Source organism: Flavobacterium sp. AC105 (assembly GCF_979258495.1).
The window spans coordinates 5476493-5534163 of sequence record NZ_OZ409860.1; the positions used below are offsets into that span (position 1 = coordinate 5476493).

Consider the following 57671-nt stretch of genomic DNA (forward strand, 5'->3'; position numbering starts at 1 on the left):
TTCATCAAAGTCGATTTTCCAACATTGGTATAACCCACCAAAGCCACGCGAACCATAGCACCGCGATTGCTTCGCTGAACACCCATTTGTTTGTCGATCGTTTTGATTTTATCTTTCAATAATGAGATTCTGTCACGAACAATACGTCTGTCTGTTTCGATTTCTGTTTCTCCGGGTCCACGCATACCAATTCCCCCTTTTTGGCGCTCAAGGTGCGTCCATAAACCGGAAAGTCTTGGTAATAAATAGATACATTGCGCCAGCTCAACCTGAGTTCTTGCGTATGAAGTTTCTGCTCTTTGCGCAAAAATATCCAGAATCAAATTGGTTCTGTCTAAGATTTTGCAATCTATAATTTTAGAAATATTTTTTTGCTGTGATGGCGATAATTCATCATCAAATATTAAAGTCGATATTTCGTTTTCTTTTACAAAAAGATTGATTTCTTCTATTTTTCCAGTCCCAACAAAAGTCTTAGGATTTGGACGTTCCATTTTTTGCGTAAAGCGTTTGATAACTTCACCTCCGGCGGTAAAAGTTAAAAACTCTAATTCGTCAAGATATTCGTTAAGTTTTTCCTCACTTTGGTTTTGAGTTACAATACCAACAATGGCTGTTTTCTCAAAATTTATAACTTCTTTTTCTAACATAGCTTTGAATAAGGTGCAAATTTAATGATTTGTAAACTACTAATACTTATAGAATTTAGTTTTTAAGTTCTATTTAAGAAATTACTGCATTCCTTTAAAAAAGAAACCATTTAGAAATTAAGTCAATTAAGGGTTCTAATCTCAATGAAACTTAATTTCTAAATGGCTAAAAATATTGCTAAATTCTTTATTCGTAGATAAAAGTCTTTTCCGTTTTTACGATTCCGTTTTCCTCAATTTGAGAACATGAGATCGGGAAATTCAGTTTGTTGTATTTGTATTTTCTGCTTACAGCAACTAAAGCCGTAGACGACGGACTAAAATTCACTTCATTATTATATGATATTGCTTCAAAACTAAATTCATCTTCGTGATATGAAATCATTGGCACAATAACTTTATAATTATCGCCAAAAAGATTTTGAACAATTAACTGGTCTACAGATTTTTTATCATCAAAAGTATAGGTTTTCGAAATTTTATCTCCAACTAATCCTTTGTGTCTTACCACATTATCATTGGTATAAACGTATTCAATTTTACCATTAATCTGTTTGTTTTTATCGCGGGAAGTACGTCTTACAATATTTCCGTTTTCGACAATATATTCAATATCTTCAACAAGATTTTGGTGATTTGTACTTTTTTTAGTCGTTACTTTTACCCTTGCCCCTTCATAAAAAAAGGTTACTACTTTTGTAATGTAATCCGGTCCTTCCTGATATTTTTTTACAAATTTTGTGATGTTATTGTCGGCATCATAAGTATAGTTTACAACTTCTTTCCAGTCGCTTCCCACTTTATCCTTAACGGTCATGTCTAATAATCCTTTTGGATTGTAAAAGAAATGCTGAATAACATCTGAAGTCGTAATTGTTTCAATTTTTCCTTCCTTAAAAACAACGGTTTTGTTTACAATTTCACCGTCTTTAGAATTTTGGTAATTTGTTTTTACAATGTTGATTTGTTTTAATCGAACAGGAGCATCCTGACTGTGCAAAAAGCATGGAAAAACCATCATCATGATGGCGATAAAGTAGGTTTTCATGTGGTATTTGTATTGATTTGGGATGACCAAAATACAAAATTCCCTCAAATTTTAACAATTTAAAATCCAAAAACTAACATTCACTACATTATCCATTAAAAATCAATACTTTAAATGCATTTTTAAAAATAGAAACTTATTTTTCTCCAAAAATTTTAATATCGTCAACCATAAAAGCGCCGTTTAGGGTTTTATCTTTCCCTGATCCAATGTATTTAAAGGCGATATTAATATTTCCTGAATAAGCAGATAAATCTATTCCGCCGGAACTTATAAATTCACGAGTCGGCGTTGATAACGAAGGAAATTTAGCAGTTAATTTTGTCCATTTTGCTTTAGTAATACTTGAGCCGTCAAAGTTTGTTGAAATATAAACCTCTAAAGAATTCAGTGGAGAATCAACCTTTAAATCATGTTGTGCGCTTCTAAAAGATAGTATCGCATTTTTATAACCCGTCATATTAATTTTTGGCGTAACCAGCCATGCCACATTCTCGGCAGCTGTTGTACTTGTTGTATTAAATTCGGCATAACCGTTGCCGGCATACAACATACTTTTCCAAATTTTTGATGCTTTTTCAACAATATTACTCCAGCCCGGCAGTGTGAAATTTACATTGTTTTTTACCGTTTGAAAATCTTCGGCAAAAAATGGCGTACTTCTTTTTCCGGTCATTACAACATCTTTTTCATACCGAATCATCATTTGATAATCTGATCCAAATTTGGTTAGTATTCCTCTAACTTTCCCGCTTCCTTCTGGTACAAAACCAGCTGCAAAATTGGCATACGCACTTGTCCTGAAAATGATTTGGTTTCCCGTTTTATCCCGTAAATTCCAATTTGTTGATCCGCCTACATTATTTGTTTCTTCAAAATAATGACGACCAATTGCTGCTTCTGTAAACTCAACATCATTGAGTTCTATTAATGTATTTAATTTGTCATCATTTAATGCTTCTTCTATAGAAATTGATTTAACCAATTGGCTTTCATCAACCATTGTGCACGAAGCATTCAATACATTCTTAAAATCATTTTGAGAAACCCTTCCTATTGTTGGATCACCGGCATTACTAACATATAAACTTCCAATTCGCAATCCTCCAAAATACATATCCGTAAATTGATTTTTTAGTTTGATATAGACTTTATTTCCAACCCTGAAATCGATATACGTATTGCTCACATCAATAGGAACGCTAAATCCAATTGCAGGAATTTCTTTGGTTGCTAAGGTTTGAAATGAAATGGTTTTGAAAAAATTGCCTCCTTCATCACTCGATACTACATAAGCTTCGATTATATCATTATAAACATACTGTTTGGGCACAAGACCGGAAACATCACGTACTTTTTCGACTGTTTTATTTACTGTTAAATCAGGTTGTGTACATGCCAATTGAGGAATTTCTGCCTCATTATTACAACTGTAAAAAAGTAAAAATGAAAGTATAAAAATTGAATTTAAGAATCTATTCTGCATAATAAATATGTTTTTAAGGTTATAGGCCAATGGTAAGGTTTACAAAATAAGTCCTGCCGTAACCGTAATAATATTTTGATCCAAAAGATGGTGTTCCACTAGAAATATCCTGGTTAAGCGCTCTAAAATTTGCATTTCGGGCTTGCTCAAAACCTCCCGTTTTGTATGTTATATTCAGAACATTATTAATGCTTGCAAAAAGTCCAACATATTTGCCATAAACACGCCAGGATTTACCGCCAGTAATATTTAATAATGAAATTGGATCAAATTTTTCTTGTTTTAATAATTGAGAAGTTCGCTGTTCTGTCGCTTCCGGAAAAGTAAAACCGCTTTTGGGGTTTACATAAAAACTGGCTGTTCTGGCTATTGCTGAAACATCAATATAACTTTCAGTCAGGTAATTGACATTAGCCCCAATCCACCAGAATTTGGGATCCCGATATTCTAAACCTACCGAATAGGCTTGTTGAGGCATTCCGGGTTGTTTGTAATTTTGAAGATAGGCTTTACCAAAATCAAAACTTGTCTGAGTAATATTTGCATCATTTGTGATCAAAACATTCGGATTACTATCGTAAGTATAATTTCCATAAGCAGCAGAGAAAACAGTCTTTAATGAAGATGAAATTTGATATTCAAAACTTAGTTCTGCTCCTTTATTCTTCTTGTTTAAATGTGTTAAAGTCTGCGTTACAAAAGCATCTGTATTATCATAACCTGCTCCGTTGTCAAAAATTCCTTCGGCATAAAAAAAAGTCGTTTTTGTTGTATTATTGATCAAAGTATAATAAGCCGTTAAGCGCATTTTGAGTTTGGGGGAATGAAAAACATAATTCGCTTCGGCACTGCTTATATTTTCACTTTCGATTCCGTCTACAATTGAATTGTTTAAACGTGAATTTGAAAATGTATTTCGTAAAGAAGGCGCTCTTATAAGATGTGCTCCATTAAAAAACAACCATTGCTTTCCTGAAATTTTATAGGTGAATCCGCCTTTAAAACCAAAATTTTCGAAATTTACTTTTTCACTTTTCCCAAGAGAATTTGTGGCATATATTCCGTTTTGGTACAATCCGTCTCTTTGGTAATTTGACATGGAAAATGATTGTGCCAAATAAAAATCGGTCTTTTTATAAGAGAATTTAAATTGTGTAAAAGCATCAATTGTTGTGGCCAGAAAATTATAATTGTAACCATAAGTATCTCCTGTTTTTACTTGTCGGTTTGGATTTTTTAAATCAGATTGTGACTGATCTCCTTTATAAAAAGAATCAATATCTTCAAAATATTCTCCTCCAAGTAAATCCAGAAGATATTGAAAATTATGCGATTTTAAATTCCGAAAAGTAATTCCGCCATCAAAAGAAATATTGGTTGTAAGCTGCGAATTTAAGTTTGTATTTACTGCAAAAGTTTTGTCATCGGTACGATCTTCGTATAAAACATAACGGCTTTGTGCGGGTTCAAAACCTGTAGTTATTTTATCTGAATATGCAATTGGTTTTTGATTGGCGCGATACATGGCGTCCCAGTCAATTTGAGAATTTTCAAGAAATAGGACTTTGCTTCTTTCGGCATTTTCATAATCCGGAGTAAATTCGCCTGAAAATTCGCCTTTGTCTTTCGCATAAAGCGAACTGAAATAACTGGGTAATTGTCGGTAATAAACAGGATCCGGGCTGTTTGCTTTTTGATAATCTATAGTGCTGTTTCCAACTTTACCAAACTGATACATTGCGCTCGAAGTCAGGTTTGTTTTTTCATCAATTTTAAAATAATGATTAAGCATAAACAATGGTTCTTCGACATTTTTAACTCTGGCATTTCGTTTTTCACCATCCTGAAAACCCCAGTACGAATTGTATTTTTCGTTTGTCAATTGTGTTACTTCAGCTGTATTGGCTGAGTTTTTTCCGCGTGAATTGGGTGTGTAAAAACCAGTAAAATTTAAAGATTGTCTGTCATTTAATTTCTTTTCAACACTAATAAAAAAGGATTCTGCTTTGAAATTTGTTCCTTCAAAATAACCTTCTTCTGACCAGCGTTTTCCTGCCGAAATCGTATATGCCCAACCCGAAGGATTCATACCTGAAGAATATGTTGCGATGGCGCGCAAATTGTATGTTGTATTACTTCCTGAAAACGTAATTTGTCCTCCTTTTCGATACAATGACGCTCGTGTAAATATTTGCTGAGTTCCCAAAACACCGCCAAAAGTATAATTGGAAGCCGCTGCTCCAACCGAGAAATCCTGATTTCTTAGCACATTATTCAAACCGCCCCAATTGCTCCATTGCGGTCTTCCGTCATAAATTTTATTCATGGTCATTCCGTTGAGCATCATGGTTCCGTTTTCGCTGTCTAAACCGCGAACCCTGAATCTGGCCTGACCCCAATTGAATGCTGAAGCTTGCATGAATGCATCTTTTGAAGATTGCAAAAGTCCCGAAGTCATTTCTGAAGAACTGCTGTCATCTGATAAATCACTTTCGAGAAGTGAAATTAAAGCTGCCGGAATTTCATCTGAAAAATTTTCTTCTAATTGAAGTATTCCGAGATCTACTTTTTCATCAAAATTTGAAGTTATTTTTAAAAGTAAATCTTTATAACCCTGACTGTGTATTAAAAGTAATTGTTCTCCGGTAAGAGAAGAATGCAATTCGAATTTTCCGTTTGATGTTGTGAGTTGTGTTATCGCAGAATTTTGAATGCTTACTACAACATTCTCCATAGGATTTTGCGTTTTTGCCTCAATGACTATTCCTAAAAAAGTCGTTTCTTGTTGTGCAAAAGCAAATTTGAAAGACAATAAAATAAAAACCAACACGTAATTTTTGAACATGAAATAACCCAATTTATTTTGATAAATAGTTTCAGATTGAAATTGTTTTGGTTTTAAACAATTCAATCTTTGCATCAAAAGATAAAATAGGCCTCTGGAAAGAGTTTGAAATTCAAATGTAAATCAAAAAGTTAATATATAGGCAATTTCCTGTTAATTTATTTTTGTTTGTTTCGTTTAAAAACGAAAATATTCTAAAGAAAATGAGTGCTTAGCCCCTATAGAAGTGGAAATCCTTTTGTGTAATGAAATGGAGCAAAAGATTACTTCACTTAAAATTTGCAATTAAAAAGCTAAGTTGTTCTAATTTTAGAAACCATAAAAGCAATCAGAACACCAAAGATTCCGATGAAAGCAAAAGAAAACTGAAGTCCGAAAGTTTGCGCAATGTGTCCAATTACTGGAGGTCCCATTAAGAAACCCAGGAAACTTACACTGGAAACAATCGTTAAAGCTTCTCCCGCAGGAACTGAAGGGTTTTTTCCTGCCATACTATAAACGGTAGGAACGATCGTCGCAACGCCTAAACCAACCATCATAAAAGCAATGGTACACGGAATTATATAAGGTAGAAAAACGGCGGTAAAAAGTCCGGCGGAAATCATGACACCGCTAATTTGCATAACACGTTCACGACCAAATTTATTGATCATTCCGTCACCTAAAAATCTTCCGCCTGCCATCATAATCATGAAAGACGTATAACCTAAAACTACTAATGGTCCGGGTGCTTTTACGATATCTTTAAAGTAAACTCCACTCCAGTCAAACATTACGCCTTCGCTTGCCATACTGCAAAAACCAATTACGCCCAACCAAATTAAAGCGGTATCCGGTTTTACAAATAGTTTTTTCTTTTCGGAATTTTTATTTTTAATTTTTTCTTTGGCTTTGACCAAAAATTTAAAGTTAAAGGCAACCATTAAAAGTACAATCCCGCCAACAATTAAGAAATGATGAAACGGGGTTAAATTTAAAGCTAACATTCCTAAACCAACCAAAGCTCCTGTAAATCCGGCAAAACTCCACATGCCATGAAACGATGACATGATTGTTTTTTTGAAAAGTACTTCGGTATAAACGCCTTGTGTATTAACGGCGATATTGGCAAGATTTCCGAATAATCCAAACATAAATAAACCTACTGATAACTGGAATGCTGTAGTTGCCAAACCTAAATTTGCCAGACATAAAACATACATGATTAAGGAGAAAATCAAGATACGATGACTTCCGAATTTGGTTACCATTTTACCGGAAAAAGGCATAATTACCAATTGTCCCATTGGCAGGGCAAAAAGTATAGAACCCAGATCGCCTTCGGTTAAATGTAAGGCGGTTTTAATATCCGGAATTCGGCTTGCCCAGGTTGCAAAACTTAATCCCATTCCGAAATAAAACATTCCAACAGCAAAACGAATACGGTTTAAATAAGACGCTTTTGCTTCTCTATATACTTTCTTGATTTTGCCTTTGGTCTGAAATAACGATAATGGATTGAAGTCTATCAAAATAATGCTTTTTGAATTTATACCATAAAAGTACTAAAAAGGTATTTTATACACTATTAAACCCTACTAGTTCGTGAATTTATAACGTTGTATGTTTATAAATTTTTTTTGATGTGCAAAGGTTCTGAGATGCAAAGGGACAAAGGTTTTTCTGTAGAGGTGGATAGTAGTGCGTTTTTTTGGCCCACGGGTTTGGCGGATTAAACGGGTTGACACGGGTTTTTTTTAATCTTTAATCTGTGTAATCTGTGGCAAAAGAAAACAACGTACTTCTAAACGTAAGACGCACAGCTGTGCGTCTCTACAGAAAATCTTTGTCTAAAAAAAAATCCGCGTCAACCCGTTTAATCCGTAAAATCCGTGGGCTAATTTTCTACAAATTAATCACTTTTTTCTGTGTATTACTTGCAATTGCAGCTTCGATAATCTGCATTACTTTTACGCCGTCTTGTGCGGTTACGGGTTCTGTTTTATTGTTTATAATGGAATCGTAAACGCCATCAAAAAATGAAAAGTAATTTCCTTGTAATGTTGGTACTTTTTCGCGAATTATTTTTCCGTCAACTTCTGTGTGCAAAAGTCCTTGAAGATCTTCTGATTCTGTTCCCCAGGATTCTAAATTTGGCTTTTTGCCGAGTTTTAATTCATCTTCCTGAACATCTCCGCGTTGTTTTAAGAAAGAGCCTTTTTTTCCGTGAATCGTGTAGGCAGGATTGGCTTCTCTGACAAAAAAACTGGCTTTTAATCTTACTCTGAAATTTTCATAAATCAACAATAAATCGATCCAATCGTCTACCAAAGAATTTTCTCTTGTATACCGAATATCTCCAAAAACTGATTTTGGTGAACCAAATAAACAAACGGCCTGATCGATTAAATGCGGACCTAAATCTTTCAGGATTCCGGCGCCATCATTTGCCGTTTCTTTATGTGCTTTTAGGCTCAATAACGGATTGTATCTGTCAAAATGGAATTCGGCTTCGACTAAATCTCCCAAAGTTCCTTCCTTGATTATTTTCTGAATAGTTTTAAAATCGCTGTCCCATCTTCTGTTTTGAAAAACGGCTAATTTTAATCCTTTTTCTTTTGCAATTGCTGCTAATTCTTCTGCTTCAGCCACGGTTGTAGTAAATGCTTTTTCTACAACGGCATGTTTTCCTGCCAAAAGCACTTTTTTTGCATATTCGTAATGTGTTCCAACGGGCGTGTTTACAATTACCAATTCGACGTCGTCTGTTAATAATTCATCGATCGAAGGATAACTTTTTACGCTTGGATAATCTTCCTGAATGAGTTTTTTGCTTCGTTCCCAGGAACCTAATAATTCAAATCCGGGATGAATACTTAAAAATGGGGCGTGAAATACTTTCCCCGACATTCCGTATGATAATAGCGCTGTTTTTATTTTTTGCATCTTATAAAGTTTTTTCCGCCACGAATTCACGAATTATTTTTTTCTGAATATACAATTCGTGAATTCGTGGCTATTTTTTAATTTTTAGCTCGTTCGTATTGTTTTGGCCATTGAATATCGCTGTTTAATTCTTTCGCGAAATCTAAAGGCAAATTTGGGTTTCTTAAAGATTCTCTCGCGAACAAAACTAAATCGGCCTGACCGTTATTTAAAATAGCTTCGGCTTGTTTGGCTTCTGTAATTAAACCTACTGCGCCGGTTAAAATAGAAGTTTCTTTTTTGATTTTCTCTGCAAACTGAACCTGATAACCTGGTTTTAATTCTATTTTTTGATGTGAAACTAATCCGCCTGACGAAACATCAATTAAATCAACTCCTTTTTCTTTTAAGATGGCTGAAAGTTTTACCGATTCTTCGGGATTCCATCCGCCTTCTGCCCAGTCTGTTGCTGAAATTCGGACAAATAAAGGCAAATCTGAAGGCCATTCTGATTGTACAGCTTCTACAATTTCTAATGTAAAACGGATCCTGTTTTCGAAACTTCCGCCGTATTCGTCTGTTCTAACATTCGTTAAAGGCGATAAAAACTGATGCAATAAATAACCGTGTGCTCCGTGAATTTCTACAACTTTATAACCTGCTTCAACGGCTCTTTTTGTAGCTGCTTTAAAATCAGCCATGACTTTCTGGATTCCGTTTTTGTCTAAAGCTTCGGGAAGAAATGGTTCGCCTTCATGATACGGAATCGCACTTGCAGAAACGGTTTGCCATCCGCCCTGAGCGAAATCTAATTTTTTATTGCCTTCCCAGGGAACTGAAACACTTGCTTTTCGTCCGGCATGCGCCAACTGAATTCCGGGAATGGAGTTTTGCGAAACGATAAATTCGTTAATGGTTTTTAATTTCTGAATGTGTTCGTCTTTCCAGATTCCTAAATCTGAAGGAGAAATTCTGGCTTCGGGAGAAACCGCTGTAGCTTCCTGAATAATTAAGGCTGCACCGCCGCTGGCACGACTTCCGAGATGAACTAAATGCCAATCATTTGCAAATCCGTCAATTGCAGAATATTGACACATGGGCGAAATAACGATTCTATTTTTTAAGGTGGTATTTTTTATAGTAAGCGGAGAAAATAATAATGAAGCCATATTTGTAACTTTTAATGGTTTTGGACTACTTATTGATATGATAGCCTTTAAAAAAGTAAAGTTAAAGCTTCTTGTTAAATCTGGAAATCTAAATGTTTATTAATTAACAAACATTTAAAACCTTATGTATTATATTGCACTATCAAATTAAAATAGAAACGTTACTTTTGTGCGTTAAATTACGAACTAAAAATACAAAATGGATATAGTTATCAAACTCTCTCAATTTCTATTGAGTTTATCTTTACTTATTATTCTTCACGAATTAGGACATTTTATTCCTGCAAAATTATTTAAAACAAGAGTCGAAAAATTTTACTTATTTTTTGATGTTAAATATTCGCTGTTAAAAAAGAAAATTGGCGAAACTGAATACGGTATTGGATGGTTGCCACTTGGAGGTTATGTGAAAATCTCAGGAATGATCGACGAAAGCATGGACAAGGAACAAATGGCTTTGCCACCACAGCCTTGGGAATTTCGTTCTAAACCGGCTTGGCAGCGTTTAATCATCATGCTTGGAGGTGTTACGGTAAACTTTATATTGGCCTTTATTATTTATATCGGAATGGCGTTTGCTTATGGCGATACTTATATTGCAAATTCTGATTTGAAGGATGGTGTTTTTATCGAAAACCCAACGATGATTAAAGCTGGTTTTAAAACCGGAGATAAACTTGTATCTATCGATGGCAAAAAAGTAGAAAACTACGACAATAGTTTGAACATGAATATTATCATGGCTAAACAGGTTTTGGTAGAAAGAAACGGACAACCACAAACGATCACTATACCAAATGATTTTGTGGACCAGTTGTCCAAACATGAAAAAGGTTTATTGGTTGGTATTCGTGTTCCTTTTGCAATTGCAAAAGTTGCTGACGATTCTCCTAATCAAAGTTTAAAACCAAAAGATTTAATTCTTTCCCTTAACGGAGAAAAAGTAAAATATTTTGACGAAGCTAAAACGATCTTAAGCAACAATAAAGGAAAAACAATTCCTGCTGTTGTTTTACGTGATTTAAAAGAAACACCAATTTCTGTTAAAGTATCTGCAGAAGGAACTTTAGGTGTAATCGCAGGTGGTTTAGATATGAAATCATTAGAGAAACTTGGATATTATAAAATAAGCACTAAAAACTACAGTTTCTTTGAATCTATTCCGGTTGGACTGGAAAAAGGTAAAGATCAATTGGTAGGTTACGGAAAACAGCTTAAAATGATTTTTAATCCTGAAACAAAAGCGTACAAACAAGTTGGAGGTTTTGCAGCGATTTTTAACATTTTTCCTAATTCATGGAGCTGGGAAACCTTCTGGTCAATCACCGCTTTATTGTCAATTATGCTTGGAGTTATGAATTTATTGCCAATTCCGGCACTTGATGGTGGTCATGTGATGTTTTTATTATACGAAATAATTAGCGGCAGAAAACCTAGTGATAAATTCTTAGAAAACGCCCAAATGGTTGGTTTCGTATTACTTATCACACTCCTTCTATTTGCTAACGGAAACGATATCTACAAGGCAATTGTAGGCAAGTAAAAATATTTGATAAAAAGTGTGAAAATATTTTTGAGAAACTAAAAAATCAATTATATTTGCACTCGCTAAAAAGAGCAACAACTTCCTCCTTAGCTCAGTTGGTTAGAGCATCTGACTGTTAATCAGAGGGTCCTTGGTTCGAGCCCAAGAGGGGGAGCAACTTTTTTTAGCAAACATATTTACCTTTAAGGTGATTCCTTCTTAGCTCAGTTGGTTAGAGCATCTGACTGTTAATCAGAGGGTCCTTGGTTCGAGCCCAAGAGAGGGAGCTTATTAACTACCACTTACGTTTGTAAGTGGTATTTTTTTTTGCGCTTATATTTCTTCTTATGAATTGTGTTTATATCCTTCACTCAGTTAAACTAAACCGATTTTACATTGGATTCACATCTGATTTCGATACCAGAATGAAATTTCATGAAAATGCCGAATCCCATAAATTTACAGCAAATGCCCAAGATTGGGAATTATTTCTCACAATATCATGTGAAAATAAAACCCAAGGTCTAAGCATTGAAAAGCATATTAAAAAAATGAAGAGCAAAACTTATATTGAAAATCTAATTAAATATCCAGAGATTATTTTTAAACTCAAAGAAAAGTATAAATAGACTGTTAATCAGAGCCCCGATGGCTATCGGGGTTGGTTCGAGCCCAAGAGAGGGAGCTTATTAAATACCACTTACGTTTGTAAGTGGTATTTTTTTTGCGCTTAAATTTCTTCTATATGAATTGTGTTTATGTCCTTCACTCAGTTAAACTAAACCGATTTTACATTGGATTCACATCTGATTTCGATACCAGAATGAAATTTCATGAAAATGCCGAATCCCATAAATTTACAGCAAATGCCCAAGATTGGGAATTATTTCTCACAATATCATGTGAAAATAAAACCCAAGGTCTAAGCATTGAAAAGCATATTAAAAAAATGAAGAGCAAAACTTATATTGAAAATCTAATTAAATATCCAGAGATTATTTTTAAACTCAAAGAAAAGTATAAATAGACTGTTAATCAGAGCCCCGATAGCTATCGGGGTTGGTTCGAGCCCAAGAGAGGGAGCTTATTAAATACCACTTACGTTTGTAAGTGGTATTTTTTTTGCGCTTAAATTTCTTCTATATGAATTGTGTTTATGTCCTTCACTCAGTTAAACTAAACCGATTTTACATTGGATTCACATCTGATTTCGATACCAGAATGAAATTTCATGAAAATGCCGAATCCCATAAATTTACAGCAAATGCCCAAGATTGGGAATTATTTCTCACAATATCATGTGAAAATAAAACCCAAGGTCTAAGCATTGAAAAGCATATTAAAAAAATGAAGAGCAAAACTTATATTGAAAATCTAATTAAATATCCAGAGATTATTTTTAAACTCAAAGAAAAGTATAAATAGACTGTTAATCAGAGCCCCGATGGCTATCGGGGTTGGTTCGAGCCCAAGAGAGGGAGCTTAAAAAAAAGACTATCATGAAAATGATAGTCTTTTTTTTGTTAAAATTGAACATTATCCTTCGCATCAAATTCTATCCCATTTCAGCTATAGTCTAAGTTTCAACCTTAGGGATGCCGATGATGATATATATTGTACCCCAACGGTTGTGTTATTTGATAGACAAATATTCCCTACGCTTCGAGATTCTCTATTTCAGCTATAGTCCAAGGTTTCAACCTTGGGATACAGATCGTGAATGTATTGCGTCTCAACAGTTGAAACCGTTGGCAATGTTTATTTGAAATCAATATTTCCAAAACCCATGAGATTCCAATATTTCAACTATAGCACAAGATTTCAACCTTGAGGATACGAACCATAATAATGTACTATATTCCTAATCCCCTTTTGAATCCAAAGCAAGTTTCACCTCTTCCTTATACCCATTAATCTTTTCAGATGGAATCTTAATAGGCAAACTGATAATCTTAAAAGCCATTTCCTCAGCTTTTTCCTTCTGATTCGTTTTAACAAATAGCCTAAACAAATCCATACGGGCATCGTATCGAAAAGGTTCTACATTTATATTGTATTGGTAGATTTTTTCAGCTTCCTTATACTTCCCTTGTTTTTCATAAAATCCGGCTAAAATTTTTCCTAAACTTGGTTTACCTGAACGCTCAAAACCTTTCTCCAAATAAATTATTCCTTCTTGTCCGAATTTATTTTTTAGCAAAACTCCACCAGCCATAAATAATTCTTCGCCGTTTGCATCAATTTTTGGAGTGTATCTTTCAAGATTCTCTAAACTTGTAAAATGCTTTGTTCCGTTGTAGAGACGAAGTAATTTTTGTTCGGCATTTAATCTTAAAGTCATCATTACTAAAGCTGCGATTAATACAAATGCAATTCCTATTTGAAAAAAAATATGATTCTTGAAAGCATAAATTGACCTGATTTCACTTAAATTAATAATAACCACACTGCAATAACATCCTATAATAAGAAACAACGGCATTGATAAAATACTATTTGTTAGTGCAAATATTAGAAGGCAAAGTATAATCGAACCACAAACCTGAACTTCTTTGCTTTTGACCGAATTAACAATAAGCTTTACAACAAGAAAAATAAAAACAGAAATCCATACAATGCCTAATTCAAAAGACAATTCTAAAAAATCATTGTTCGCATTATAGATATAAGTCGCATTCCTGATCTCGCTCCAGGATCTTTCGGTGGTAAAATATTGTGCTTTTGCTAAATTATATTGTAATGAAAAGGAATCAATACCATATCCTGAAAAAGGATGTTCCTTGATTTGTTCTGATGCTTGTTTTATAATGAATAATCTTCCTGAAGCTGATTCTGATTTTGCTGAATCAGTATTCCGGATTATCAAAATTCCTCCTAATAATACAATTAAACTACAAAATACTATTTTTTCTTTAAAGAAATCTTTTATTTGGTTTGAATGATATAACCGAAATAAAAGTGCAACACCTAATCCTAAATAAGCGCCACGGCATTCTGATAAATATAAGCCGAAAATCAAAATTATAAGTCCAATAAAGAATATAATCTTGATACTTTTTAAAGTTGATTTTTTACCTATTTCTAAAGCACTCAAAAATCCAAGAGCAAGATAAATTCCTAATTGATTTGGCGAAAAAAATAATCCGGTCGAATTAAAATACTCATTTGAAGATTGAAGTATATGAATGTTTTGCAAAATGGCAACAATCGCATTTAAAACAGCTGTCACACTTATAAAATAAAGTACAAAGTTCAGATTTTTATAAATAATTTCTTTTGTATTCAATTCTTGCCTCAAAACAACATATAAAATTAAATAACCTGCATAATACCAGACTTTTATATTATAAATTGTTGCATTTGATATATAAGTGAAATTCCAAAAACCTATCGCAAGCAGCATTAATATAAAAACGTCAAAGTAGCTGAATGTATACTTACGTTTTGATTTATTTATTAAAAAATATATTCCGCCAATTACTACAGCACTCAACCAGTACATAAATTTTCCTTTCGAAAAAGGTAAACTATCCAATCCACATCGAATAAATGACAGAATAAGAATAACACATAGGTACCAATTTATTTTTTGAATTTTCATTTTAAAAACAATTTAAAAAATAGACTATTGTCTATAAAATATATCAAATTTAACGTTTTATTATTGTTTTTCTTACTTTTTAAACTTAAAATTGTAGTCATTAGTTTATTATTATGGTTAAGATTTTTACATTTAGTTTTATAATATTCGTTCAAATTCTTTTTTCGCAATCAATTTCGAATTCAGATATAAGGAAAAATAGTTTACAGATAATAGTTCTGGATCATTATCAATTTGATTCTGAAAAGCTGGAAGCTGCCCGCTTTTTAATCTCAAATATGGACATCCATTATGGGGAGAATTACAACTGGATAGACCAGAACGATAAAGAAATTGAATTCAATGAATTGGATTATCCGAATATGGAAATTGCCGTAAAAGCATTTCGGAAATTACAGGACAGTATAAAAGTTACTCCAAAACTTTATAAAATAAGGGATCTTGATATTGTAACACCAGAATTTCTAATTAAGAATATTGACCTGGCTTTTAGCGTCTGGAAAAATAATTCGTGGTCTAAGTCGTATGATTTTAAAACCTTTTGTGAATATATTTTACCATATCGCAGTTTGACAGAACCTCTCGAAGATTGGCGTGAAGATTATACACAACTGGTTTCGGGCGCAGTTAATACTGTCACCAATAAACAAGATCCTGTAGATATTGCTACTCAAACTATTTTAGCGCTCCAAAATTTCAGGTTTTTAGACAAGCGGCCTGATCCTATTCCGTATTTAAGTCCGAAGCAATTATTGTTTAGGCGTCAGGGCGATTGTGGCGATCTTGCCAATCTAACTTTATTAGCGGGCAGATCAATGGGATTGGCCATTACTTTTGATTTTACGCCTTATTACGGCGCATCATCTAAAAAGCATTTTTGGGATACGGTAATTGACGAAAATGGTAAACATATTCCGTTTAACGGAAACTGTTTTGGCAATCCGCAAGGACTTCCGTATGCTTATAACGCAACCGAAAAACGTCTGGCTAAAGTTTTCAGAAAAACCTATTCTATTCAGCAAAATGCTTTGGCTAATCAACAAAATAGCTTCTTAATACCTGATGGCTTTTTGAGAGAGAAAAACATTCTTGATGTAACATCAGAATATGTCCCAACCGGAAAAATCATGTATCCAACAGCCATTACAAACAAAGAAACGATTGGCTATCTCAATGTTTTCAATTTATCGAAATGGAATACTACAGACTGGGGCAAAAAAGTGAATCATACTATTGAATTTCAAAATCTAGGAACTGGCATTGTCTATTTACCGAGTTTTTATAATTCGGATACCAAAAAAATGAATTATGCGCCTTATCCAATTTTGTTAGATGTTGATAAAAAGCAACGATTGTTACGGCCTGATTATACCAAAACTTTCTCTTATAGTGTAAGCCGGGATATAACGAAAAAAGGACCAACGCTTGATTTTAATTCATTCGAAGTTTTCGAAGATGAAATGTTTACGCTGTATGTCTGGGACAAAGGCTGGAATAAAATTGAAGAATCTAAAGCTCAAAATGCCACTATTAAATTCGCTAAAATTCCTGATAACGGATTGTTTTTATTGTTATGTCCTAAAAGTAATGGCTACGAACGCATTTTTATCATTAATAATCAAACGAAACAAATAGAATGGTACTAATCCGGCACAAAACATAATCATTTAAAAAACAATCAATATGAAAAAACAAGTCTTTCAAATCTGCATAATCTTCTTTTTTATGACAGGATTACACGCACAAATTTTTGAAGAATCAAATCTTCCGGACGAAGGAATGTACAATTCTAAAAAAGAAAACTTAACCGAATCTGCCACTAAACAACGGTTTTATGAAAGTGCCAAACGTGCTGGTTTAACTGAAACAAAAACAAATGAACTTCTCAAAATAATTAGCGAAAGAAATCAGGTTTTAAGTGATTTAGAAACGAAAAAGAAACAAGCCCATGCGCCTTACAGCATTCAGGATCCGGGAACGCTTTATAATTTTAAAATTAATAATGCCCGAAACTATTATGCCCGAAAAATTAATGGTTTACTGACTTATCAAGAATACTGCGATTTTGCTGTCGAAAACTACAAAACCGAGGCAGGCGGAAATGCAAAAACAGAATATCAGCAGTTGATAAATAACAATGCCAATTTAAGCGAAAACCAAAGAAAAAAGCTATCAGGTTTTATATACAATTATCATTTGAACCAGCTTTTAACAACAGCCTATTACAGTTATGACAAAACGCTGCAAAAACCAAAATTGGGTGTTTTGAGATTCAATTTTGAAAAAGAATTTAAAAAACTATGCAAAGAATATAACATAAAAACTTCTGAAGGAGGGGAAGGAAACACAAATGGTTTCGAATGGAATTAACAGCAATAAATGCCACAATAAAACAAAGACTAAACTTATTAGCCAAATCAATTATTATCATGAAAAAAAAGTATACTATTTTTCTCTTGTTTATAGCTCTGGGAGCTGTGGCACAAGTCGACTGTAAAGCCAAATTAGCACAAGCCAAAGAAATTTTAGACCGTAATACACTTTATAAAGATTACGGTTCCCTTTTTCAGGACATTTCTTTCTGTGCGGAGTCCGGAGATCCTCTTGCTCAAAACTACATTGGGCTTATGTATGTACACGGTTTGGGTACAGAAAAAAACGAATCTAAAGGATTTGCTTATATCGAAAAAGCAGCCAAAAGTGGGAATGCTGCCGCGCAATATAATCTGGGCAATTTATACCGTGAAGGACGTGGCTGCGCCCTTAATATGAATACGGCGATCGAATGGTATCAAAAAGCCGTCGAAAAGAAAAATTCCCGATCCGCCTATATGTTGGGATATATGTATTTAAAAGGTTTTGGTGTTCCGCAGGATTATAATCAGGCCGTTTCATGGTTCAAAAAAAGCGATTATGCGATGGCAAAACACTGGTTGGGCGTTTGTTATTATTTAGGTTATGGCGTTCCGCAAAATACAGATAAAGCTTTAGAATACTTGTATGGAAATACAACTCCTAATAGTGCTGCTTTTTTAAGAAACCTAAAAATAGAAAAACGAGATCAGGTTTTAAGTCAGGCTGAGAATGCTATAAACGAAGCAAATAAAGGGGACAAAAAGATTGATCCTGAAATAATAGCGGAAAGCAGGGAAATGGTGAATTCTGATGAAACCGAAAACCAAAACACAGACACCAAAAATATTCTGGGCGAATGGACAGGGCGTTTTATAGAATATGATTGGTCGGGAACAATTCCATTGCGTGTTTTACCAATAACGATCAGTTTTAGTGAAAATGAACACGGCGATTTGCAGACCAAAATAAACTTTGAAGGGAAAACTTTTGAAGACATCGCCTTATTCAAAGATAATATGCTGTTTGTGCATGATTTTAAATTTAAACTCGATCAATTATATCCTCATAATTTAAAAAATGATCAGCTCGAATATGCGGTTTTAGGAATGCGTTTAAGTCAAAAGAATCATAATAATATTCCTTATTTATTAATCGATGTAGACAGTTTTATTGCGTATTGGCGAGAACCCGGAACACCAATCTCATTGGTTTTAAGACCAAAAAACACTGCAATAACTGCTGAAGACGAAGCTTTATTACTGGCACTGGCCAAACAAAAAAGCGAGTTTATCAAAGTGTATCCCGTACCGTTTAACGAGCAATTGTATGTTGCTTTTGAGTTAAAAGAACCTGCTAAAATTCAGGTAACGCTCACGAATGTTTCGACAGCACAAACCGTGCAGGTGGCAACGGCAAATCTTGAAAAAGGAACACAATCTTTTACCGTAGACACCAACGACTTGCCCAATGGATTTTATGTCGTACAAGTACAGGAAAATGAAAAGTCACATACGAGAGTCATTATAAAACAATAAACCATGAAAAATATTATAAAAACGAACCCTAAATTATTTTTATTGCTTGTACTGTTATTGGGCAGTTTCGCGGCAAAAGCACAATCAGGTGAAGACGGAAGGGATAACTTTGATTTTGGCGGAATGAATGATTTAGACAATGTAAATGTGCCGGGATATTCAGATGATTCTAATAACTCAGATTACGCCTGGGATTATAATTGGGATAATTACGGTAATGATTCTTCGCAAAATCAGGACAATGATAACGGAAACTACAATACCGGAACAAACACTAATCCAAACGGCGGAGGTTCTGGCGGTACTCCCGCCCCTAAACCACCATCCTCAAAAATTATTTTGACAAAAAAGGTTAAACCCGGGCAGATACATACTCAAAAAGTGGCCGCTTTAAGAGATCATAACCAGCTTGCCACTTTTGTTTCGCAGCTGATGGTGAACGGAGTCGCGGTTGGAACCGTAACTTTTTCGAATCCTCAAAAGGATGCAAACGGTGTAGAAATTTACACGCAATTAACCGTAGAAGTTTTCTATAATTCGCCAGTAGCGATTACAAATATTACCCTTAATGAAATCGACGATCGGGATTCTCAGAATTTTACAAACAGCAGTACAAATGGCGTAAATATAGATATAACGGGCGATACGAGTAATTTTCCAACTTTGGGACTTGTTGAATTTGATTTGCCAATGAATGAAACCGAAGATCTGGAAATTACAGCAACCCGAAACATTGACGAATCAACATTAGAAAAAAAAGATCCTTGTATTGTGGCAAAAGAATTGACCGCTTTATCTGCAAATGCTGTTTATAAAAAAGCCGTCGAAGATATCAAAACCGCAGCTGTTGACAAATTAGAACATGGTATAACGCTGGGTAAAAATGTTGCCGGACAAACAACAGCATCACCCATGAATAATGGTACAGCTCATGATGTAAAAGTAAATGTTACATGGGAAAGAGCTTTTACGGTATTACACAATCATCCAAACAATACTCCGCCATCAGCAGGAGATATATTAGCACTCTCGCAATTTAAAACGCAAAATGACAATTTTGGCACTTGTTATGCTATTGCAGGCGGAGAAATGTATGCTATAGCAATAACGGATCTGGCTGCTGCTCAGGTTTTTTCTGCTAAGTATCTAGCGAATAAAAAACCTGATGATGAATACCCACCTTTTATGTGGAAAGAAATAGGTAAAGCCTTCATTAATATGGATTCCTATAATGTTGAAGCAGAAGCAAAGGCAAAGGCGTTTGTTACAAATAAATACAATGCCGGTATAACTTTTTTTAAACAAAATAGTAAAGGAGTATTTTATCCGCTCACAACAAAAGAAATTAAACAACCAGACGGATCTAAAACATATAAATTAATTCCTTGTACTTAATATAAAAACAAAAAAACATGAAAAATATTTTAAAATTTATTGTTATAATATGTTTGTTATTACAACAAAATAGTTATGCTCAATTAGTACAAAACATAACTGATTGCTATAGATTAGAACAAAATAAGGATCAATTCATTAATAAACCGCTAAAAAATTTATTAAAAGAAATAAAGCCTCAAATAAAGACTGCGGTAGTATTTAACAACGAGGCCTCTTCGCTTTTCCTCTTTAATTTCACAACTTTAGCACAACAGAAAAAAGGAGAAGGCGCAATTGAAGACCGTTTGACGCTGTTTGTTCAAGTAAAAGAATTTATTCCATGGAATTGGGAAGAAAGGTCTAAGGGAACTGAATTAAACTGGACACCAAACGATGAGCTAAGATTTTCTGATTTTATTGTTAAACGTATTGAAATTCTTCCAGAAAATCAAGATTAAAAAAATTAAATCAATGAAAAAAATCATAACTTTTTTCGCGATACTAATATTTCAGAATAGTAGTATTGCCCAACAAATGGTACAAACCATCAACGACCTTCATAAACTAAAAGAAAACGAACAGCTTTTTGTAAATAAACCGCTGAAATATTTGCTTAAAGAAATCAAGCCCGAAATAAAAACCGGAACAGTAATCAATGAGCATTATACTTTTATTTTTTGCTTTAGATTTACAACTTTGCCGCAACAAACAAAAAAAGAAGGTACAATTTCAGAACGTGTGTCGCTTTTGGTTTATGTCAATGAATTTATACCTTGGTATTGGATACAAAGACCTAAAGAAAACCCGATAATCTGGACTCGAAATGATGCGCGCGAATATGCTGATGCTACTGTTATTCATATCGAAATTATTCCGGCAAGTCCAAATTAAGGAATGTAAAACAAAAAGACTATCACGAAAATGATAGTCTTTTTTTTGTTTATAGAAATGTGAAATCTATTTTCAAATTAAAACTTTTCAAAATCTTTCTAAAAGAAATTTAATCATTATCTGTACGAAAAATTGTATTTTTGTTTTGCACGCTATAAACATTAAAAAATGTAACGTACAGCGACAACCTGTATTTTACTATAAATATAATTTCTCAGGAATTTTAAATATCTTTGAATCATGAGCACAGTAACAAAACCAAATCATATAGGGCGAAAAATTAGCCGTATTCGTGAACTTCGTGATATGAAGCAAGAAGCTTTGGCGCAAGCTTTAGGTATTAGCCAACAAACTGTTTCTGCTATTGAAAACAGCGAAACAATTGATGATGAAAAACTTCAGGCAATTGCTGAAATATTAGGCGTGACAGTCGAAGGAATTAAAAATTTCTCTGAAGAAGCGGTTTTAAATATTATTGGAAATACTTATCACGATAGCAATGTCGTTAATGGAAATGCATATAGCTGTAATTTCAATCCACTTGACAAAATGGTTGAGCTTTTCGAACGTTTGGTTCAGGCTGAAAAAGAGAAAGTTGAATATTTGGAGAAATTGTTGAAAGGGAAGTAGGATTTTTTATAAAAATAGATATCACAAATATATACTTCTGTCTATTAATATAAATAGATAAATATAAACTGTTAAAATAAAAATTACCATTGTTAAAACTCTAACTAAATTTAATTTTATTTTTTGCTTTTTAAGTAGAACTTTGTTCAAACTTTCTAGTCGATCAGATACTTCTTTTAACTCTTTAACATCCTTAATTTTTTTCAGGAAATCAGATATATCAACTGCTATAGCATCTATCGTCTCTGATATATTTTTAAATAAAACATTCCAAATCAGAATCAAATTAATCCTAAAATTAATAACGCAAAGTTTTTTAATACTAAAACACCCGTAAAATCAAAATTATTTAGAAGTAATATATATCCTATTTGAATTCCAAAAATATAATTAGATGCTTTACCAATTGATTCATATATTCTATCAACCTAATTTATTACAAATAAAATTTAATGATTCTTCAGTATAAAGTATTTAACGATTATTTTTTTCATCATTTTCTTTCTGCAAATCCATCACTTTCCCTAAAATCAGCAGACATCTAGTCATTGTTAATATGATAATTGTAAATCCAAAAATATTAAAATAGAAGACATTAGTTTTTAAGGATTCAGGAGAAAATATTTTTATAGTAAAACCAATAATAGCCACAATAATTAATGATTTAATACAGTTTTTTAAGTGCCTAACAGTTTCATGATATAATCCTGTTACAAAAAAAAGGTCAAATAAAGGTTCTTTACTGTCAACTTCTATTTTAGTAATTTTAGAGCCCCCTTTAAATGTTATAAGAACTGTAAGAAGTGTCAAAATAAAGCCAGACATCGTCAAACTAATATTGGTAATATCAGTTATTATCGTTATAGAATCATTTGCTAGAGGTCTAAAAATAATATTTTTATAAACTAGTATAAATCCTAAAAAAGATAAAAATAACGCAATAAAAAAATCCCAAATAAGCGGTCGCTTGAAATATATATCGAAAATCATAACGTAGCCATTAAAGCATTAAAATCTTCTTCAATCAGAGAGTACCAATCTTTGGACCTTGTAATTTTCTTCAAATCAACAGGAATCACAAATTCACGTTTACTGTTCAGTAAATTAAAAATTTCCTCAACTCCTTCCTTATCTTCGTATTTAACTACAAATGCATCAAATGCATCAATATTGAACGAACGTCCTTTGAATCTTTGAAGCATATCAATAAACATCTTGTTGGCCTCTTTATTCAATTCCGTACTTTTAACACCCTTACCTGGAGTTTGAAAGTATGTTTCAATTTTAATATACTTAGGCTTTAGAGTATTTGCAATATTGTTCATCCCAGTAAAATACCTACCTTGTATATCAACATCAAGTTGTGGCAGATTCTTTGGCTGAACTTTAATATCCATATTCAACACATTTCTCAAATTACTTAAAGCTTTATCTATTGAAACATCCATATATAAGTTTACTTCAGTTGCTTTACTCTGTTTAAGAACTTTTTGAGCAACATTCCTAAAATAATATTCAATATCTGATAGACGTGGCCCAAAATGTTGATATTCTATACAAATAACAGAAAATCCTTTACTATAATCTATAAAAAAATGTGTTTCTTCAGCAATACTTCCAAGAGCATTCATAGAAACTAATTTAAATTGCTCCTTTGGCTTCAGCAATGGTTCTCTTCCACTTCTCAATAATGCCATAGAGCATCTTATTCGCTTCTCTTTGGGAAGAAAAACTGCTCTATTCATAAAAAGTTCTCTCATGCTATTGGGTCTTCCTTCATGCCTGTCAATTAGATGCCCTTCTTTATCTTCTTGAAGTTTTCTTGAAATGTAGGTAACGACATTTCTCATAATATCATTACTATCAAATTTATCTTTTAGATGATTTAAGGGTGTAAATTTTAAAGAAAAATATTGAAATTTGACTTCCGTAAGATTATCTTGAGTACTTTTCATTTATATATAATAGCTTTTTTTACATTTCTCGACAATACAAATAAAGTCATTTTTTACTTATAGTTCCTTTTTTTATTTTATTATACCCACAAACAACCTTAAAAAACGTTAAAGTGCTGTTATTAAGCATAAAATAAAGATAAAAGATGAAGAAATAGAAATGAATTAACATAAAAAAAGCGCCACAATATAAATTGCAACGCTTTTAAATATTATAAAAAAGAATAAACTTAAACCCCCAACTTCTTAGCAATCTCAGTAGGAATTCCGCCTTTGTTTACTAACAAAGCAGTAATTTTATATTTTACGAAGTTATAGGTTACAAACAAGAAACTTTATAGTTGTTTGTTTCAATCAAAAATGATTAAAATCTATTATATTTTAAATTCCGTCGAATTCGATGGAATTAAAGATATATCTAAAAAAAAAGCGCCACAATATAATCGCAGCGCTTTTTCAATATTATAAAAAAGAATAAACTTAAACCCCTAATTTCTTAGCAATCTCAGTTGGAATTCCACCTTTGTTTACTAACAAAGCAGTAGTTTTATATTTCACGAAATTTTTGGTTACAAACAAGAAACCTTTATAGTCGTTTGTTTCTCCCCAGGAATTTTTTACGATGTAATATTCTTTTCCGGTTTGATCTTTTGCAAGGCCAATAATGTGCATTCCGTGATCGTCTGTAGTGGCATAGTTATCAAATGCAGCCTGACGCATTTCTGGAGTAATTTCCGGTTCTGCTTTTGGTCCGTTGAACATGTCTGCTTTTTCTTCAGCCGTCATATCTTCGAATTTCTTTGTTGGTACATACGCCACACCATTTTTCCAGCTAAAGCTTTTCTCACTTACGTCAGTTGCCCACGCTACAGTATATCCTTTTTTCAAAGCATTGTCAATAACATCTGTCATGTCGTTTACTTTTACGTTGTAAACCTGATCAAATGACCAGTTATCAGGAACCATCATAGTTGTTTTTTGGTAATATGGAGAGGTTGTAAACGATGACATTTCTACATATTCATCAGGATTGATTCCAACAACTTCTTTTGCAAAAGTTTGAGGCGTATAATTTTTTCCTTTGTATGTAAAGTTTTCCGGCACTTTTCCTAAATAAGAATCGATTACGGCAGCATATGCTTTTTGCCAGTTTGGCGTTAATTCACCATTTGGATTTTTAACCACAGCAGCTAAAACTCCTTCGATAAGCGCTGACATTTCACCAAATTTATTTTTATCAGTTCCGTAGTTTAATCCAGTGTAAACTTCTCTAGGAACGGTTCCGTATTTTTTATACATGTTAATTACATCATGCAAAGCACCACCGTCGCCTAAAGTAACCGCTCCGTGCATACGCACATAATTAATTCCTTTTTCAACATACACGTTTCTTGCTGAGTAAATCTGAGATAATTCAACTGGCTGTTTTCCTAAACGAATCATTTCTGACTCTAAGAAAGAGTTTGTCGAATAACTCCAGCATGTTCCAGAAGAACCTTGCGTTTTTACAGAAGTTGTTCCTAAATTAATTTGCTCCGTAAATTTAAAAGCTTCTTTACTTTTTTCGCTTGCATTCAATTTTAGTGAATTCACTAAAATGTCTTGTGCAAAACAGCTCGTCGCGCCAACGAAAAAAATCGAAGCAGCAAGTACTGATTTGAATGAAAATGTATTCATAATATTTATTTAATGATTTGATAAATTAGTAGTTGTAATTTACATTTTGTTACAAAACAATTAAAATATGAAGAAATTGTTAGTACTAAAATAGTTAAAATTTTCGAGTTTCAAATTAAACAATTAAAAATCAACGACTTAATCAAAATCATATCCTTCACGAAATCGAAATCTTAGACAGAAAAAACCTAATTTTATTTTCTGCAAACCATAAAATTTCATTCGGGGATTACTAACTTTCTAAAAGTGACAGAATTGCTGCAATCGAAAATGTTGCACCGCAAACAAATTCATCTGCAGCGCCATAATACATCGTAAGCGTATCGCCATCAGGTTCGACAATATGACCGTTTGTAAATACCACATATCCAAAAAATCCGCTTACTTCATAATCTGCTATTGGTACCATAATGGGTTCTATGGTTCTTGCAATTACTTTTGAAGGATCTTCTAAATCCATCAAAAAAGCGCCCAGACAATATTGATGTTCTTCATTGGCGCCGTGGTAAATTTCGAGCCAGCCACGATCCGTTTTTATAGGTGCAGCTCCGGCACCAACCCTTTTGCTGTCCCAAAGTCCTTTTCTGGTTCTGATAATGCATTTATGATTTCCCCAATGAACAGCATCCGGAGACGAAGCGATCCAGATGTAATTTCCACCAATTTCTACGCTGCTCGGGCGATGCAGGGCATAAAATAATCCGTTTATTTTTTCTTCAAAAATGGCACAATCCTTATTGTGCGCCGGAAAAATCATTCCGTGTTTTTTAAAGGTTTTCCAGTCTGTTGTGGTTCTCAAACCAACACCAACGCCATTATTAGATACCGATGTAAAGGTTAAATAATACGTTCCTTCGATCAAAGCAACGCGACAATCTTCGATCCCAAATGTTTCTAAAGGACCTTCGCCAACTAAAAGCGGATAGTTTTCAGGCTCATAAAACTTTCGGCCATCATCGCTGCACAATAATCGTAAATGCGATAATGTGGTTAAATAATCGACTATTTTATAATTAATTACTCTCGCATCTCCCGCTATTAAATCGGGATCGTTTTTTAAAATTTCAATAATCTGAATGGTTCCGTTTTCCGTTAATATCGGAAACGAAATCATATCCTCCTTTTGTTTTGGTCTTTCGGCAACTCGTATAAGGAGCCAGGTTTTGTTTTGAAACCGAAAAACTCCCGGATTTAAAAGACAGAGAATTTCTAAACCTTCTCTGCTTGCAGGAATATCAATTGGTGATAACAACGGATTTTCGGCGAAACGTTTTGCTATATCTCTCATATTTTTTTAGATCTAAATTATTGTAGTTAAAAGATAACGCTAATTTTTTATTTTGAAAAAAATATCACAAACAAAAAGTCCCAACAGAAGTACCTGTTGAGACTTTTATTTTAAAACCTATAACTAACTAATTGTATTATCGTAACCAATTGCTGCCAAAAACGATATAATAAGCCCAGTCTTCGGGACCTTTTGCTACATCGACACCCATACGGAGTTTGAATTTTCTGGCTAGTAAATATCTAAAACCGGTTCCGTAACTGTAAACCACCGGTTTGGCAAAAGCTTTGTCCCAATCGTCAAAGGCACTGGCAAGTCCGCCGTAACCCATAAGGCTCCATCTTCTGTATACATCCCATCTAAACTCGGCTTCGGTAACTATACTTGTTTTTCCCTGATATCTTGCGGCCGGAATTCCTCTTAAATTAATTCCCGGCCTAAGATAAAAAGGCGGGCTTCCAAAAGCCTGTTCTCCTTCTAATCTTAATCCGCCAATTAATTTTGGTGTTATCGGATAATAACCAATTGCCGACAAATTGACGCGCCACGCATCATAATCACTTCCTATTGCATCATCTGACCAAAAGAAATCCGATTGCAGCCGGATTCCTTTATCCGGCGTAAAAATATTATCACGCCCATCAAACTGAATCGCTCCGCCAAGCTGACTGACGGTACTTTTTATGTCTTTTGGTTTTATAAAATCAGGCAAATTTAAATCCGGTAATTTTATATTGGAGTTTAAAAAAAGGTACTGAGGCCCGGCACTCCATTTCGGATTTCTAAATTGTTTTAACCATTGTGTATAAAATATAGTCGACTTAAAATTGAGTTTAAATTCTTTATCGTTTCCGTTAGGCAAATTTTCATAAAAGGAAAGGTTCATATCGCCATATCCTGCCATTACACGATATAATATCCTGGGTTTTATTAAAGTACTGGAGCGAAATGCGCCAACCATCCAGCTTTTATTTCCGGTATACATTCCAATTCCTCCTGTAATATCCGGATTTATAAATCGCTTTTTTCCGTTTTCATCAACAACCGGAGCGTGTTTTTTAAGAAAAACAGGAACAATTGCGCCGCCAATTCCACCTAAAGCAGGTTCTGTTATAACGGTTGGCACCACAATAAAACCATGTGCATAAATAATATAATCGCTCAAATCGAATGCTCCGTCCAGAGAATCTTTTACACTAATATGCGGTTTTTGTCCCATCATAGTGGTAATCGAAAAAATAATTAAGACGATTATAAGAAAAAGTCTCCTGAAGCGTTTTGTGTTTTTCATTTTAGAATCTGAATATTTATTTCTCATTTAAACTTTTTTTAAAATTTATCGTATTCCTTAAAAAACATCAACTCAAAACTTAAAAACACAGTTTTAAAACGGCTCTAATTATTCTTTTTTGAAACTAAATACATGTGCAAGTGTTAGAAAAAATGTATTTCCCTGAAACCTGTTTATCGCATTAACCTCAGCAATCCATCTGAATCCTGCCGAAGTACTGCAGCCAATATGAAAATAATTTATCTCGGCACCAATTCCTCCAACACGGTCTTTTTCAGTTTCAAGCGTACCCACTATAGGAGCCGGTATTTCATCATTTGTAACTTTATATTGCAGATAATAAATTAATCCGGCATTCAATATTCCTTTTGGAGCTGTTTTCTCAGCATTCATCATATAAAATGTTTTTCCCAAACCGCCTTCAATACTTAAAAGATCTCCTGTTTTAATATCAGTATCTTTCTTTTTTCCGTTTATTTCGTAAGATGCCAAAGCAGAAAAATGAATGGTTTTTTTATCATTAAAAAATACAGTTGTTCCGGCCGAAAATTCATTCATAAACATTCCTAAACCACTATTATCTGATGCTCCCAGTTCGAATTTTCCGGTTGGCAAATACATTTGATAGCTAAAAACAAAATCGGCCCTTTTATTATGCCAGCCTAATTGAACCGGCACGATATAAGTATCTGTAAATGCAAAAGGACTTTTTGAATCTACACTATTTCCCTGAATTCTGTTGGATGCAAATGCCAGCAAAACTGTTGCTCCGTAATTGGCTCCTAAAATTTTAAAATCACTTACATATGAAGCGCCTACTCCTGTAATAAACATGTTCAAATCAGGATTTGCAATTGATTTATTGCCATCAGCATCTCTTAAGGATGCCGCCGAATAAAAATAGCCCGGAACATAAACGCTTAATGTATTTGCAGGTGTCTGAGTTCCGGATTGTAATCCCATGGCACCAAGAATATGGCCGCCTTTAAGCTGCGCGTAACTACAAAAGCAAGCGAACAAAAAAATGAATGTAAATCCTGACTTTATAGCTTGTCTTTGTTTATTAAATTTCGTTTTCATAATTGATATTTTAAAAATTAATGAGAACTCACCAAAATACTTTTATGTACTTCATTTAGTTTGAAGTTTTTTTAAAAAAGTAAGCATTTGTTTTCTCCGGATTAATCCTAATTACTTTGAAGTATTCTGAAGGCGATTTTCCGGTATGTTTTATAAAAGCCCTGAAGCAGGTAGTTCTGGATTTAAAACCAGATCCCCACGCCATGCCTTCTAAGGATAAATCTTTCCATTCCGGATCGTTTATTTTATCTTTAAAATATTCGATCCTTTTTAGATTTACATAATCCTGAAAATGAAGATTAAATTCTGAATTGATTAAATTTGAAAGATGATGTACCGAAATTCCGGTTTCATCAGATATATCGCGAATTACTAAATCTTTCTTTAAAAAGAGTTCTTTTGATGCAAAAATCTCTTCTAATGTTGCCAGATATAGTTGTTTTTTTTCTTTTGTAAGTTCTTTTACCAAAGGTAATACGCCCTTATTTTCTTTTGTTTTAAGGATAATCAGATTGTCATTTACAAAATTATAAGTATCCTCTTCGATTTCAGGTTCAGTTTCCGTTTCATTTGCATCATAAAAAATCTGAGGCCTGAAATAAAGCCATGCCACCGTAAAAACCAATACCGATGATATTAAGATATAACATGAAAAATCGATACTATCTACCCGGTTAATTAAAAAAAAGTGCACAAAAAGTGTCGAAAACAAGAACAAAACCATCAAATTATAGACGCGTATCCAGCTTAAAACCTTAATTCTGTTAAAGTGATTTTCTTTAAATTTTTTTAAATCATAGTTTAAAATCATCATCGTCTGGCAAAAAGCGTACAATAGCCAAACTGTTAAACTTAACATCGAAAAAGGGCTGTTTACTTTAGCCGAAAGATAATGTACCATTTGAAGATCAAGATATCTTCCTGCCCATACAAAAATGGTTAAACCAAAGTATATCATGAAGGGCAAAAAATGCAGCCAATCGTATTTTTTGAAAACCCTGTCTGAAAACAAAATGCTTCTGACATATAAAAAAGCGCTTGGTGCTACCAGAAAAATAAATGATTTTGTAATCATAAACAGATCCGGAAAAGCCTTTAAAACATTTGCCGATAAATAAAAATTATAGATGCTTACAACAGCAAGGCTAAACAAAAACAGTCCCAGAAAAAAACTTTTTGAGTAATTTTTCCTTGAAAAAAGAACCATAAATGATGTAGCAAAACCAACTATTGTAGCTATAAAAAAGAAAAGCGAAAGGACTATATCAGCCATGTGTTTTAAGCTTGATTTATTTTTGAAGGTGTGGTATTCCTTTTTCTTTCAAATCAATTTGAATAGAAAATTTCCGGCAATTGTTATAATGGCTGTACTTACTTGATTATGGTAAGTACAGCTGTTTTTTTTATAACAAATTCTGCGTTATTTTTTTGCTAATCCCGGAGGAAAACCTTCAAGGATTTTTTTGATAGAACTTGCAATAAATTCTTCCGGATTATCCGGTTTACTATCAATTTGAGCATTTCCGATTCCTTGCCAAACCAGTTTTTGCGTTTTAGTAGATACAATATCAATTACCAGGGAGCCATCAACATAATCGTAGGTATTAAATGTTGTATTTGCGCCTCCCATCATAGCACCGCCGCCCCAATATCCGTACGGACGATACATTCCTCCATAACCATAAAAATCAGAATTGGCCGTAACCTGTGTTTTATTTTTTAAGATTGATACTGCGTTTACTTTTAAATCCGGATTGCCGGATTCTGTAAAACCTTTAGCAATCATTTCGTTTCTAATAGCTTTTGTAACACGATCAACATTTAGTTGATTTACCTGACCTTCCTGTGCTTTTAGATCATAAACAGCAAAAGTTTTATATTCGCTAAAGTTAGCAGCATGGTCGTAATCAGTTGTAACTTTTACCGTTGGGGAACAACTGTAAATTAAGCCCAATAACAACATTGGGATTATGCGAAGATTCTTTCTTTTAATATTCATTTTGTCGTATTTTAATTATTGTTTAAATTAGCTAACTTGAAAATTATTAAAATCTTGAATAAATCTGGGGGCGAACCTGTTTTGTGGTTAAACAATTGTTAATTTTTTACAATCATCTATAATACAATCCATTAGAGTATACTCAAAGATAAATTATTTTATTTAATTAACATTACACTATGCGTAAAAATCTTACGTATTCGCTTTCATTTATTTTCCCTGTACAACAACATAACTATCCTGTCCATCTTTTGAAATTGGCTGATAATAAACATTGTTGTAAATCATGTATTTCTGACCATCGATTGTCTTTTCTTCAGCGCCTTCCGGAAGATGTGAAACAATCGCTCCAACAGGTGCATTTACCACTTTATACTTGCTTGTATCTTTAGCATAATAGGTTCCGCCGTAATAGTAATAATCTGTTCCGGAAACATTGATGGTTACATACCCTTTAGGCAATTCTGAAATTGTTGCACCAAGCGGTGCCGGAACAACTTTATATCCATCAGATTCTTTTACATAATACACTCCGTCATCATAATTGTATTGATTGTTTTCAACAGTAATTATAATAGCTGCAGTGGTTAATGTTGCTGCAAAAAAGCCTATCGGATACCAGGTTGGTCCCCAATAATAAGGCACAAATGGGTGATAGATATAAGGATATGGCACCGGATAAGGATGAAAGGGCGGCAACGGTCTTGGATATGGATATGGATGCGGCGGTGGCGGCAATGGCCTTGGCGGAATTGGCCGCGGAGCAGGAGGAATTGGTCTTGGCCCGGGCGGTATTGGGCGCGGTCCCGGCATTGGGTGTGGCATTGGCATTGGGCGCGGCATAGGTCTTGGCGGAGAAAAATGCCCAAAGCGCTGTGCTGTTGCTTCTTCCGGAATCATGAGTAATATTGCAAAGAATGCAATAATAATGATTGCCATTTTATTTTTAAGTTGATATGATTTCATAACGATTGAAATTTAGATTATTTAGTGTTTTCTCTAGGCGCCAACTTTACTTTTGAAGCTTTTGGAGGTGTCGTAAATTCAAACATAGAATCCGGATAATCGGTATTAATGGTCCAGTCTCTATAAATGGCTTCATACTGAGGTTTATCTTTATCCGAAGTATAAATAATGACCAATTTCACGGGCAGAAACAAATCATCGCTTCCTATCCAGAACTGAAAACTTTTTGTTTTATCGCTTCCTGCAATATGAAAACACTCACGCCCATCGACTATAGTTTTTCCCAGAAAAATTAAGCTTCCTTGTTCTGATAGTAAATCCTGCAGAAAAGTAGGATAGAAAAAATCGGCACCGGGAAATTCGATTCCGTATTTTTTACTGACATCATCAATGGTTTCAATAACAGAACCCGGAGCTGTGGCAAAACCATATGTATTATTGTCAAATGAATAATAATTTAACTTATTGCCATTGTACCATAAACCTCGATTTCCTTTGTCTCCTGTAGAAGTAACTTTCATTTTATCCGGAAACTTAATGGAGACTTTGTCTGTTATAGCGTGTTTTATGAGGCCTAAATTTTCATTATAAACGTCATAAGTTGTAACTGCCGTAAAACTGCATGATTTTATATCCTGCAAAGTTTGCTCAGTTCGATGTAAGAGAAAAGCAGCCGTAGAATCTACACGCTGTGTCTGGCTATTTATTGTGATGGACATCATCACAAAGCCCACCAAAAACAAAAACTTTTTGCTCATATATTCTATTTTTATTAATTAATGAAGTTTAGATTTCTGCCGAAATTGGCAATCTTCCCTCTTTTATTGCTGCTAGCATTTTATTATAATCGGAGTCATTTTGATTTGCATAGGCAATAGAAAACTTAGAAATAGCATTGGCAAACTCATTGCTCTTGCCTATATAACCGGACAATACCGATGGATCTCCCGTACGCGCATGTGCCCTTGCAAGTGCCCATCCGCAGGCTTTTGCGTAATCTGCCATATTTTTGGGTTTCATAATTTCAAGAACCGGTTTTACTTTTGCATCACGAAGCTGACGGATATAAAAAAACTTTCCCTGATCATCGTGTGTCCATCCTAAAAACATATCCGATGCGGATTGCATGAGTTTTTGTCCCATTACAATTCGTTCGCCCTGATGCGTATATTTGCCTTTTGATTTTACATTATCTTCTAAAACACTTTTTCGGGCTTCTTTGAACTGCAAAAAAATGGGTTCTCCCGTTGCCGACATCAGTAAACTTATTCCGCAAAGCGTTCCTACACTTCCAACACCCACTACTTTCATCGCATAATCGTGTAAAGTATATCTGCTCAAAAGCACTTTTTTTTCATCAGATAATGATGCGATATAACGTTTGTGTATACTGTCGGCTTCTCGCAAAATTCGTTCTCCTTCTTCTCCTGTTGCATGAAAAATCAAAGGCGGATCATCTTTTATTCGGGCTTTTGAACCTTCCTGATACGTCATTTTTGCAAATTCTTTTTCATGGGCCGTATATTCAGAGGCTTTTTTGATTCGCTTTTGCTGAAATTCCTTTATCTCTTCGTCTTCGCCTCTTTCAATAAGTTCGGCAAGATCAATATCAGCATACCAAATTTGAAGTGCCGATAATTTACTGTAATCCAGCATATGTCTTTTGTAACTATCTGCTACATTCCATGCGAATTCTTTACAGGCTTTATCCGAAAATTTTCTCCATCTTCCGGCAATAACAAAACTTGATGCTAATCTTTTAAGATCCCATTCCCATGGTCCGGGAAATGTTTCATCAAAATCATTGATATCAAAAACCAATTTTCTTTCCGGAGTTGCAAAACCTCCAAAATTCATCAAATGACAATCGCCACAAAGCTGAAGATCAATTCCGGTATTGGGTGTTTGAGCTAAATCTGCGGCCATAATTGCAGCGGCACCTCTAAAAAAAGAAAAAGGAGATTCCATCATTCTGCGGTATCGAATAGGCAGGAGATTTTCAACCCTTCCAATACTTGTTTTAAGGAGAATTTGTACCGGATCTTCTCTGTTTTCAGATGGATTCCATTCCTGATGAGTTGATCGTGGCGTTACTTTTCTAACTGCAACTCCTTTATCAAATCGTTCTGCTTTTGATGCTGCCGGATCAAATAGGTTTTCGTTGTTTTGTTCGAACTCATCAGTCATAGCTTCTGGATTTTATTTTTCTTTCTTTAAAAAGACAAATTTGTCGTTAGCATAATTCGTATGGCATGATTCATCGGCTAAGACCGCTTTGTGTATCGGGAGATTTAAAAAAACTGTTTTTCTTCATTTGTAGAATTTCATCAGAATTTTGATTATTTCAAAATGAATGATTTCAGATGTATTATTTCGCATAATCAGCGATACCAAATAATCAAAGGAAAATGTTTTTATTTGACTTCTTCAACATCATCCATTTTCCATGTCTTGTCAAAAAATCCTTTTTCAGGACCATAAAAACGAGCTAATAATTCAAATTTTCTTTTTGGATCAGTCGGAACCCAATTTGATTCCTTTCCTTCGGGAGCTTTGGCACCAAAATAAAGATCTACTGAACCATCAGCATTTTTCTTTAAACCGGGAGTTGTAGAAGCACGGCTAAAATATTTCGTTCCTAAAATTAAAGCGTGAGTTTCACGATCATATGCGGTAACCGACCAATATAACTTAACTGGAACTTTGGCTGGTAAATGAAGTTTATATAATTTTGAACCATCCAATGGCTGATTATCTTTATCTCTCGGACTCATTAAATAGTATTGTCCTGCGCCTATATGTTTTGCACTAAAATAAGCAATCGAATAACTTACTGCTCTTTCGTCAACAGGATACATATTAGCTATCTCATAGTTGGCCATAATAGATTTCGCAAAATCAGGAAATGCTGGTAATGACCAATGCGTTCCTTCATAAAACGACTGTGTAAATATTGTTTCATATTTCTTATCAATCCAGCCGTGTGCATCTTTGATTGCTGCATTTAAAATTTCCTGTCTTCTGGCATCTGCGTGAAAAGCTTTTCCCTTTTCTATTCCTATCGATTTTAACTGATCAATCATAACCAAATCTCTTGTTAACCAAGGCTCTCTTTGTACAAATTGATTCAATATTTCAAAGAAATGAGTGTTGTACGGAATCGTATTGCTAAAGTCAACATTAATCAAATCAACAAAGGTGGTTGCAGGAGGATTATCCGCTTCTGAAAGTGGATAAATTTTCACCTTTTTCCCATATTCAACTGCTCTTTTAACATCATTAGGGCTTCCGTCCGTTAGGTTAGAGCGAAGTATAGCGTAGCCTGTATATGTAGCTGATGGCATTGGTATATATCCTAATGGTATTGCTTCTTTATAATTTGGCGGTAAAATAAGGTATTTTCCTCCTTTACCTTTATCAACACCTGCAGGACCAATGTCTTCTATAGCCGTTTGCCAACCATCGTCTAAACTTCCTGTAAGCGATGAAACCCCTTCAACTGCAGGAATTTCTAATACAACCGGGCCTTCTCTGGTATCAAAAAAAGGATTGATATAAATTACATCCGGATTTGGTGTTAAGGTCTGATTTTTAGAACTAATCAATCCAGACCAATACACAACCTGATTATAATCTCCTTTTACTTTTATCAGACTTTCATGCATTAATTCTGAATTAACTGCCGGCATTCCCCAAATAACAGCTTCGACTGCGCGATTGTAAATTAGCTGTTCTTCAAAATCTACAGGTTTAAACACACTTGTATCTGTAGTATCTGCAGAAGCAACTGTTGTTTCAGTTTTTTTTGTAGAATTGGTACATGCAATTAAACAACTAATTAATGCGATTAATATTATTTTTAATTTCATGATTTGTTTTTTATAATGAAAGAAACTCAAGAACTATTACGAACCCGGAAATACAAAAGCTAAGACCGCTCTTAATCCCCAATCTGGTCTTATTTCATGTGGCCCAACAATTGGTATTAAAGGCTGAACGCTAAATTGCACGACCTGATCGCCAAATTTGGTTATACCGCCAATAGATGGATTTAAAGAAATCATTGTGGTGTTTCCTCCCCAATTTTGTGTTATTTCTGCATTTACTCCTAAACTGGCGCCGCTTTTGTAACTATGCGAAAGAAAAATTTGGGTATAAAAGCTATTAACATCTGCACGATCTTCATTTCCTGCAACTGACCAAATTTGATTGGCTATAAAACCTATAGAAAGTCCTTTTCCCTGATGCATAACCAATACGCTTGGACCGATTCCAAATTTTTCTGTTCCTAAAACTTTTTCTGTTGCGGTTGGAACCAAAAAAGCGGGACCAACTCCCAAAATAATTCCTTTTGTTTTAGGAGCAAAAAAAGCGGTTACGGTTGCATCGCTTAAACCAAACTCATGGGTGTTTTCGCCGGTAATATCTGTTTGATCGACAACCGGAAGAATATATCGTGTTATTAAATTTAAATTTTCACTTAATTTAAAAGGAATAACAGGTTGTATGTTTATCGTATACTTTGATCCGTTAAAAGGTCCAATACCATAATTAAGATTATTTTGTAATGGTACACTAATCAGACTCGCAACGGGATTCGCCAATTTATCAGCTAACTCCTGAGCACTGTTTCCTTCTTTTTCTTCTTGTGAAAATGCCGTAAAATTTAAAAGAAGACAAAGTGCAATAAATAAATATTTAATTGAAATAGAATACATTGGAAGTTTCATAGTTTTTTCTTTTAAAGATTTTTAACCATTCTTAAAATCAAAAAGAAACAACTTCCCAACTCGTAAAAGCTGCTTCTTTTTGATTTTTATAACTTTATAATTCTTTATTTATCACCCGCCACTGCTTCTTTTAGCAGTTGATATGGTTTTTAATTTCTCTTGTGCCTCTTTAAGCTTCAAATAATTATCAATAGTAATTGGTCCAGGATATAAGTTACTTTGTACTACATGAGGTGGATATTTTTCATAGGTTTTCGCAAATTCTCCAATAATGTTCTGAACAGTTGGCAGGAACCACGTTTTCTCTGTAAAGTTGTTCATGAATAAATCGTAGCGCTCTTGCGGATCTGCCCATAAGTCAAATATTTGTGGTACCGTTGCTACATAACTCGATCCTCCTTTCCAGCCTAAATTAGAATCTACCGCTAAACCTCCGGTTGCTTGTCCGTTATCACCACGTAAATTAAAGACAGCTTTGAATTTTCCAATTCTTATTGCTCCCGGCAATAATTCATCCTCGGTAAAATAAAACCACATTGTTCGTTTTGATTTTCCAGTTCCAAATAGTACTGGCGACATATCATAACTATCAAAAATGGTTGGTTTTCCTTCTCTGTCTACCGTTGGTAATTCTTGTCCTGATAAAGCAGCAAAAGTTGCCATAAAATCAAGTGTTCCTAAAATGTCATGGTTTTGAGTTCCTGCTTTAATTTTTCCAGGCCACCAAGCCAATGTTGGTATACGGCTGCCGCCTTCACGGTCTGTTCCTTTTGTTCCTCTAAAAGGCGTATATCCGCAATCCGGATAAACATCCTGCCATGTTCCGTTATCAACAGTATAGATAATTAAAGTGTTTTCGGCAATTCCCATGTTTCGAACTTCGTCCATAATATGACCTATTCTGGCATCCAATTCTACAATACAATCTGCATATTTATTTTTTCCTGCAGATTTTCCAGCATAATCAGGATGTGGTAAATTGGGCTGGTGGTTTTTTGCAAAAGAGATTTCCATAAAAAATGGTTTATCTTTTTTACCATTTTCTTTCAGCCATTTTATAGATTCTTCTTCTGTGTATTGATCCAGAAACGGAATTACTTTTCCATCTATTTTTCTAACTTCTCTATATGGTTTTCCGGCTTCACCTTCAAGTGCTCCTTTAGTTCCTTTTGCCCATTGTGCTCTAATATCATCCGGCATATCAGCATTCCATTCAGGATCTGTATACGTGTAAGCATTTAAATGGTATAAGGTTACGTTTTTCATCACATCAAAACCCTGCGCAATTGGCATTGAATAATCTTCTTCGCCAAGATGCCATTTTCCGGCAAAAAAGGTGTTGTAGTTTTTACGTTTCAGTATAGAAGCCAATGTCCATTCGGCTTTTGGCAAACCACCTCCGTCTCCCGGAAATGCAACCGTTGTCATACCGCTTCGATTAGGAATTCTTCCTGTAATTAAAGCAGCTCTACCCGGTGTACAGCTTGGCTGTCCGTAAAATGACCAGAATTGCATCCCTTCTTTTGCCATTTTATCAATATTAGGAGTTGCTGCGCCACGGCCTTCTCCTCCTCCATAAGGACCTAAATCGCCCCATCCGGTGTCATCTGATAATAAAATAATAATGTTTGGACTTTTTTGGGAATATCCGATACTAGCAGCTAGTAAAAAACATATTACCGCAAAAACAGTAATAATGTTTGGGTTTTTGATTAATACTTTTTTTGTTTTCATAATTGTCTTGATAAATCAGATTTACATTATTTTATCTATTTGGGGAATGAAAATTATATTAAAAAGATTTTCTTAATCGTTTTTAAAATGCGATATTTATTTGTCGGGGAATATTTTTTTCCAATCATCTTTCATGCTGATTACATGATATTTGTATTTTGCTGCAGTATTTAAGGATAGATTATCTTTTTCCTGATAATTGAATTCCCTGATAGAATCGTTATGATTTACGATCAATTGAAAAGAAGGATATCTACTTCCTGAAGAATATCTTAACATGGCAAGATCTCCGGCTCCACCTTCATTTCCGCAGGCAAAAACGGGTCTTTGGCCAATGTGTAATTGTATACCAACCGGTTTTCCTGTTTTATCATTTAGCAAGTCTAAAGCAGGTTCTCTTTTTACACTATTTGTTGCATCGTCAAAGGTATATTTGAAAGAAGTTCCAACAACCTGTTCTTTTGGGATTCCGTAAAAATCTGCTGATATAGCTCTAACTAATTCAATTGTTCCACCTGTTACGATAAAGGTTTTGAAACCATTTGCACGCAAATAATTCAAAAGCTCTAGTTGTGGCTGGTATCTAATTTGTTTTAGCGGAACATTTTTACCAGGATATTTAGCGCCTGCAAAAAACTCTTTTGTCGAAGCTTCAAATTCATCTTCGGTCATACCGGTATGCGTTGCGGCAACTAATTCTATCAACGCTTTTTCTCCTCCTTTTTCAAAAAAAGTTTTGTCTTTTTCGACAACGGCTTTAAACGGCTGTTTTTGCGCTAAAGCAGGATTTGCTTCGATCATTTTTTTAACTCTGTAAAAAGCAAATAATTCCTGAACATATGGTTTTTCAGCCCAAAGTGTTCCGTCATTATCAAAAGTGGCAATTCTGTTTTCTATCGGAATAAAATCAGGACTTCCTTTTTTGGTTACTTTCGTTACATAATCGATAATGTCTTTTTTCAAAGCGCCATCATTCCAGCCTGGCAAAGGATCTCCGCTTGTTGCAACCGTTGCAGTGCTATCTGATGGATTAACCGCCGTAATAGCATCTGATTTTTTGCACGAGCCCAGTAATAATAAAAATAGAGGTAATACATATATTTTTCTATACATAATGATGCTGTTTAAGTGAAAAGAAACAGGATTTTAAAGATCCTGTTTCTTTAAAAAGTTTATTATTATTATTTCTTTTTTGGTGTGCTTTCATCCTCTTTTAACTTAGGAAGAACATTTTTCTCAATATATTTCTGTGCTTTAATATCTTTTATTGCCTCTTCCATAATGGTATAAGCTGAGAAGCTTGGCGGAATTGATCTTGGAGGAAATTCTTTGAATGTTTCTGCAAATACAACTACATCTTGTATTGCGCCATACATCAGCTGAACGTGATTAAGCTGCCAATCCCAAAAAGTATTCGAAGTGATATCGGCTCTTTCAAAAGGATCCTGGTATAAGTTGAATATTTTTTGTAAACGTAATTTGGTAAAAGGTTCTGCCCAAACTCCCATTGTACCTTCCATACGCTGTTCTGCAAAAACATATTTATAATCGCCTTCTCGCAAACCAACCAATAAGCCGTCATCATCTGTATAGAAAAATTTATCTCTGGCACTTTTTTGCGTTTTGCCACGTAAAAAGTTACTTTGATCAAAACCATCTAAATGTACTTTATATGTTTTTCCGTTTGCATTGTAACCTTTTAAAAGTTTATTTACTAAATCTGGCTCGCCTGCAATTGATGCTAAAGTTGGCATCCAGTCGTTATGACTCATTAATTCAGTTGTAACTTGTCCTGGTTTAATTACGCCAGGCCAACGTACAATACAAGGTACGCGGTAAGCTCCTTCCCAGTTTGTATTTTTTTCTGAACGATATGGTGTCATAGCTGCATCTGGCCATGTATTCATGTGAGGACCATTATCTGTAGAATAAACTACAATAGTATTGTCAGCGATTCCTAAATCATCTAATGCTTTCAAAATACTTCCAATAGTCTCATCATGCTCAATCATACCATCGATATATTCACTATCTCCGTGTGTATATCTTCCTCTGTGTTCTGCTCTAACGTGTGTACGCAAGTGCATACGTGTAGCATTGAACCAGCAGAAAAATGGTTTGCCTGCTGCATTTTGTCTTTTGATAAAATCAATAGCTGCTGCAGAAGTTTCGTCGTCTACTGTTTCCATTCTCTTTTTAGTAAGAGGGCCTGTGTCTTCTATTCTTTGTTTTCCAACTCTTCCAAAGCGAGGATCTGTGGTTGCATCATCAACATTTGTTGCCGTACATCTTAATACTCCTCTAGGACCAAATTTTTTCAAATATTCAGGATCTTTAGGGTAATCAGGCAATTCTGGTTCTTCTTCTGCATTTAAGTGATACAGGTTTCCAAAAAATTCGTCAAAACCATTTACTGTCGGTAAACTTTCGTTACGGTCACCAACGTGATTTTTACCAAATTGTCCCGTTACATACCCCAGATTTTTCATAATTCCGCCAATAGAAGGATCTAATTGGCTCATTCCCATTGGTGCTCCCGGGAAACCTACTTTTGTAAGTCCGGTTCGAAGCCCATGCTGTCCTGTTAATAAAGCAGCACGACCGGCAGTACAGCTTTGTTCTCCATAATAATGTAAAAAACGTAATCCTTCGTTTGCAAGACGATCAATATTAGGCGTTGTATATCCCATTACTCCATCGCTATATGCACTAATATTAGTAGTCCCAATATCATCCCCCCAAAGTATAAGAACATTTGGCTTTTTTTGAGCATTTACTTGTATACTCGTAAAACACAATAATGCAAAGAGCATTATGGAATTCTTAAATCCACATTTAAATTTGACTTTTTTCATGGTGATAAAATTTGTTAATAATTCTTGTTATAAAATAGTATATATATAAATCAGAAAAGGATAGATAATTTTTTACAGAATAAATTCTGTTTATTTTAATGTGATGTTTCAAATTTTAAACATCTTTATTTTGGGAGAATTTGCAACAGGAATTTTCTTAACTTTTTTTTAAGTTTCTCAAAATTAACTAATAAAAAACCTAAGAACCGTATTTATACGGATTGACATTGTTTCATTTTATAAAATGAAACATCAAAAATCTTTTATTTTGCTCCATGATGTTTCATTTTATAAAATGCACCATGCAAAAATCATTTAATTAGGCAATTAGATTTTCAATTTTTTAAAACCAAAAAATAAAACGTAAGAAAAACACTTTAAGATATAGGGCTTTTTTTATCCAAATTTTTAAAAATAGCAGTCAAAATTTATCAAAAAAATCATTTTTAAATTTTAGAAAAGAAGATCTGTGACCAAAATTTAAATATTTAGGTGTTTTGTCTAAATCTTATTGATTTAAAATGGCAATTAAGAAGTTGTTTCCTGAAAAACAACTTTTATTTGAAGTGATATTGTGTCTAAAATCTATCCTGTTTTAGACATAAAAAAAGCCATTCGACGTATCGAATGGCTTTTGGTAAATATGTAATCTTCTTTTAAAAGAAACTATTCTATTTCAGAAACTCTCATGGTATTAACCATTCCTTTGTCTTTAATTGGCATTGCTGCAAGGTTGATTAAGTAATCACCTTTTACAACAAATCCTTTTTCTTTTGCAATTTCATTAACATCAGTTACAGTGTCATCTGTACTTTCGTCTTTATCATAGAAGTATGATTTAACTCCCCATAATAAATTCAATTGCGTTAAGATTCTTCTGTTTGAAGTAAATACTAAAATATGTGCTGATGGTCTCCAGGCCGAAATTTGGAAAGCTGTATAACCACTATTTGTCAAAGTACAAATTGCTTTTGCTTTGATTTCATTAGCCAATAATGCCGCTTGGTGACAAACTGTTTTAGTAATAAAACGTTTTGTTTTGATTTGCGGTGTATTTTGTGGAACATTGATTAGCGGAGAATCCTCAACAGCCTCACAAATTTGAGTCATTTTTTGAATTACCTGTACCGGATAGTTTCCTGTAGCAGTTTCTCCAGACAACATTACAGCATCAGCTCCGTCCATTACTGAGTTAGCAACGTCGTTTACTTCAGCTCTAGTTGGCGTTAAACTTGTAATCATTGTCTCCATCATTTGTGTAGCAACGATAACAGGAATTCTTGCTATTTTAGCTCTGCGGATCAAATCTTTTTGAACCAATGGTACTTCGTGTGCAGGAAGTTCAACTCCAAGATCTCCACGTGCAACCATTAAAGCATCGCAATATGCTATAATTTTATCCATGTTCTCAAGAGCTTCCGGCATTTCAATTTTAGCAACAATCGGAATTTTATATTCTGAATGTTTAGCGATTAATTCTTGTAAGTCTTGTAAATCGCGAGGTGTTTTTACAAACGAAAGTGCGATCCAGTCTACTTTTTGCTCAATAGCAAAAATAGCATCTGCAATATCTTTTTCAGTTAAGGCCGGTAAAGAAATTTTAGTGTTTGGAAGATTAACCCCTTTTTTAGATTTTAATTCTCCACCCTGGATTACTTTAGCAACAACTTCTGTTTTTTTATCTGTAGAAATAATTTCAAAAATCAGTTTACCATCATCAAGCAAGATACGCTCACCAGGATTAACATCATTTGGGAAATTTTGGTATTTCATGAACACTTTAGAAGCTGTTCCTAAAATATCCTCAGCAGTTGTAAAAGTGATTAAATCACCATCGTGAACAACTGTTCCTTCTTCCATTACTCCAACTCTAAGTTTTGGTCCCTGCAAATCTCCAAGGATTGCAGTAGTGTAACCAAACTCTTCATTAAGACCTCTAATAATATTAATTTTCTCTTTTACTCCTTCGTAATCTGCGTGTGAAAAATTAACTCTAAACACATTAACCCCTGCATCGATCATATCTTTGATAATCTCTCTCGTACCACATGCAGGACCAAGTGTAGCGACAATTTTGGTTTTCTTGTTTGTTAACATTTTTTTTAAAAAATTAGATTGTTTTTTGATTTTATTTTGTTCGTATCTACAGCATAAATTGCTGCAATACTCTCTATTGTGTTTAATTGTTGTTGAATCGCTGAAAAATCAATAGTCTCTTCACTATTTTCTATTTTCAGGAAAAAATCCACTTTTTTGAATTCAGGAAGTAAATGAATTGTTGTGGAGACCTCACTTGTCTCATTGGAAAACAAATCTTGAAAATCATTTTTACTCGCAGAAATGATTTCATTTTTATTCTGAATTAAATTCCATGAAATAGCTTTTTCGGAATCATAATAATAGAATCGGGAAAAATTTGCTTCTCCTTCCTTAGTCTGAGCATGGATCTCGTTTTTGCTCTTACTTAAGTTGATCGGAAGGTTTTTATTGATAAAATAAGCCAATCTATAATCTTCTAATGAAGTATGAATTGCCATTAAATAATAATCAATTTCGTCAAATTCGTCTAAATCCAATCTATGAATAGCCATGTCATGAAAAATCAAGGTGTAAATATACTATTTCTAACGGAGCATAAATAGTTAAGATGTGCTTGTTTTTGTTAATTTATAAACGAAAACGTTATAGCTTTAAGAAAGTTACAGCAAAATTGTCGTTATTTCTTATCTATTTTTTCCTGAAATGCAAAATATGCACGCTGTGATGCTTTTTCTTCTGCTTTCTTTTTTGAAGTTGCTCGCGCTCTTGCAATTACTTTATCATCTATACTTAACTTAACACCAAATAAACGTTGTCCGTCAATACCGTTATCTTCAAAAATGTCGTAGTGAAAGATCCTCTTTTCTTTCTGACACCATTCGATAACTAAACTTTTATAACTAATTACTTTTCCTTCAAGTCTTGCAATATCCACATAAGGTGTAATAACTCTTTTTTGAATGAATTTTTCGCAAAAAGCATATCCTCTATCCAAATAAATTGCACCTATAAGTGATTCGAAAATATTACCATGAATATTTTCTCCAAAATGCTGGACCGGAACTTTGCTTTCAACAAAGCGAACTAAATTTAAATCTTTACCTAATTCATTCAAATGCTCACGGCTTACAATCTTAGAGCGCATTTTGGTTAAGTAACCTTCATCTCCATTAGGTGCTTTGTTAAATAGGTGCGCTGCAATTACAGCACTTAACATCGCATCTCCCAAAAACTCTAATCGTTCATAATTAATTGGATGTCCTGCACTGTCTAATTTATTAGAAGATCTATGCGTAAAAGCTTTCTTATAAAATTCGATATTAGCAGGCTCAAAACCAAGTATTTTCTGAATAGTGTCAAAAAAAATCCCGTCTTCTAGAGAACGGGATTTAGAAAATATTTTTTTGATAATATTCATATACAGAAATTAGTCAACTAATTTTTTAAACAATACACAGGCATTGTGTCCACCAAACCCAAACGTGTTACTCATAGCAACATTTACCTCTCTTTTTTGAGGCTTGTTTAAGGTAAGATTCAATGCTGGATCAATATTTTCGTCAACAACTGTATGATTAATCGTTGGCGGAACAAGGCTGTGTTGCATCGCTAAAATAGAAGCAATAGCTTCGATAGCTCCGGCAGCACCAAGCAAATGTCCTGTCATTGATTTTGTTGAATTGATATTGATGTTTTTTGCATGTTCGCCAAAAACAGCACTGATCGCTTTTAATTCGGCAACATCTCCTAACGGAGTAGAAGTTCCGTGCGTATTGATATGATCAACATCTTCAGGGTTCATTCCGGCATCTCTTAATGTATTTTTCATTACTGCAATAACGCCAATTCCTTCCGGATGTGGTGCAGTTAAGTGATAAGCATCAGATGACATTCCGCCTCCTCCAATTTCGCAATAAATTTTTGCGCCTCTGGCTTTAGCATGTTCGTATTCTTCAAGGACCAAAGCTCCTGCTCCTTCTCCTAATACAAAACCATCTCTGGTTGCATCAAACGGTCTTGAAGCTGTTTCAGGGCTTTCGTTTCTTGTTGATAAAGCGTGCATAGAGTTAAAACCTCCCATACCGGCAATGGTAATAGCAGCTTCTGAACCACCTGATACAATTACATCACACATTCCTAAACGAATGTAGTTGAAAGCATCAATTAATGCATTTGCAGAAGATGCACATGCAGAAACGGTAGTATAATTTGGACCCATATATCCGTTACGCATCGAAATGTGTGCCGGAGCAATATCAGCAATCATTTTAGGAATAAAAAACGGATTGAATTTTGGAGTTCCGTCACCTTTAGCGTAATAAATTACTTCTTCCTGAAACGTTTCTAAACCTCCAATTCCTGCTCCCCAAATAACGCCAACTCTTGTTTTGTCGACATTATCATTAGTAAGTCCTGCATCTTTGATAGCTTCATCACTGGCAGCAACAGCATATTGAGCGAATTTATCTAATCTTCGTGATTCCTTGCGATCCATGTAATCTTCGATATTGAAGTTTTTTACTTCGCAGGCAAATTTCGTTTTATGCTTCTCTGTATCATAATACGTGATAGGAGCGGCTCCGCTAACCCCATTCACAAGTGCCTCCCAGTAATCCTGGATATTATTCCCGATAGGAGTAAGAGCACCTAATCCTGTTACAACAACTCGCTTTAACGTCATAAATATGTGTTTTGTACTTTAAACAAATAAAACCCACGCTTTCTTAACTGTATTGTTTACTTAAGAGCCATGGGCATTACAATATAAATATATCTTTAGGATTGAAAAATCAATCGAAATTTAAATTTTAAAAAAATAATAACACCCGATTTTTAGAAATTCCAATTTTTAAAAAACAAATTCCAATTTTGGGATTTGGGTATTCAAATTTGGAATTTCTAAAATTCGGGTGCGGTATTATTATTTTTTAGCTTCCTCGATATAAGAAATAGCTTGACCAACAGTAGCAATGTTTTCTGCTTGATCGTCTGGAATTTGAATATCAAATTCTTTTTCGAATTCCATAATAAGCTCAACAGTGTCTAATGAGTCAGCTCCTAAATCATTAGTGAAGCTTGCTTCTGTTACAACTTCGTTTTCGTCAACACCTAATTTGTCTACGATAATCGCTTTTACTCTTGATGCAATGTCTGACATAATCTTTAATTTTAGAATTTAATTTGTTGGCAAAAATAAAAAACTTTATTTTAAAACCACGATTTAGTTTATAAATGTAACACTAATTTATAAAATTAATTTCAAGAAAGCCCTTTTAATACTATTTATTTTCGATTTTTATTCCGTTTTTTGCATTCTCAAAATGAATTCTATTATGAAAAAAATTATTGTTTTTGCCTCAGGATCAGGAACTAATGCTGAAAACATCATAAAATATTTTGCAAAAACAAAAATTGCAAAAGTCGTTTCGGTATTTACAAATAATGCTTCGGCAAAAGTGATCGAAAGAGCAAAAAATCATCAAATTCCAGTCGAAATCTTCTCAAAAACTGAACTTTTAGAGCGAAACGTCTTACAAAAAATACAAGAAATCGACCCGGATATGATAGTTCTCGCAGGTTTCTTATTGAAATTTCCGGAAAATATAATAGAGAAGTATCCTCACAAAATAGTCAACATCCATCCAGCCCTTTTACCAAATTATGGAGGAAAAGGAATGTACGGAATGCACATACACAGGGCAATAGTAAATAATAAAGAAAAAGAAACCGGAATTTCTATTCATTATGTAAATGAAAATTACGACGAAGGCGGGATTATTTTTCAGAAAAACATAGCCTTAACAGATGATGATACTCCGGAAACAGTGGCCGAAAAAATTCATGAATTAGAACAAAAGTATTTTCCGGAGATTATTTCGAGATTATTAGAAGATTAGATTTTTAGACTTCTTAGACATGAGACTTCTTAGAGCTATATTTTATTACAAATATTTAAATCTAAAAAGTCTGGAATTTAAAAATCTAAGAAGTCCCAAACAAAAATCTAAGAAGTCTAAAAATCTAATATCTAAGAAGTCTAAAAAAAATGAATCACGAAGTACATATATATACTGATGGTGCTGCAAAAGGAAATCCCGGAAATGGCGGTTACGGCGTAGTGATGGAATTGGTTGGAACGCCGCATAAAAAAGAATTTTACGAAGGTTTTCGCCTAACGACCAATAATAGAATGGAACTTTTGGCTGTAATTGTAGGTCTGGAAAAACTAAAAAACCCAAATATGAAGGTTTTAGTTGTTTCGGATTCTAAATATGTTGTCGATTCTGTTGAAAAAAAATGGGTTTTAGGCTGGGAAAAAAAGAAATTTGCAGGAAGAAAAAATGCTGATTTATGGCAACGTTTCTTAATTGTTTACCGCAAACATCAAGTTGATTTTAAATGGATTAAAGGTCATAACAATCACCCTCAAAACGAACGCTGCGATCAATTGGCCGTTATGGCATCGGCTCAGCCAAAACTTTCTGTCGATGTCTATTACGAAACTATCGGCTCAAAAATGGAATAAAAAATAACGTATCAGGAAACAAAGTCCCCCGATACGTTATTAATTTAAAGACAACTTAAACTTTTATTCTTTATCTAAATCTTTGGCTCTGTTAAATCCTACAAGCAAACCAACTCCTGACATCGTGATGATTGTTGCCGGATAAACCACATCTGAATTCATGCTTGTGTAAGTTGAAATGAATAAGGCAATAAAAAAGCCAAGTCCAATTCCGATCAAAAGAAAAGCCGTATTCAAAATAAGGATTTTCCACGCAGGGCCTCCTTTTATTGTTCCTTTAAAAAAGATACTGGCATCAACACCTTTTTCTATAAGCGCTAAACGTTCTCTGTTTCTGGTTGAATAAATTAGATAAAAGATCCCAAAGATCATTGCGAAAAAACTGATTGGAATTAAAATGTCTGGTCCCATAATTTTATATATTTAATTGATTGATACTCCATATGACGACAGGTTTTGAATTCAGGTTACAACTATTTGAAAATAAATTTTCACAGTTTTAGAAAAATCCAATTTTTTTAAATTCCAAATTCAAACATACTACTGATTTTCAACTAATTTTGATTTCATATTCCTTATAAACAGAATCGAATAACAACAGTAATTGTCATCCTGAGCAACGAAGGATCTCCGCAAGAACTAACGCAAAGCATTTTTCTAAAATTGTCGAGCTACTTACGGAGATCCTTCGTTCCTCAGGATGACAAAAATGTGTTAACCAATTTTGAACGTAAATTTACCTTCTATATATAAATTAGAAATTGAAATTTAAAAAATTGGAAGTTTATTTTTAAAAACCTGTAACCTAAATACAAACATCGTCGTCCTATATAATATGAGTGCAATCAGTGATCAACATTATATCGATAAAATTATGCAGGGCGAAACAAATGCTTTCGCCATGCTGGTTGATCGTTATAAGGATATGATTTTTACATTGGCCCTCAAAACGGTTAAAAACAGAGAAGAAGCCGAAGAAGTTGCACAGGATACTTTTATAAAGATTTATAATTCGTTGAATAAGTTTAAAGGTGATTCTAAATTTTCGACATGGATTTATAAAATTGCTTACAATACGTGTTTGGATCGTTTGAAGAAAAACAAAAAGGAAGAAAATAACATTTCGATAGATGAGTTTTCGGCACATTTAATTAAAACGATGGATAATGCTTTAAGTGTTTTAGAAGAAAAAGAACGAAAGCAGACGATTCAGAATTGTTTAAATTTGCTGTCTAGTGATGAGAATTTTTTGCTAACTTTATTTTATTTTGAAGATCAGAATTTAGAAGAAATCGGAAAAATCATGAACATCAACGCTAACAATGTAAAAGTAAAGCTGTTTAGAAGCCGACAAAAATTAGCTGTGATTTTAAAAAAGCAATTAGAACCAGAAATAATAGATTATTATGAAAGAGAGCGATAAAAATATAGAAAATCTGATTGAGAAAATGATGGCCGAAAATACTTTGGAATCTCCATCAATTGACTTTACTTCAAAAATAATGTCTCAGGTTTTAGTGGCTGAAAAAAGCAAAATTAAAAACTACAAACCTTTGATTTCTAAATCGACCTGGATTTTTATTGCCATTTGTTTAGTTAGTATTGCTGTTTATTCTTTTCTGTTTTCAGGAACTGAAAGCAATTTGGAAATTGGAAATTCTTATTCAGACAGTGTTTCAGCATTTTTCTCCGGAATTCATATTTCAAACACTATATTGTATGCTCTTTTAGTTGTTCCTTTTATGATTTTGATTCAGATTGGAGTTTTGAAGAATTATTTTGATAAGAAGTATCAGTTGTAGATTAAAAACAAAACTTTAACTAATTTGAAATTCAATTTGTTGTAATTTTGCAAGGTCTTTAATTCTAATAAAATGATACAAAAAACTATTACTCCCAAAGATAAAATTGTTAATCTTTCTTTTGAGATTCCAAAAAATTATATTGGAAAAGCATTGAAGGTATCTATTAATTTTGAAGATGAAAACGATCAAATTGAAAGTAGTTTATCTAAAGAAGAATTTGCAAAATGGATAGAAATTGCTGAAAAATCCCCAACAATGTCTTTAGAAAAGTTTAATGAAAAATGGGAAGAGAAAAAGAAAAAAATCCAAAACAATATACGTTAGAAATATCTGAGAATATTTTCAAAATTTAGAAGAGATCGTCGATTATATTGCGTTCGAAAAACACCAGCCTTTAAATGCGGTTAAAATTGGTAATGGTATAAATAAAACAATGAATAAAATTATTCATAATCCTTTGATTTATTCTGCATGCGAAAATTTACCTACCAAAACTAAAATTTATAGAGAAGCCACATACAAAACATGGTTAATTATATTTAAGGTAAAAAATAATAATATTAAAATTCTTGGCGTTTTAAGTGGAAAAAGAAAAAATTCTTCTTTTAGAAAGCTTAAATAAAATCTAAACATTTTTCAAAAATAATTATTGGATTTTAAATCAGAAAATCATATTTTAAGCACTCCAAACAATCAAATATAATTGATTCATTTCCAATAGTTTTAGCCCCGCAAACGATATTGTTTTTTTATGAAAATTTTGAGAACTTAAACCGTTGCAATATTGCAACTTATGAAGTATCTTTGCACCCTAATTCGAAATTCATAAAATGAATAAATTATTGATTGTTGGAACAGTTGCTTTCGACGCGATTGAAACTCCTTTCGGAAAAACAGATAAAATATTAGGTGGTGCTGCAACATACATTGGTTTATCAGCGTCATTTTTTAACTTGCAATCGGCCATTGTTTCTGTAGTTGGCGACGATTTTCCTCAAGAACATTTAGATCTTTTAACTTCAAAAAATATTGATATCTCTGGTATCGAAATTGTAAAAGGCGGAAAAACCTTTTTCTGGAGCGGTTTATATCACAACGATCTAAACTCTAGAGACACTCTTGTAACTGAACTGAACGTTTTGGCTGACTTTCAACCAAAAGTTCCTCAAAACTATAAAGATGCTGATGTTGTGATGTTAGGAAATTTACATCCTTTGGTACAAAGCAGCGTTTTGGATCAAATGGAGAAAAAACCAAAATTAGTAGTTTTAGACACTATGAACTTTTGGATGGATTGCGCTTTACCTGAACTATTGGATGTAATTAAACGTGTAGACGTAATTACAATCAATGACGAAGAAGCAAGACAACTTTCAGGAGAATACTCATTAGTAAAAGCAGCAAACAAAATCCAGGAATTGGGACCAAAATATGTGGTGATCAAAAAAGGAGAACACGGAGCACTTTTATTCCATAACAGAGAAGTATTCTTTGCACCGGCTTTACCATTAGAAGATGTTTTTGATCCAACAGGAGCCGGAGACACTTTTGCAGGTGGTTTTTCAGGATTTATTGCACAAAGCGAAAACATCTCGTTTAACAACATGAAAAATGCAATTATTTACGGTTCGAATTTAGCTTCATTTTGTGTGGAGAAATTTGGAACCGAAAGGATGGAAACAGTAAGCAAAGCTGAAGTAGCGATTCGATTACAACAATTTAAGTCGTTAACTCAGTTTGACATAGAAATATAATGCCCCGAAGCCTCGATAACACGGGGCTTTTTTATTACGTTATTACGCACAACTTACAACAACAACAACACAAATACAAAATACAATGAGCGACGCTTTAAAACACGAATGTGGTATAGCCTTAGTTAGACTTCTTAAACCGCTTGAATATTATAAAGAAAAATACGGAACTGCTTTTTACGGTATACAAAAAATGTACCTGATGATGGAAAAGCAACATAACCGTGGACAAGACGGAGCTGGTTTTGCAAGCATTAAATTAGACGTTGAACCTGGACAACGTTACATTAGCAGGGTTCGTTCAAATCATGCACAGCCAATACAAGATGTTTTTAAACAAATCAATGAGCGAATCAGCGAAGAATTAAAAGCACAACCTGAAATTGGCGACGATGTTCAAAAAATAAAATCTGAAATACCATATGTTGGTGAATTATTTTTAGGACACGTTCGTTACGGAACCTTCGGAAAAAACAGCATCGAAAGTGTACATCCATTTTTACGCCAGAGTAACTGGATGCACCGTAATCTAATTTTGGCAGGGAACTTTAACATGACAAATGTGAAAGAGCTTTTCGAAAATTTAGTAGAACTTGGACAACATCCAAAAGAAATGGCGGATACTGTAACAGTTATGGAAAAAATTGGACACTTCTTAGACAAAGAAGTAATGCAATTATACCAGGACTGTAAAACAGAAGGTTATTCTAAAAGAGAAGCTTCTCCGGTAATTGCAGATCGATTGGATATTGCAAAAATATTAACACGTTCTGCTAAAAATCTTGATGGAGGTTACGCAATGGCTGGATTATTAGGTCATGGTGACGCTTTCGTTTTTAGAGATCCTGCGGGAATTCGTCCGGCATATTTTTATCAGGATGATGAAGTTGTAGTTGTAGCCTCTGAAAGACCTGTTATTCAAACTGTATTTAATGTGCCTTTTGAAAGTGTTCAGGAAATCGATCCGGGAAATGCTTTAATTATCAAGAAAAACGGAAAAGTTTCGATGGAACAAATCCTTGAACCAACTGTTAAAAAAGCGTGTTCTTTTGAAAGAATATATTTCTCTAGAGGAAGTGATGCTGAAATTTATCAGGAACGTAAAAATTTAGGAAAATTAATTTTGCCTGCAGTTCTTGAATCAATTGACAGCGATACTGATAATACTGTTTTCTCTTATATTCCGAATACTGCCGAAACTTCATTTTATGGTTTAGTTGAAGCTGCTCAGGATTTCCTAAATCAAAGAAAAAACAATTATATTCTTGAAAACAGAAACACACTTACAGCCGAAACTTTACAGGAATTATTAGCCGTAAAAATTCGTACGGAGAAAGTTGCCATTAAAGATGCGAAACTTAGAACTTTTATCACTGAAGACAGCAGTCGTGATGATTTAGTAGCTCACGTTTATGATGTGACTTACGGAGTTATTAAACCAACTGATAATTTGGTTATTATTGATGACAGTATTGTTCGTGGTACAACTTTAAAAATGAGTATTATCAAAATGATGGATCGTTTAAAACCTAAACGTATCGTAATCGTTTCATCGGCACCTCAAATTCGTTACCCTGATTGTTACGGAATTGACATGGCAAAACTAGAAGGCCTTGTTGCTTTTAGAGCAGCATTAGCTTTATTAAAAGAAAGAAACTTATACCATATAGTAGACGAAGTTTATGCAAAATGTAAAGCACAGGAAAACTACATTGATAGTGATGTTGTTAATTATGTTACTGCCATTTACGATCAGTTTACACCAGAAGAGATTTCAGATAAAATTGCCGAAATGCTGAGTTCTCCGGAAATCAATGCCGAAGTAAAAATCATTTTCCAAAAAGTAGAAGATTTGCATATCGCATGTCCTAAAAATTTAGGCGATTGGTACTTTACGGGAGATTATCCTACACCAGGAGGAAATCGCGTTGTGAACCGTGCATTTATGAATTTTTATGAAGGAAAAGACGCAAGAGCGTACTAAAAGTATTAACAAAAGGTTAAATTATGCATTTCATCGGTTTTATTTGCCGTTCATCCTATATGTTTGGTAAAATTGAAAAGCTATAATACTTTTGAGATACCATAACATTAGTAGGTTAAGTTTATGGTAGATTTGGGGCAAAAAGGGTGGAAGGAATTCCACCTTTTTTATTGGAATAAACTCAACTATTTCTAAAGTAGGATTTTACAGTCACTTAATCGGATTTATTTGCCATTCGTCTAAAAAGTTTTTTTCATACATATAGCTACCATACATTTACAAAACCATAACATTAGTAGGTTAAGTTTATGGTAGATTTGGGGCAAAAAAGGCGAAAGAGATTTCGCCTTTTTTATTTTATATCAGAACAAAGAGAATAGATGAAAGAGAATAGATGAAAGAGAATAGATGAAAGAGAATAGAAGTAAGATTAAAGAAGAAAGACTATAGATACAGATTGATAAAAAAGGTAATACAAAAAAAGACGGATAGCTATCAAGCCATCCGTCTTTTTTCTTTACTCTTTATTCTATTTTCTTCTTACTTGTCTAAAGCAAATCTTCTTGCAACTTCTGTCCAGTTAATTACACTGAAGAAAGCTTCAATATAATCTGGTCTTCTGTTTTGATAGTTTAAGTAGTAAGCATGCTCCCAAACGTCCATTCCTAAAATTGGAGTTCCACCGTTACCAGCAACTTCCGGCATTAATGGATTATCCTGATTTGGAGTACCTACAACTTCTAGTTTACCACCTTTTTGTACTGTTAACCAAGCCCATCCTGAACCAAATTGAGTTGCTCCGGCTTTAGCAAATTTTGCTTTAAACTCTTCAAAAGTTCCAAAAGAAGCTTCGATTGCAGCTAATAAATCACCTGTTGGTAATCCGCCACCGTTTGGAGACATTACAGTCCAGAATAAATTGTGGTTGTAGAAACCTCCACCATTGTTACGAACTGCAGCGTTTGATTTATCTAGATTGATTAAGATGTTTTCGATTGTTTTTCCCTCTAAATCTGTTCCTGCAATTGCAGCATTAAGATTTGTTGTATAAGCATTATGATGTTTTGTGTGGTGAATTTCCATTGTACGAGCATCAATATGTGGTTCTAATGCATCATATGCATAAGGTAATTGTGGTAATTCAAAAGCCATGATATTATGATTTTATGGTTTATAATAATTTATCCCAAATTTAGACATTTAACTTTGGAATAGAAAATACTATTTCGTTATAATTCAATTTAATTAATTGATAATTTGATTTTTTAAGCGTTAAATACTTGTAAATCTTTACTTTCCATTAAAAGTTGTCATTGTATTTTCTAAACCGGCAGTTCCAAATGACTTAATAATTTCTGAAGCAACTTCTAAACGTTCCGGCAATTTTGTCTTTTCATCCTCATCCCAATCACCTAAAACGTAATCTATCTGCTGTCCTTTTTTGAACTGATCACTGATTCCAAATCTAAAACGTGTGTATTGTTGTGTGTTCAAAACCAAGTTGATATTTTTCAATCCGTTATGACCTCCGTCACTGCCTTTTGGTTTGATTCGGATGGTTCCGAATGAAAGGTTTAAATCGTCTGTAATCACCAAAATATTCTCTAGTGGAATATTTTCTTTGTCCATCCAATACTTTACAGCTTTGCCGCTTAAATTCATGTATGTGTTTGGCTTAAGCAAGAAAAAGGTTCTTCCTTTGAATTTATATTCGGCCAAAGCGCCCAATTTTACAGTTTCGAAAGAAAGGCTTTCTTTTTTGGCTAAAAAATCCAGGACTTTAAATCCTATATTATGTCTTGTATTTACGTATTCGGCTCCGATATTACCAAGTCCTACGATTAAATATTTTTTACTCACGCTTTTTATATTGTTTTTTGGGTGTTCGTGAACCTCCGGTTTCATATTGTCTGTGTTCTCTTCTTTTTGTGTTGATGAAAACAGTTTTGTTATCCATTTTATCATGATGCAAAAATAAACTTAATTAGGGAATGTGCCAATTGGTTAATTAGATAATTAGAAAATGTGTCAATTAGATAATTATTTTTAATAACAAAGAGGATGGAACGCAGATGACGCGGTTTAAACTGATTTCCGCAGATTTATTTTATAGCATTAATTATGCTCATTTTTGTCAGACTGAGCGAAGTCGAAGTCCCGTAAGTAGCTCGACAATCTGGAGTAAATTACTTTGCTGGACTTCGACTCCGCTCAGTCTGACACCGTATATTCCCTGAATAGAAAAACTTAGTCCCGAAGCTTCGGGATAGCATCTTAGCAACTCAGAACCTTTTAAAAACAAAAAAGCACCAATCTTTCGATTGATGCTTTGATATTTGTTTTGAAAAAAATTATTTTTTCTTTCCTTTTGCAGGAGCTTTTGCAGCTTTTGCAGCTTCTTGAGCAGCTTTCATAGCAGCACGAGAAATTCTTACCTGAGCTACAACTGTATTTTCAGGGTGCATTACTTTGTATTCTGGTTTACCAACTTTAGTAACATATAATTTGTTACCCATTTCAAGTGGAGTAATATCAGCTTCAACAAAATCAGGAAGATCTTTAGGTAAAGCTTTAACTTTTAATTTACGAGTGTTTAAACGTAAAACACCACCTGCAAGAACACCTTTTGATGTACCAACAACTTTTACAGGAACTTCCATAGTGATTTCTTTATCATCAAATAATTGAAAGAAATCAATGTGTAAAATTTTATCAGATACTGGGTGAACCTGAATGTCTTGTAAAATTGCATTGAATGATTTTCCTTTTCCAAGCTCAATCACAACTGTGTGTGCATTTGGAGTGTAAACCAAGTTTTTGAACGCTGCAGCGTCTGCTGAGAAGTGTACTGCTTGATTTCCTCCGTATAACACGCAAGGAACCGCTCCAGCATTACGTAAGGCTTTAGTTGACACTTTGCCCACGCTTTCTCTTTCTGATCCTTTAATTGTAATCGATTTCATTGTAAAAAAATATAGTTATTAATAAATATTCTAATTTGCTGTAAGCTCTAAGCAATAGGCTTAAGGCTTTTTCTGCACTAAGTAATAAAGCTTACAGCCTAAGGCTTAAAGCTTACTGCTTTTTACATTATAAATTTTCCACTAATGGAATTGTTGTGGTGCACCATGTGCATAACTTCGGCAAAAAGAGGTGCACAACTCACTACTCTGATTTTCTTTGATTCTTTCTTTAACGGAATAGAATCTGTAACTATTAACTCGCTTAATTTTGAGTTTTCGATTTTTTCGTATGCGTCACCTGATAAAATGGCGTGTGTACAGATTGCTCTTACGCTTAATGCTCCTTTTTCGATCATTAAATCTGCTGCTTTCGCTAATGTACCACCAGTATCGATCATGTCGTCTACTAATATTACGTTACGGCCTTTTACTTCACCAATTAGCTCCATAGTGTCGATAACGTTGGCTGCTTTTCTTTGTTTGTAACAGATTACTACATCTGATTCCAGGAACTTAGAGTAAGCATATGCTCTTTTTGAACCTCCCATATCCGGAGATGCAATTGTTAGATTGTCTAATTTTAAGCTTTCTACGTATGGTAAAAAGATTGTAGATGCAAATAAATGATCTACTGGTTTTTCGAAAAACCCCTGAATTTGATCTGCATGCAAATCCATTGTCATAACTCTTGTCGCTCCGGCAGCATCTAATAAATTAGCTACTAATTTTGCTCCAATCGGAACTCTTGGTTTATCTTTTCTATCTTGTCTTGCCCAACCAAAGTAAGGCATAACAGCTGTAATGTGTCTTGCTGATGCACGTTTTGCTGCATCAATCATTAGTAACAATTCCATCAAATTATCAGCAGTTGGAAAAGTTGAACACACGATAAAAACGCGTAATCCTCTGATTGACTCTTCGTAAGATGGTTGAAATTCACCATCACTATACGTTGACATCGTTACTTTGCCTAGCGGAATTCCGTATTGTTCCGCAATTTTTTCTGCAA

52 protein-coding genes, 2 tRNA genes and 1 pseudogene (2 of these 55 running past the window's edge) are annotated in these 57671 nt (G+C 33.9%); 21 read left to right on the forward strand and 34 right to left on the reverse strand.

Features of this window, described 5'->3' with window-relative positions:
* The 7 genes from hflX to ACZ0AH_RS22780 form a co-directional block, all read right to left on the reverse strand.
* Window positions 1-650 carry the 5' portion of a GTPase HflX gene (gene hflX, locus ACZ0AH_RS22750; RefSeq protein ID WP_463478006.1) on the reverse strand. It extends 580 nt beyond the left edge of the window, so 650 of the gene's 1230 nt are visible here — the first part of the coding sequence; the start codon lies at window positions 648-650; the stop codon falls past the left edge of the window.
* 187 nt (window positions 651-837) lie between these two features.
* A complete protein-coding gene (locus tag ACZ0AH_RS22755) occupies window positions 838-1698 on the reverse strand; it encodes a hypothetical protein (RefSeq protein ID WP_463478007.1) in 861 nt (286 codons plus the stop codon).
* A 136-nt stretch (window positions 1699-1834) separates the two neighbouring features.
* Window positions 1835-3184 carry a DUF5689 domain-containing protein gene (locus ACZ0AH_RS22760; RefSeq protein WP_463478008.1) on the reverse strand — a complete coding sequence of 450 codons (1350 nt, stop codon included), beginning with the start codon at window positions 3182-3184 and terminating at the stop codon, window positions 1835-1837.
* A gap of 19 nt (window positions 3185-3203) precedes the next feature.
* Window positions 3204-6029 carry a carboxypeptidase-like regulatory domain-containing protein gene (locus ACZ0AH_RS22765; RefSeq protein WP_463478009.1) on the reverse strand — a complete coding sequence of 942 codons (2826 nt, stop codon included), beginning with the start codon at window positions 6027-6029 and terminating at the stop codon, window positions 3204-3206.
* 293 nt (window positions 6030-6322) lie between these two features.
* Complete coding sequence (locus ACZ0AH_RS22770; RefSeq protein ID WP_463478010.1) at window positions 6323-7540, reverse strand: MFS transporter; 1218 nt, start codon at window positions 7538-7540, stop codon at window positions 6323-6325.
* 373 nt (window positions 7541-7913) lie between these two features.
* On the reverse strand, window positions 7914-8954 hold the full coding sequence (locus ACZ0AH_RS22775) for a Gfo/Idh/MocA family oxidoreductase (protein ID WP_463478011.1): 1041 nt from the start codon (window positions 8952-8954) through the stop codon (window positions 7914-7916).
* A 77-nt stretch (window positions 8955-9031) separates the two neighbouring features.
* Entirely contained in the window at window positions 9032-10102 is a 1071-nt protein-coding gene (locus tag ACZ0AH_RS22780; RefSeq protein WP_463478012.1) for an NADH:flavin oxidoreductase/NADH oxidase, read from the reverse strand.
* 199 nt (window positions 10103-10301) lie between these two features.
* On the opposite strand from ACZ0AH_RS22780, the gene rseP reads away from it, so the two are divergent.
* The 6 genes from rseP (at window position 10302) to ACZ0AH_RS22810 (ending at window position 13052) form a co-directional block, all read left to right on the forward strand.
* Window positions 10302-11645 (forward strand): RIP metalloprotease RseP, encoded by a 1344-nt coding sequence (gene rseP / locus ACZ0AH_RS22785; RefSeq protein ID WP_463478013.1) that lies wholly within the window; start codon window positions 10302-10304, stop codon window positions 11643-11645.
* Between the two features lie 83 nt (window positions 11646-11728).
* Window positions 11729-11802 (forward strand) — tRNA-Asn (locus ACZ0AH_RS22790).
* A 38-nt stretch (window positions 11803-11840) separates the two neighbouring features.
* Window positions 11841-11914: transfer RNA gene (locus ACZ0AH_RS22795), tRNA-Asn, on the forward strand.
* A 60-nt stretch (window positions 11915-11974) separates the two neighbouring features.
* The gene (locus ACZ0AH_RS22800; protein ID WP_463478014.1) at window positions 11975-12256 is read left to right on the forward strand and encodes a GIY-YIG nuclease family protein; all 282 of its coding nucleotides are present in this window, start codon (window positions 11975-11977) and stop codon (window positions 12254-12256) included.
* A gap of 116 nt (window positions 12257-12372) precedes the next feature.
* Window positions 12373-12654 (forward strand): GIY-YIG nuclease family protein, encoded by a 282-nt coding sequence (locus ACZ0AH_RS22805; RefSeq protein WP_463478015.1) that lies wholly within the window; start codon window positions 12373-12375, stop codon window positions 12652-12654.
* Between the two features lie 116 nt (window positions 12655-12770).
* Window positions 12771-13052, forward strand: coding sequence for a GIY-YIG nuclease family protein (locus tag ACZ0AH_RS22810; RefSeq protein WP_463478015.1), 282 nt, complete (start codon window positions 12771-12773; stop codon window positions 13050-13052).
* Between the two features lie 436 nt (window positions 13053-13488).
* On the opposite strand, the gene ACZ0AH_RS22815 is transcribed toward ACZ0AH_RS22810, so the two are convergent.
* Window positions 13489-15228, reverse strand: a complete 1740-nt coding sequence (locus ACZ0AH_RS22815) for an O-antigen ligase family protein (protein WP_463478016.1) — start codon at window positions 15226-15228, stop codon at window positions 13489-13491.
* A 278-nt stretch (window positions 15229-15506) separates the two neighbouring features.
* Between ACZ0AH_RS22815 and ACZ0AH_RS22820 the strand changes: the two genes are divergently transcribed.
* From ACZ0AH_RS22820 to ACZ0AH_RS22850, 7 genes are all read left to right on the forward strand, one after another.
* Window positions 15507-16874 (forward strand): transglutaminase-like domain-containing protein, encoded by a 1368-nt coding sequence (locus tag ACZ0AH_RS22820; protein WP_463478017.1) that lies wholly within the window; start codon window positions 15507-15509, stop codon window positions 16872-16874.
* 37 nt (window positions 16875-16911) lie between these two features.
* On the forward strand, window positions 16912-17598 hold the full coding sequence (locus ACZ0AH_RS22825) for a hypothetical protein (RefSeq protein ID WP_463478018.1): 687 nt from the start codon (window positions 16912-16914) through the stop codon (window positions 17596-17598).
* On the forward strand, window positions 17589-19118 hold the full coding sequence (locus ACZ0AH_RS22830; RefSeq protein ID WP_463478019.1) for a T9SS type A sorting domain-containing protein: 1530 nt from the start codon (window positions 17589-17591) through the stop codon (window positions 19116-19118). Before ACZ0AH_RS22825 ends, ACZ0AH_RS22830 begins: the two co-directional genes overlap by 10 nt.
* A gap of 3 nt (window positions 19119-19121) precedes the next feature.
* A complete protein-coding gene (locus tag ACZ0AH_RS22835; RefSeq protein WP_463478020.1) occupies window positions 19122-20513 on the forward strand; it encodes a hypothetical protein in 1392 nt (463 codons plus the stop codon).
* A 17-nt stretch (window positions 20514-20530) separates the two neighbouring features.
* Window positions 20531-20953 carry a hypothetical protein gene (locus ACZ0AH_RS22840; RefSeq protein ID WP_463478021.1) on the forward strand — a complete coding sequence of 141 codons (423 nt, stop codon included), beginning with the start codon at window positions 20531-20533 and terminating at the stop codon, window positions 20951-20953.
* Between the two features lie 13 nt (window positions 20954-20966).
* A complete protein-coding gene (locus ACZ0AH_RS22845; protein ID WP_463478022.1) occupies window positions 20967-21386 on the forward strand; it encodes a hypothetical protein in 420 nt (139 codons plus the stop codon).
* Between the two features lie 240 nt (window positions 21387-21626).
* Complete coding sequence (locus ACZ0AH_RS22850) at window positions 21627-22016, forward strand: helix-turn-helix domain-containing protein (protein ID WP_463478023.1); 390 nt, start codon at window positions 21627-21629, stop codon at window positions 22014-22016.
* 474 nt (window positions 22017-22490) lie between these two features.
* Here the strand turns inward: ACZ0AH_RS22850 and ACZ0AH_RS22855 are convergent, their stop codons facing one another.
* The 21 genes from ACZ0AH_RS22855 to ACZ0AH_RS22955 form a co-directional block, all read right to left on the reverse strand.
* Window positions 22491-23006, reverse strand: coding sequence for a hypothetical protein (locus tag ACZ0AH_RS22855; RefSeq protein ID WP_463478024.1), 516 nt, complete (start codon window positions 23004-23006; stop codon window positions 22491-22493).
* A complete protein-coding gene (locus ACZ0AH_RS22860; RefSeq protein WP_463478025.1) occupies window positions 23003-23971 on the reverse strand; it encodes a hypothetical protein in 969 nt (322 codons plus the stop codon). The genes ACZ0AH_RS22855 and ACZ0AH_RS22860 overlap by 4 nt, the downstream gene beginning before the upstream one ends.
* A gap of 480 nt (window positions 23972-24451) precedes the next feature.
* Complete coding sequence (locus tag ACZ0AH_RS22865) at window positions 24452-25648, reverse strand: C1 family peptidase (protein ID WP_463478026.1); 1197 nt, start codon at window positions 25646-25648, stop codon at window positions 24452-24454.
* 232 nt (window positions 25649-25880) lie between these two features.
* A complete protein-coding gene (locus tag ACZ0AH_RS22870; protein WP_463478027.1) occupies window positions 25881-26936 on the reverse strand; it encodes a glycoside hydrolase family 130 protein in 1056 nt (351 codons plus the stop codon).
* Between the two features lie 136 nt (window positions 26937-27072).
* Window positions 27073-28254, reverse strand: a complete 1182-nt coding sequence (locus ACZ0AH_RS22875; RefSeq protein WP_463478028.1) for a BamA/TamA family outer membrane protein — start codon at window positions 28252-28254, stop codon at window positions 27073-27075.
* An 81-nt stretch (window positions 28255-28335) separates the two neighbouring features.
* Window positions 28336-29307: a SphA family protein gene (locus ACZ0AH_RS22880; RefSeq protein WP_463478029.1), complete on the reverse strand. Its 972-nt coding sequence runs from the start codon at window positions 29305-29307 to the stop codon at window positions 28336-28338.
* A 55-nt stretch (window positions 29308-29362) separates the two neighbouring features.
* Window positions 29363-30580, reverse strand: a complete 1218-nt coding sequence (locus ACZ0AH_RS22885) for a helix-turn-helix domain-containing protein (RefSeq protein ID WP_463478030.1) — start codon at window positions 30578-30580, stop codon at window positions 29363-29365.
* A gap of 147 nt (window positions 30581-30727) precedes the next feature.
* Complete coding sequence (locus ACZ0AH_RS22890) at window positions 30728-31306, reverse strand: DUF4136 domain-containing protein (RefSeq protein WP_463478031.1); 579 nt, start codon at window positions 31304-31306, stop codon at window positions 30728-30730.
* Window positions 31307-31516: 210 nt separating this feature from the next.
* Window positions 31517-32272 carry a DUF6515 family protein gene (locus ACZ0AH_RS22895; protein ID WP_463478032.1) on the reverse strand — a complete coding sequence of 252 codons (756 nt, stop codon included), beginning with the start codon at window positions 32270-32272 and terminating at the stop codon, window positions 31517-31519.
* Window positions 32273-32289: 17 nt separating this feature from the next.
* Window positions 32290-33030, reverse strand: a complete 741-nt coding sequence (locus tag ACZ0AH_RS22900; RefSeq protein ID WP_463478033.1) for a DUF2092 domain-containing protein — start codon at window positions 33028-33030, stop codon at window positions 32290-32292.
* 28 nt (window positions 33031-33058) lie between these two features.
* Window positions 33059-34459 (reverse strand): DUF2252 domain-containing protein, encoded by a 1401-nt coding sequence (locus ACZ0AH_RS22905; RefSeq protein WP_463478034.1) that lies wholly within the window; start codon window positions 34457-34459, stop codon window positions 33059-33061.
* Window positions 34460-34686: 227 nt separating this feature from the next.
* Complete coding sequence (locus ACZ0AH_RS22910; protein ID WP_463478035.1) at window positions 34687-36141, reverse strand: DUF1254 domain-containing protein; 1455 nt, start codon at window positions 36139-36141, stop codon at window positions 34687-34689.
* Between the two features lie 36 nt (window positions 36142-36177).
* Window positions 36178-37002, reverse strand: a complete 825-nt coding sequence (locus ACZ0AH_RS22915; protein ID WP_463478036.1) for a hypothetical protein — start codon at window positions 37000-37002, stop codon at window positions 36178-36180.
* A gap of 111 nt (window positions 37003-37113) precedes the next feature.
* Window positions 37114-38736 (reverse strand): arylsulfatase, encoded by a 1623-nt coding sequence (locus tag ACZ0AH_RS22920; protein WP_463478037.1) that lies wholly within the window; start codon window positions 38734-38736, stop codon window positions 37114-37116.
* A 96-nt stretch (window positions 38737-38832) separates the two neighbouring features.
* On the reverse strand, window positions 38833-39849 hold the full coding sequence (locus ACZ0AH_RS22925) for an HAD family hydrolase (protein ID WP_463478038.1): 1017 nt from the start codon (window positions 39847-39849) through the stop codon (window positions 38833-38835).
* Window positions 39850-39917: 68 nt separating this feature from the next.
* The gene (locus ACZ0AH_RS22930; protein WP_463478039.1) at window positions 39918-41591 is read right to left on the reverse strand and encodes an arylsulfatase; all 1674 of its coding nucleotides are present in this window, start codon (window positions 41589-41591) and stop codon (window positions 39918-39920) included.
* Window positions 41592-42257: 666 nt separating this feature from the next.
* Complete coding sequence (pyk, locus tag ACZ0AH_RS22935) at window positions 42258-43688, reverse strand: pyruvate kinase (RefSeq protein WP_463478040.1); 1431 nt, start codon at window positions 43686-43688, stop codon at window positions 42258-42260.
* Between the two features lie 5 nt (window positions 43689-43693).
* Window positions 43694-44182, reverse strand: coding sequence for an IPExxxVDY family protein (locus tag ACZ0AH_RS22940; RefSeq protein WP_463478041.1), 489 nt, complete (start codon window positions 44180-44182; stop codon window positions 43694-43696).
* 125 nt (window positions 44183-44307) lie between these two features.
* Complete coding sequence (rnc, locus tag ACZ0AH_RS22945) at window positions 44308-45048, reverse strand: ribonuclease III (protein ID WP_463478042.1); 741 nt, start codon at window positions 45046-45048, stop codon at window positions 44308-44310.
* Window positions 45049-45057: 9 nt separating this feature from the next.
* Window positions 45058-46311, reverse strand: a complete 1254-nt coding sequence (gene fabF, locus ACZ0AH_RS22950) for a beta-ketoacyl-ACP synthase II (protein ID WP_463478043.1) — start codon at window positions 46309-46311, stop codon at window positions 45058-45060.
* Window positions 46312-46551: 240 nt separating this feature from the next.
* Window positions 46552-46788, reverse strand: a complete 237-nt coding sequence (locus ACZ0AH_RS22955; protein WP_007137004.1) for an acyl carrier protein — start codon at window positions 46786-46788, stop codon at window positions 46552-46554.
* Window positions 46789-46963: 175 nt separating this feature from the next.
* On the opposite strand from ACZ0AH_RS22955, the gene purN reads away from it, so the two are divergent.
* Together purN and rnhA are read left to right on the forward strand one after the other, a co-directional pair.
* A complete protein-coding gene (purN, locus tag ACZ0AH_RS22960; RefSeq protein WP_463478044.1) occupies window positions 46964-47527 on the forward strand; it encodes a phosphoribosylglycinamide formyltransferase in 564 nt (187 codons plus the stop codon).
* 149 nt (window positions 47528-47676) lie between these two features.
* A complete protein-coding gene (gene rnhA / locus ACZ0AH_RS22965; protein WP_463478045.1) occupies window positions 47677-48156 on the forward strand; it encodes a ribonuclease HI in 480 nt (159 codons plus the stop codon).
* Window positions 48157-48219: 63 nt separating this feature from the next.
* Here the strand turns inward: rnhA and ACZ0AH_RS22970 are convergent, their stop codons facing one another.
* The gene (locus tag ACZ0AH_RS22970; RefSeq protein WP_463478046.1) at window positions 48220-48567 is read right to left on the reverse strand and encodes a DUF6249 domain-containing protein; all 348 of its coding nucleotides are present in this window, start codon (window positions 48565-48567) and stop codon (window positions 48220-48222) included.
* A gap of 424 nt (window positions 48568-48991) precedes the next feature.
* Here ACZ0AH_RS22970 and ACZ0AH_RS22975 point away from each other — a divergent pair, with 424 nt between their 5' ends.
* From ACZ0AH_RS22975 to ACZ0AH_RS23000, 6 genes and pseudogenes are all read left to right on the forward strand, one after another.
* A complete protein-coding gene (locus tag ACZ0AH_RS22975) occupies window positions 48992-49579 on the forward strand; it encodes an RNA polymerase sigma factor (protein WP_463478047.1) in 588 nt (195 codons plus the stop codon).
* On the forward strand, window positions 49563-49958 hold the full coding sequence (locus ACZ0AH_RS22980; protein WP_463478048.1) for a hypothetical protein: 396 nt from the start codon (window positions 49563-49565) through the stop codon (window positions 49956-49958). Before ACZ0AH_RS22975 ends, ACZ0AH_RS22980 begins: the two co-directional genes overlap by 17 nt.
* A gap of 72 nt (window positions 49959-50030) precedes the next feature.
* A complete protein-coding gene (locus ACZ0AH_RS22985; protein WP_463478049.1) occupies window positions 50031-50285 on the forward strand; it encodes a hypothetical protein in 255 nt (84 codons plus the stop codon).
* 31 nt (window positions 50286-50316) lie between these two features.
* Window positions 50317-50583, forward strand: a pseudogene (locus ACZ0AH_RS22990) (type II toxin-antitoxin system RelE/ParE family toxin); the annotation flags it as partial.
* A 208-nt stretch (window positions 50584-50791) separates the two neighbouring features.
* A complete protein-coding gene (locus tag ACZ0AH_RS22995; RefSeq protein ID WP_463478050.1) occupies window positions 50792-51715 on the forward strand; it encodes a PfkB family carbohydrate kinase in 924 nt (307 codons plus the stop codon).
* Window positions 51716-51800: 85 nt separating this feature from the next.
* Entirely contained in the window at window positions 51801-53699 is a 1899-nt protein-coding gene (locus ACZ0AH_RS23000; RefSeq protein WP_463478051.1) for an amidophosphoribosyltransferase, read from the forward strand.
* A gap of 540 nt (window positions 53700-54239) precedes the next feature.
* On the opposite strand, the gene ACZ0AH_RS23005 is transcribed toward ACZ0AH_RS23000, so the two are convergent.
* From ACZ0AH_RS23005 to ACZ0AH_RS23020, 4 genes are all read right to left on the reverse strand, one after another.
* A complete protein-coding gene (locus ACZ0AH_RS23005; RefSeq protein WP_035646435.1) occupies window positions 54240-54851 on the reverse strand; it encodes a superoxide dismutase in 612 nt (203 codons plus the stop codon).
* A 138-nt stretch (window positions 54852-54989) separates the two neighbouring features.
* Window positions 54990-55664 carry an aminoacyl-tRNA hydrolase gene (pth, locus tag ACZ0AH_RS23010; protein ID WP_463478052.1) on the reverse strand — a complete coding sequence of 225 codons (675 nt, stop codon included), beginning with the start codon at window positions 55662-55664 and terminating at the stop codon, window positions 54990-54992.
* Between the two features lie 386 nt (window positions 55665-56050).
* Complete coding sequence (locus tag ACZ0AH_RS23015) at window positions 56051-56662, reverse strand: 50S ribosomal protein L25/general stress protein Ctc (protein ID WP_055097594.1); 612 nt, start codon at window positions 56660-56662, stop codon at window positions 56051-56053.
* A gap of 122 nt (window positions 56663-56784) precedes the next feature.
* On the reverse strand, window positions 56785-57671 hold the 3' portion of the coding sequence (locus tag ACZ0AH_RS23020; RefSeq protein ID WP_055097593.1) for a ribose-phosphate pyrophosphokinase. Its footprint extends 55 nt past the window's final position; only the last 887 of its 942 coding nucleotides appear in the window; its start codon lies beyond the right edge, outside the window; its stop codon occupies window positions 56785-56787.

Coding starts and splice junctions, on each gene's coding strand:
- ACZ0AH_RS22755 (WP_463478007.1), bottom strand. CDS start 1,698: ATGAAAACCTACTTTATCGCCATCATGATGATGGTTTTTCCATGCTTT.
- ACZ0AH_RS22760 (WP_463478008.1), bottom strand. CDS start 3,184: ATGCAGAATAGATTCTTAAATTCAATTTTTATACTTTCATTTTTACTT.
- ACZ0AH_RS22765 (WP_463478009.1), bottom strand. CDS start 6,029: ATGTTCAAAAATTACGTGTTGGTTTTTATTTTATTGTCTTTCAAATTT.
- ACZ0AH_RS22775 (WP_463478011.1), bottom strand. CDS start 8,954: ATGCAAAAAATAAAAACAGCGCTATTATCATACGGAATGTCGGGGAAA.
- ACZ0AH_RS22780 (WP_463478012.1), bottom strand. CDS start 10,102: ATGGCTTCATTATTATTTTCTCCGCTTACTATAAAAAATACCACCTTA.
- rseP (WP_463478013.1), top strand. CDS start 10,302: ATGGATATAGTTATCAAACTCTCTCAATTTCTATTGAGTTTATCTTTA.
- ACZ0AH_RS22800 (WP_463478014.1), top strand. CDS start 11,975: ATGAATTGTGTTTATATCCTTCACTCAGTTAAACTAAACCGATTTTAC.
- ACZ0AH_RS22805 (WP_463478015.1), top strand. CDS start 12,373: ATGAATTGTGTTTATGTCCTTCACTCAGTTAAACTAAACCGATTTTAC.
- ACZ0AH_RS22810 (WP_463478015.1), top strand. CDS start 12,771: ATGAATTGTGTTTATGTCCTTCACTCAGTTAAACTAAACCGATTTTAC.
- ACZ0AH_RS22815 (WP_463478016.1), bottom strand. CDS start 15,228: ATGAAAATTCAAAAAATAAATTGGTACCTATGTGTTATTCTTATTCTG.
- ACZ0AH_RS22820 (WP_463478017.1), top strand. CDS start 15,507: ATGGACATCCATTATGGGGAGAATTACAACTGGATAGACCAGAACGAT.
- ACZ0AH_RS22825 (WP_463478018.1), top strand. CDS start 16,912: ATGAAAAAACAAGTCTTTCAAATCTGCATAATCTTCTTTTTTATGACA.
- ACZ0AH_RS22830 (WP_463478019.1), top strand. CDS start 17,589: ATGGAATTAACAGCAATAAATGCCACAATAAAACAAAGACTAAACTTA.
- ACZ0AH_RS22835 (WP_463478020.1), top strand. CDS start 19,122: ATGAAAAATATTATAAAAACGAACCCTAAATTATTTTTATTGCTTGTA.
- ACZ0AH_RS22840 (WP_463478021.1), top strand. CDS start 20,531: ATGAAAAATATTTTAAAATTTATTGTTATAATATGTTTGTTATTACAA.
- ACZ0AH_RS22845 (WP_463478022.1), top strand. CDS start 20,967: ATGAAAAAAATCATAACTTTTTTCGCGATACTAATATTTCAGAATAGT.
- ACZ0AH_RS22850 (WP_463478023.1), top strand. CDS start 21,627: ATGAGCACAGTAACAAAACCAAATCATATAGGGCGAAAAATTAGCCGT.
- ACZ0AH_RS22855 (WP_463478024.1), bottom strand. CDS start 23,006: ATGATTTTCGATATATATTTCAAGCGACCGCTTATTTGGGATTTTTTT.
- ACZ0AH_RS22860 (WP_463478025.1), bottom strand. CDS start 23,971: ATGAAAAGTACTCAAGATAATCTTACGGAAGTCAAATTTCAATATTTT.
- ACZ0AH_RS22865 (WP_463478026.1), bottom strand. CDS start 25,648: ATGAATACATTTTCATTCAAATCAGTACTTGCTGCTTCGATTTTTTTC.
- ACZ0AH_RS22870 (WP_463478027.1), bottom strand. CDS start 26,936: ATGAGAGATATAGCAAAACGTTTCGCCGAAAATCCGTTGTTATCACCA.
- ACZ0AH_RS22875 (WP_463478028.1), bottom strand. CDS start 28,254: ATGAGAAATAAATATTCAGATTCTAAAATGAAAAACACAAAACGCTTC.
- ACZ0AH_RS22880 (WP_463478029.1), bottom strand. CDS start 29,307: ATGAAAACGAAATTTAATAAACAAAGACAAGCTATAAAGTCAGGATTT.
- ACZ0AH_RS22885 (WP_463478030.1), bottom strand. CDS start 30,580: ATGGCTGATATAGTCCTTTCGCTTTTCTTTTTTATAGCTACAATAGTT.
- ACZ0AH_RS22890 (WP_463478031.1), bottom strand. CDS start 31,306: ATGAATATTAAAAGAAAGAATCTTCGCATAATCCCAATGTTGTTATTG.
- ACZ0AH_RS22895 (WP_463478032.1), bottom strand. CDS start 32,272: ATGAAATCATATCAACTTAAAAATAAAATGGCAATCATTATTATTGCA.
- ACZ0AH_RS22900 (WP_463478033.1), bottom strand. CDS start 33,030: ATGAGCAAAAAGTTTTTGTTTTTGGTGGGCTTTGTGATGATGTCCATC.
- ACZ0AH_RS22905 (WP_463478034.1), bottom strand. CDS start 34,459: ATGACTGATGAGTTCGAACAAAACAACGAAAACCTATTTGATCCGGCA.
- ACZ0AH_RS22910 (WP_463478035.1), bottom strand. CDS start 36,141: ATGAAATTAAAAATAATATTAATCGCATTAATTAGTTGTTTAATTGCA.
- ACZ0AH_RS22915 (WP_463478036.1), bottom strand. CDS start 37,002: ATGAAACTTCCAATGTATTCTATTTCAATTAAATATTTATTTATTGCA.
- ACZ0AH_RS22920 (WP_463478037.1), bottom strand. CDS start 38,736: ATGAAAACAAAAAAAGTATTAATCAAAAACCCAAACATTATTACTGTT.
- ACZ0AH_RS22925 (WP_463478038.1), bottom strand. CDS start 39,849: ATGTATAGAAAAATATATGTATTACCTCTATTTTTATTATTACTGGGC.
- ACZ0AH_RS22930 (WP_463478039.1), bottom strand. CDS start 41,591: ATGAAAAAAGTCAAATTTAAATGTGGATTTAAGAATTCCATAATGCTC.
- pyk (WP_463478040.1), bottom strand. CDS start 43,688: ATGTTAACAAACAAGAAAACCAAAATTGTCGCTACACTTGGTCCTGCA.
- ACZ0AH_RS22940 (WP_463478041.1), bottom strand. CDS start 44,182: ATGGCTATTCATAGATTGGATTTAGACGAATTTGACGAAATTGATTAT.
- rnc (WP_463478042.1), bottom strand. CDS start 45,048: ATGAATATTATCAAAAAAATATTTTCTAAATCCCGTTCTCTAGAAGAC.
- fabF (WP_463478043.1), bottom strand. CDS start 46,311: ATGACGTTAAAGCGAGTTGTTGTAACAGGATTAGGTGCTCTTACTCCT.
- ACZ0AH_RS22955 (WP_007137004.1), bottom strand. CDS start 46,788: ATGTCAGACATTGCATCAAGAGTAAAAGCGATTATCGTAGACAAATTA.
- purN (WP_463478044.1), top strand. CDS start 46,964: ATGAAAAAAATTATTGTTTTTGCCTCAGGATCAGGAACTAATGCTGAA.
- rnhA (WP_463478045.1), top strand. CDS start 47,677: ATGAATCACGAAGTACATATATATACTGATGGTGCTGCAAAAGGAAAT.
- ACZ0AH_RS22970 (WP_463478046.1), bottom strand. CDS start 48,567: ATGGGACCAGACATTTTAATTCCAATCAGTTTTTTCGCAATGATCTTT.
- ACZ0AH_RS22975 (WP_463478047.1), top strand. CDS start 48,992: ATGAGTGCAATCAGTGATCAACATTATATCGATAAAATTATGCAGGGC.
- ACZ0AH_RS22980 (WP_463478048.1), top strand. CDS start 49,563: ATGAAAGAGAGCGATAAAAATATAGAAAATCTGATTGAGAAAATGATG.
- ACZ0AH_RS22985 (WP_463478049.1), top strand. CDS start 50,031: ATGATACAAAAAACTATTACTCCCAAAGATAAAATTGTTAATCTTTCT.
- ACZ0AH_RS22995 (WP_463478050.1), top strand. CDS start 50,792: ATGAATAAATTATTGATTGTTGGAACAGTTGCTTTCGACGCGATTGAA.
- ACZ0AH_RS23000 (WP_463478051.1), top strand. CDS start 51,801: ATGAGCGACGCTTTAAAACACGAATGTGGTATAGCCTTAGTTAGACTT.
- ACZ0AH_RS23005 (WP_035646435.1), bottom strand. CDS start 54,851: ATGGCTTTTGAATTACCACAATTACCTTATGCATATGATGCATTAGAA.
- pth (WP_463478052.1), bottom strand. CDS start 55,664: ATGATAAAATGGATAACAAAACTGTTTTCATCAACACAAAAAGAAGAG.
- ACZ0AH_RS23015 (WP_055097594.1), bottom strand. CDS start 56,662: ATGAAATCGATTACAATTAAAGGATCAGAAAGAGAAAGCGTGGGCAAA.